55 protein-coding genes and 1 tRNA gene (1 of these 56 cut by a window edge) are annotated in these 56,341 nt (G+C 53.5%); 21 read left to right on the top strand and 35 right to left on the bottom strand.

What is annotated here, in order from left to right; genetic code table 11:
* From IAE30_RS10480 to proB, 4 genes are all read right to left on the bottom strand, one after another.
* On the bottom strand, positions 1–247 hold the 5' portion of the coding sequence (locus tag IAE30_RS10480; RefSeq protein WP_071845630.1) for a hypothetical protein. The gene continues 32 nt to the left of window position 1, outside the view; only the first 247 of its 279 coding nucleotides appear in the window; its start codon is at positions 245–247; its stop codon lies beyond the left edge, outside the window.
* 413 nt (positions 248–660) lie between these two features.
* Entirely contained in the window at positions 661–1,392 is a 732-nt protein-coding gene (locus IAE30_RS10475) for a S24 family peptidase (RefSeq protein ID WP_038648747.1), read from the bottom strand.
* Positions 1,393–1,744: 352 nt separating this feature from the next.
* Positions 1,745–2,998 (bottom strand): glutamate-5-semialdehyde dehydrogenase, encoded by a 1,254-nt coding sequence (gene proA / locus IAE30_RS10470; protein WP_200679757.1) that lies wholly within the window; start codon positions 2,996–2,998, stop codon positions 1,745–1,747.
* A 10-nt stretch (positions 2,999–3,008) separates the two neighbouring features.
* Positions 3,009–4,112: a glutamate 5-kinase gene (gene proB, locus IAE30_RS10465; RefSeq protein WP_038648752.1), complete on the bottom strand. Its 1,104-nt coding sequence runs from the start codon at positions 4,110–4,112 to the stop codon at positions 3,009–3,011.
* Between the two features lie 245 nt (positions 4,113–4,357).
* Here proB and ompC point away from each other — a divergent pair, with 245 nt between their 5' ends.
* Positions 4,358–5,476, top strand: coding sequence for a porin OmpC (gene ompC, locus IAE30_RS10460; protein WP_038648755.1), 1,119 nt, complete (start codon positions 4,358–4,360; stop codon positions 5,474–5,476).
* A 112-nt stretch (positions 5,477–5,588) separates the two neighbouring features.
* Here ompC and crl read toward each other — a convergent pair whose 3' ends face one another.
* The 3 genes from crl to gpt form a co-directional block, all read right to left on the bottom strand.
* On the bottom strand, positions 5,589–5,990 hold the full coding sequence (gene crl / locus IAE30_RS10455; protein WP_038648758.1) for a sigma factor-binding protein Crl: 402 nt from the start codon (positions 5,988–5,990) through the stop codon (positions 5,589–5,591).
* Between the two features lie 109 nt (positions 5,991–6,099).
* Complete coding sequence (frsA, locus tag IAE30_RS10450) at positions 6,100–7,347, bottom strand: esterase FrsA (RefSeq protein WP_038648760.1); 1,248 nt, start codon at positions 7,345–7,347, stop codon at positions 6,100–6,102.
* 121 nt (positions 7,348–7,468) lie between these two features.
* Positions 7,469–7,927, bottom strand: a complete 459-nt coding sequence (gene gpt / locus IAE30_RS10445) for a xanthine phosphoribosyltransferase (RefSeq protein ID WP_007887137.1) — start codon at positions 7,925–7,927, stop codon at positions 7,469–7,471.
* A gap of 254 nt (positions 7,928–8,181) precedes the next feature.
* Between gpt and pepD the strand changes: the two genes are divergently transcribed.
* The gene (gene pepD / locus IAE30_RS10440) at positions 8,182–9,642 is read left to right on the top strand and encodes a beta-Ala-His dipeptidase (protein ID WP_200679536.1); all 1,461 of its coding nucleotides are present in this window, start codon (positions 8,182–8,184) and stop codon (positions 9,640–9,642) included.
* Between the two features lie 96 nt (positions 9,643–9,738).
* Here the strand turns inward: pepD and IAE30_RS10435 are convergent, their stop codons facing one another.
* Entirely contained in the window at positions 9,739–11,028 is a 1,290-nt protein-coding gene (locus IAE30_RS10435; RefSeq protein WP_200679534.1) for a TcdA/TcdB catalytic glycosyltransferase domain-containing protein, read from the bottom strand.
* A 144-nt stretch (positions 11,029–11,172) separates the two neighbouring features.
* Positions 11,173–11,442 (bottom strand): hypothetical protein, encoded by a 270-nt coding sequence (locus IAE30_RS10430; RefSeq protein ID WP_200679532.1) that lies wholly within the window; start codon positions 11,440–11,442, stop codon positions 11,173–11,175.
* A gap of 1,128 nt (positions 11,443–12,570) precedes the next feature.
* Between IAE30_RS10430 and IAE30_RS10425 the strand changes: the two genes are divergently transcribed.
* Genes IAE30_RS10425 through IAE30_RS10415 form a run of 3 tightly spaced genes read left to right on the top strand, consistent with a single transcriptional unit; the run spans position 12,571 to position 16,169 of the window.
* The gene (locus tag IAE30_RS10425) at positions 12,571–14,076 is read left to right on the top strand and encodes a sugar ABC transporter ATP-binding protein (RefSeq protein WP_200679530.1); all 1,506 of its coding nucleotides are present in this window, start codon (positions 12,571–12,573) and stop codon (positions 14,074–14,076) included.
* The gene (locus IAE30_RS10420) at positions 14,073–15,071 is read left to right on the top strand and encodes an ABC transporter permease (RefSeq protein ID WP_038648770.1); all 999 of its coding nucleotides are present in this window, start codon (positions 14,073–14,075) and stop codon (positions 15,069–15,071) included. Before IAE30_RS10425 ends, IAE30_RS10420 begins: the two co-directional genes overlap by 4 nt.
* A 27-nt stretch (positions 15,072–15,098) precedes the next feature.
* Positions 15,099–16,169, top strand: a complete 1,071-nt coding sequence (locus IAE30_RS10415) for a sugar ABC transporter substrate-binding protein (RefSeq protein WP_200679528.1) — start codon at positions 15,099–15,101, stop codon at positions 16,167–16,169.
* Positions 16,170–16,344: 175 nt separating this feature from the next.
* Here IAE30_RS10415 and dinB read toward each other — a convergent pair whose 3' ends face one another.
* Positions 16,345–17,400, bottom strand: coding sequence for a DNA polymerase IV (dinB, locus tag IAE30_RS10410; RefSeq protein ID WP_200679526.1), 1,056 nt, complete (start codon positions 17,398–17,400; stop codon positions 16,345–16,347).
* A gap of 243 nt (positions 17,401–17,643) precedes the next feature.
* On the opposite strand from dinB, the gene dpaA reads away from it, so the two are divergent.
* The gene (gene dpaA, locus IAE30_RS10405; RefSeq protein ID WP_058961547.1) at positions 17,644–18,387 is read left to right on the top strand and encodes a peptidoglycan meso-diaminopimelic acid protein amidase; all 744 of its coding nucleotides are present in this window, start codon (positions 17,644–17,646) and stop codon (positions 18,385–18,387) included.
* On the opposite strand, the gene IAE30_RS10400 is transcribed toward dpaA, so the two are convergent.
* Together IAE30_RS10400 and lpcA are read right to left on the bottom strand one after the other, a co-directional pair.
* Positions 18,358–19,125, bottom strand: coding sequence for a class II glutamine amidotransferase (locus tag IAE30_RS10400; protein WP_038648781.1), 768 nt, complete (start codon positions 19,123–19,125; stop codon positions 18,358–18,360). The genes dpaA and IAE30_RS10400 overlap by 30 nt on opposite strands.
* A 49-nt stretch (positions 19,126–19,174) precedes the next feature.
* Positions 19,175–19,753 (bottom strand): D-sedoheptulose 7-phosphate isomerase, encoded by a 579-nt coding sequence (lpcA, locus tag IAE30_RS10395; RefSeq protein ID WP_034825351.1) that lies wholly within the window; start codon positions 19,751–19,753, stop codon positions 19,175–19,177.
* 243 nt (positions 19,754–19,996) lie between these two features.
* Here lpcA and fadE point away from each other — a divergent pair, with 243 nt between their 5' ends.
* The gene (gene fadE / locus IAE30_RS10390; RefSeq protein ID WP_038648783.1) at positions 19,997–22,441 is read left to right on the top strand and encodes an acyl-CoA dehydrogenase FadE; all 2,445 of its coding nucleotides are present in this window, start codon (positions 19,997–19,999) and stop codon (positions 22,439–22,441) included.
* A gap of 124 nt (positions 22,442–22,565) precedes the next feature.
* Here the strand turns inward: fadE and mtnK are convergent, their stop codons facing one another.
* Positions 22,566–23,765 carry an S-methyl-5-thioribose kinase gene (mtnK, locus tag IAE30_RS10385; protein ID WP_200679518.1) on the bottom strand — a complete coding sequence of 400 codons (1,200 nt, stop codon included), beginning with the start codon at positions 23,763–23,765 and terminating at the stop codon, positions 22,566–22,568.
* Between the two features lie 105 nt (positions 23,766–23,870).
* Between mtnK and mtnA the strand changes: the two genes are divergently transcribed.
* Positions 23,871–24,890: an S-methyl-5-thioribose-1-phosphate isomerase gene (gene mtnA / locus IAE30_RS10380; RefSeq protein ID WP_200679517.1), complete on the top strand. Its 1,020-nt coding sequence runs from the start codon at positions 23,871–23,873 to the stop codon at positions 24,888–24,890.
* Between the two features lie 168 nt (positions 24,891–25,058).
* Here mtnA and IAE30_RS10375 read toward each other — a convergent pair whose 3' ends face one another.
* From IAE30_RS10375 to IAE30_RS10365, 3 genes are read right to left on the bottom strand one after another with little or no spacing between them, the layout of a single operon-like run.
* On the bottom strand, positions 25,059–25,601 hold the full coding sequence (locus tag IAE30_RS10375; protein ID WP_038648791.1) for an acireductone dioxygenase: 543 nt from the start codon (positions 25,599–25,601) through the stop codon (positions 25,059–25,061).
* A 1-nt stretch (position 25,602) separates the two neighbouring features.
* Complete coding sequence (gene mtnC / locus IAE30_RS10370; protein ID WP_038648794.1) at positions 25,603–26,286, bottom strand: acireductone synthase; 684 nt, start codon at positions 26,284–26,286, stop codon at positions 25,603–25,605.
* On the bottom strand, positions 26,283–26,897 hold the full coding sequence (locus IAE30_RS10365; RefSeq protein ID WP_034825370.1) for a methylthioribulose 1-phosphate dehydratase: 615 nt from the start codon (positions 26,895–26,897) through the stop codon (positions 26,283–26,285). Before IAE30_RS10365 ends, mtnC begins: the two co-directional genes overlap by 4 nt.
* Before the next feature lie 131 nt (positions 26,898–27,028).
* Here IAE30_RS10365 and IAE30_RS10360 point away from each other — a divergent pair, with 131 nt between their 5' ends.
* The 4 genes from IAE30_RS10360 (at position 27,029) to IAE30_RS10345 (ending at position 29,789) form a co-directional block, all read left to right on the top strand.
* Entirely contained in the window at positions 27,029–28,189 is a 1,161-nt protein-coding gene (locus tag IAE30_RS10360; protein WP_200679514.1) for a pyridoxal phosphate-dependent aminotransferase, read from the top strand.
* A complete protein-coding gene (locus IAE30_RS10355; protein WP_038648801.1) occupies positions 28,177–28,947 on the top strand; it encodes an amidohydrolase in 771 nt (256 codons plus the stop codon). The genes IAE30_RS10360 and IAE30_RS10355 overlap by 13 nt, the downstream gene beginning before the upstream one ends.
* A 117-nt stretch (positions 28,948–29,064) precedes the next feature.
* Positions 29,065–29,376, top strand: a complete 312-nt coding sequence (locus IAE30_RS10350) for a type II toxin-antitoxin system HigB family toxin (RefSeq protein WP_200679756.1) — start codon at positions 29,065–29,067, stop codon at positions 29,374–29,376.
* Entirely contained in the window at positions 29,373–29,789 is a 417-nt protein-coding gene (locus tag IAE30_RS10345; protein WP_045833868.1) for a type II toxin-antitoxin system HigA family antitoxin, read from the top strand. Before IAE30_RS10350 ends, IAE30_RS10345 begins: the two co-directional genes overlap by 4 nt.
* 43 nt (positions 29,790–29,832) lie before the next feature.
* Here IAE30_RS10345 and katG read toward each other — a convergent pair whose 3' ends face one another.
* The 10 genes from katG to hpxU all read right to left on the bottom strand — a co-directional run bounded on the left by katG (position 29,833) and on the right by hpxU (position 39,588).
* On the bottom strand, positions 29,833–32,031 hold the full coding sequence (gene katG / locus IAE30_RS10340; protein ID WP_200679513.1) for a catalase/peroxidase HPI: 2,199 nt from the start codon (positions 32,029–32,031) through the stop codon (positions 29,833–29,835).
* Between the two features lie 349 nt (positions 32,032–32,380).
* Positions 32,381–32,716, bottom strand: coding sequence for a hydroxyisourate hydrolase (gene uraH / locus IAE30_RS10335; RefSeq protein ID WP_097117562.1), 336 nt, complete (start codon positions 32,714–32,716; stop codon positions 32,381–32,383).
* Positions 32,713–33,207: a 2-oxo-4-hydroxy-4-carboxy-5-ureidoimidazoline decarboxylase gene (gene uraD, locus IAE30_RS10330; RefSeq protein WP_045813716.1), complete on the bottom strand. Its 495-nt coding sequence runs from the start codon at positions 33,205–33,207 to the stop codon at positions 32,713–32,715. The genes uraH and uraD overlap by 4 nt, the downstream gene beginning before the upstream one ends.
* Positions 33,208–33,218: 11 nt before the next feature.
* Entirely contained in the window at positions 33,219–34,478 is a 1,260-nt protein-coding gene (hpxK, locus tag IAE30_RS10325; RefSeq protein WP_200679509.1) for an allantoate amidohydrolase, read from the bottom strand.
* Positions 34,475–35,710, bottom strand: a complete 1,236-nt coding sequence (locus IAE30_RS10320) for an alanine--glyoxylate aminotransferase family protein (RefSeq protein WP_045813714.1) — start codon at positions 35,708–35,710, stop codon at positions 34,475–34,477. The genes hpxK and IAE30_RS10320 overlap by 4 nt, the downstream gene beginning before the upstream one ends.
* A gap of 20 nt (positions 35,711–35,730) precedes the next feature.
* Positions 35,731–36,462, bottom strand: a complete 732-nt coding sequence (locus IAE30_RS10315) for an amino acid ABC transporter ATP-binding protein (protein WP_038648820.1) — start codon at positions 36,460–36,462, stop codon at positions 35,731–35,733.
* A complete protein-coding gene (locus IAE30_RS10310; RefSeq protein ID WP_045813713.1) occupies positions 36,443–37,099 on the bottom strand; it encodes an amino acid ABC transporter permease in 657 nt (218 codons plus the stop codon). Before IAE30_RS10310 ends, IAE30_RS10315 begins: the two co-directional genes overlap by 20 nt.
* Positions 37,096–37,764: an amino acid ABC transporter permease gene (locus IAE30_RS10305; protein WP_038648825.1), complete on the bottom strand. Its 669-nt coding sequence runs from the start codon at positions 37,762–37,764 to the stop codon at positions 37,096–37,098. The genes IAE30_RS10310 and IAE30_RS10305 overlap by 4 nt, the downstream gene beginning before the upstream one ends.
* Positions 37,765–37,768: 4 nt before the next feature.
* Positions 37,769–38,554, bottom strand: a complete 786-nt coding sequence (locus IAE30_RS10300) for a transporter substrate-binding domain-containing protein (RefSeq protein WP_038648830.1) — start codon at positions 38,552–38,554, stop codon at positions 37,769–37,771.
* 194 nt (positions 38,555–38,748) lie between these two features.
* Positions 38,749–39,588 carry a MurR/RpiR family transcriptional regulator HpxU gene (hpxU, locus tag IAE30_RS10295; protein ID WP_038648833.1) on the bottom strand — a complete coding sequence of 280 codons (840 nt, stop codon included), beginning with the start codon at positions 39,586–39,588 and terminating at the stop codon, positions 38,749–38,751.
* Between the two features lie 175 nt (positions 39,589–39,763).
* Here hpxU and IAE30_RS10290 point away from each other — a divergent pair, with 175 nt between their 5' ends.
* From IAE30_RS10290 to hpxZ, 4 genes are read left to right on the top strand one after another with little or no spacing between them, the layout of a single operon-like run.
* Positions 39,764–41,350, top strand: a complete 1,587-nt coding sequence (locus IAE30_RS10290) for a gamma-glutamyltransferase family protein (RefSeq protein ID WP_200679501.1) — start codon at positions 39,764–39,766, stop codon at positions 41,348–41,350.
* An 11-nt stretch (positions 41,351–41,361) separates the two neighbouring features.
* Complete coding sequence (gene hpxX, locus IAE30_RS10285; protein ID WP_034825399.1) at positions 41,362–41,547, top strand: oxalurate catabolism protein HpxX; 186 nt, start codon at positions 41,362–41,364, stop codon at positions 41,545–41,547.
* Positions 41,544–42,941: an AtzE family amidohydrolase gene (locus IAE30_RS10280; RefSeq protein WP_200679499.1), complete on the top strand. Its 1,398-nt coding sequence runs from the start codon at positions 41,544–41,546 to the stop codon at positions 42,939–42,941. The genes hpxX and IAE30_RS10280 overlap by 4 nt, the downstream gene beginning before the upstream one ends.
* A gap of 2 nt (positions 42,942–42,943) precedes the next feature.
* Positions 42,944–43,327, top strand: coding sequence for an oxalurate catabolism protein HpxZ (gene hpxZ / locus IAE30_RS10275; RefSeq protein WP_038648839.1), 384 nt, complete (start codon positions 42,944–42,946; stop codon positions 43,325–43,327).
* Positions 43,328–43,434: 107 nt separating this feature from the next.
* On the opposite strand, the gene puuE is transcribed toward hpxZ, so the two are convergent.
* The 3 genes from puuE to IAE30_RS10260 are packed head-to-tail and all read right to left on the bottom strand — an operon-like array spanning position 43,435 to position 45,879.
* Complete coding sequence (gene puuE, locus IAE30_RS10270) at positions 43,435–44,394, bottom strand: allantoinase PuuE (RefSeq protein WP_045813706.1); 960 nt, start codon at positions 44,392–44,394, stop codon at positions 43,435–43,437.
* Between the two features lie 34 nt (positions 44,395–44,428).
* On the bottom strand, positions 44,429–45,160 hold the full coding sequence (gene hpxA, locus IAE30_RS10265) for an allantoin racemase (protein ID WP_045813705.1): 732 nt from the start codon (positions 45,158–45,160) through the stop codon (positions 44,429–44,431).
* Positions 45,157–45,879, bottom strand: coding sequence for a GntR family transcriptional regulator (locus tag IAE30_RS10260; RefSeq protein WP_200538250.1), 723 nt, complete (start codon positions 45,877–45,879; stop codon positions 45,157–45,159). Before IAE30_RS10260 ends, hpxA begins: the two co-directional genes overlap by 4 nt.
* Positions 45,880–46,025: 146 nt before the next feature.
* On the opposite strand from IAE30_RS10260, the gene IAE30_RS10255 reads away from it, so the two are divergent.
* Positions 46,026–47,519, top strand: a complete 1,494-nt coding sequence (locus IAE30_RS10255) for an NCS1 family nucleobase:cation symporter-1 (RefSeq protein ID WP_200679497.1) — start codon at positions 46,026–46,028, stop codon at positions 47,517–47,519.
* Positions 47,520–47,598: 79 nt separating this feature from the next.
* Here the strand turns inward: IAE30_RS10255 and IAE30_RS10250 are convergent.
* Positions 47,599–47,675, bottom strand: a tRNA-Asp gene (locus IAE30_RS10250).
* Positions 47,676–47,809: 134 nt separating this feature from the next.
* Positions 47,810–48,541 carry a DNA polymerase III subunit epsilon gene (gene dnaQ / locus IAE30_RS10245; protein ID WP_038648850.1) on the bottom strand — a complete coding sequence of 244 codons (732 nt, stop codon included), beginning with the start codon at positions 48,539–48,541 and terminating at the stop codon, positions 47,810–47,812.
* A 53-nt stretch (positions 48,542–48,594) separates the two neighbouring features.
* On the opposite strand from dnaQ, the gene rnhA reads away from it, so the two are divergent.
* Positions 48,595–49,062 carry a ribonuclease HI gene (gene rnhA / locus IAE30_RS10240; RefSeq protein WP_200538249.1) on the top strand — a complete coding sequence of 156 codons (468 nt, stop codon included), beginning with the start codon at positions 48,595–48,597 and terminating at the stop codon, positions 49,060–49,062.
* On the opposite strand, the gene IAE30_RS10235 is transcribed toward rnhA, so the two are convergent.
* Positions 49,047–49,781: a class I SAM-dependent methyltransferase gene (locus IAE30_RS10235; RefSeq protein ID WP_038648855.1), complete on the bottom strand. Its 735-nt coding sequence runs from the start codon at positions 49,779–49,781 to the stop codon at positions 49,047–49,049. The genes rnhA and IAE30_RS10235 overlap by 16 nt on opposite strands.
* Positions 49,782–49,821: 40 nt before the next feature.
* Here IAE30_RS10235 and gloB point away from each other — a divergent pair, with 40 nt between their 5' ends.
* On the top strand, positions 49,822–50,577 hold the full coding sequence (gene gloB, locus IAE30_RS10230) for a hydroxyacylglutathione hydrolase (protein WP_200538248.1): 756 nt from the start codon (positions 49,822–49,824) through the stop codon (positions 50,575–50,577).
* Positions 50,578–50,648: 71 nt separating this feature from the next.
* Positions 50,649–52,019 (top strand): murein transglycosylase D, encoded by a 1,371-nt coding sequence (mltD, locus tag IAE30_RS10225; protein ID WP_034825415.1) that lies wholly within the window; start codon positions 50,649–50,651, stop codon positions 52,017–52,019.
* 114 nt (positions 52,020–52,133) lie between these two features.
* On the opposite strand, the gene IAE30_RS10220 is transcribed toward mltD, so the two are convergent.
* Positions 52,134–52,937 (bottom strand): endonuclease/exonuclease/phosphatase family protein, encoded by an 804-nt coding sequence (locus IAE30_RS10220; RefSeq protein WP_038648861.1) that lies wholly within the window; start codon positions 52,935–52,937, stop codon positions 52,134–52,136.
* A gap of 180 nt (positions 52,938–53,117) precedes the next feature.
* Positions 53,118–54,296, bottom strand: coding sequence for an MFS transporter (locus IAE30_RS10215; RefSeq protein WP_200679495.1), 1,179 nt, complete (start codon positions 54,294–54,296; stop codon positions 53,118–53,120).
* Positions 54,297–54,396: 100 nt separating this feature from the next.
* Here IAE30_RS10215 and yafC point away from each other — a divergent pair, with 100 nt between their 5' ends.
* Positions 54,397–55,305, top strand: a complete 909-nt coding sequence (gene yafC, locus IAE30_RS10210; protein WP_045813700.1) for a DNA-binding transcriptional regulator YafC — start codon at positions 54,397–54,399, stop codon at positions 55,303–55,305.
* A 12-nt stretch (positions 55,306–55,317) separates the two neighbouring features.
* Here the strand turns inward: yafC and dkgB are convergent, their stop codons facing one another.
* Entirely contained in the window at positions 55,318–56,121 is an 804-nt protein-coding gene (dkgB, locus tag IAE30_RS10205; protein ID WP_200679493.1) for a 2,5-didehydrogluconate reductase DkgB, read from the bottom strand.
* Positions 56,122–56,341 lie beyond the last annotated feature (220 nt).

Below are 56,341 nucleotides of genomic sequence, written 5' to 3'. Positions count from 1 at the left end.
GACAGCAGTTATCGAAGCTGGCACTTTCGGCCTGACTTCGTGTAGGTGCCATTACCGCACAGTCGACTCGCGATTGCGTCTGGCGCTGGCAGATGCGTTCTGCGCTACGCAGGGTTGGGTTATCGGGCTCAAGGCCTAAGGCACAGTCGATACTGTGCTTCAGGCGGCTAAGTGACTGGCGGCGTCGGTGACGACGGGTGCGCGCGTTCCCGGTGAAGACTGACTTGCCATACTGGATAATCGCCATAACTCCTCCTGTGAATGAGTTTTTGGCGATGGGGTGGCAGGCGCGGCGTGTCGGCTGAAGCCGAAGCGTCCGCTATTCCACTGCAAACACTCGACATCGACCCGCCCGGCTGCGTTCGCGGCCAGGGAAAAGCAGAGGAGAGTGAAGTCAGAAGAGAGCTGACGACGCTGCATAATGCGCATCCACCCCATCCCAAAATTCACTGACTTTGGGTGGTGGGTATCGCGCTTGTGCAGCGCCTCAATTGTTTAAGAGCGGGCTCATCCGGGAGCAGTGATGTCGTCCTTCCATGGTCAAATTATTAACAGGTTCTAATGCATTGGCAAACACCAACAGTTAATTTTTTATTTACCGTCAGTTAAATTTATGATTTCAGCCAGATTATTTTTTTACCCACTCAATACGTTTTGTGATCAACCTAAAATCTGATAATCGCGGGCCTGGCTCATGATGACACGCGCTACCACCTGCAATGAGGCCGCCTCATCCAGCGTCAGGTACCAGGTCTCATAGCGCTTGTTGTCAGAGATCACCGCGACCTTTCTGTGCTGCAGCTGCAGACGTTTGAGATAAAGTTGATCGTCTAGCGTGAACAGGTAAATCCCGTCGCCGTCAAAGCGGTGCACGCTGATATCCACAAACAGCTGATCGCGCGGCGCAAAGGTACCAGCCATGGAATCATTGTTCAGCGCGATGAGTCGGATGTTCTCTGCCGGACGACCGCTAAACAGCACGCGCGCCTCATCCAGCCCATACTCGATCGCCTGAATGGTTTCGACCAGATCATCACGCGCAGCAATGCCCTGAGCGCTACGCTGCCCAATATCCAGACTTTCAACGCGGAACAGATGTTGTGGGTCCATCAACGTCTGCTGGCCGATCGTGGCAGCGGGTTTTTCCATGCCAAACTGCAGCCATTCTACGCGCACGTCCAGTAACTGGCTGAGCGCCAGTAAATTGCTGTCATCTGGAATCGATTGCGCGTTGAACCATTTCCAGACCCCCGGTGTTGAGATCCTGCATCCCCTTTCCTGCAGTGCCTGTGCAACCTGTTTGTTCCGTCCATGTCCGACAATTCCCGCGCTGTCACACGCGGCAATCAGCCTGGCAGTAAAAGCTTGTCTGTTACTCTCTTTTTTAACCATCAGTTAATAATCTGCCATCAGTTAAAGACTGAATGTTATTTTCATTTTTGCTACCAGTTCATTTTATATTACCGTCAGTTTACTACCCAACAGCTTTTATCAATGAAGCTGGATGATCATTATCCCCTTCGGCGAGGTGGAAACCAGTAATGAATGCCCGACAGCTTGTTCTGACAGGGGTTTTCAGGATTGTTCTGTGACGCTGATACCAGCCGTTAAAACCAAAAATGGGCGAAAAGGCGCGGCGGCGCCATAGATGACAGAAATAAATCAAAAAGCTCTGGGAATAATTGGATCTGAAGCAAAAAAAATGGGCACCCTTGCGGTGCCCATTGGGTTGCAGAAGTGAAAATTAGCCGCGCAGCGTATCGTCGCCCCAGCCAATCCACTTGTAAGTGGTGAGTGCTTCCAGCCCCATTGGACCACGCGCATGCAGCTTCTGCGTACTGACCGCCACTTCCGCGCCCAGACCGAACTGCCCCCCATCGGTGAAGCGCGTGCTGGCATTCACATAGACGGCGGAGGAATCAACCTGATTCACAAAGCGATTGGCATTGCCAATGCTGCGCGTCAGGATGCCATCCGAGTGTTGGGTACCGTGCTCGCGAATATGGGCAACCGCATCGTCGAGATCCGCCACCAGCTTGACGTTGAGATCGTTGGATAACCACTCATCATCATACTGTTCGGCTTGCACTGCCACGACGCTGGCCGGACCGTTTTGCAGCAGCTGCAGGACATTTGCATCGCCGTGCAGCGGGATATTTTCCTGCGCCATCCGCTGTAAAAATGCAGGAATAAAGCGTTCAGCCTGATCGCGGTGAATCAGCAAGGTTTCCAATGAATTACAGGCACTCGGACGCTGTTTTTTCGCATTAACAATCACCTCCAGCGCGGGCTCAATATCCATGGTTTCATCGAGATAGAGATGACACACGCCAATACCGCCAGTGATCACCGGAATGGTCGAGTTTTCACGACACAGCTTGTGCAACCCTGCGCCGCCACGTGGAATCAACATATCGACATAGCGATCGAGTTTCAGCAGTTGGTTAACCAACTCGCGATCCGGGTTTTCAATCGCCTGCACAGCCCCTTTGGGCAGGCCATGCACGCTCAGCGCGTTTTGGATCACGCGAACGGTGGCCGCGTTGGTGCGATAGGTCTCTTTACCGCCGCGCAGAATCGCCGCATTGCCGGTTTTCAGGCACAGAGAAGCCACATCCACGGTGACGTTAGGACGCGCTTCATAAATCACCCCAATCACGCCCAATGGCACGCGGCGACGTTCAATACGTAAACCGCTGTCCAGCACGCCGCCATCGATCAACTGCCCGACCGGATCGGCCAAACGGCACACCTGACGCACATCGTCAGCGATACCTTTCAGACGCTGCGGATTGAGCGTCAGGCGATCCAGCAATGCCGCGCTCATGCCATTCTGCCGCGCATCGGCCAAATCCTGCTCGTTAGCCGCCAGAATGTCGGCGCTTTCCGCTTCCAGACGATCGGCAATCGTCAGTAGCACCTGATTTTTTTGTTCGGTGGAGAGTTCTGCCAGTTTGTACGAGGCTGCACGCGCCGCTTTACCCATTTCTTCTAACATCATCTGCTCCTTAACTGACGATCATATCGTCACGATGCACCGCAACCGGGCCATATTCGTAACCGAGGATATCGCCAATTTCCTGACTGTGATGACCGGCAATCATGCGCATGGCATCGCTGTTGTAACGCGTCACGCCATGGGCGATATCACGACCTTGCAGGTTGCGAATGCGGATCACTTCACCCCGAGAGAAGTTGCCCTGCACTTCACGTACGCCTTTCGGCAGCAGTGAACTGCCGCGCTCTAATACCGCAGCCAGTGCACCATCATCAATGGTGATTTCACCGGCAGGTGGGGCACCGAAGATCCAGCGCTTGCGGTTTTCCAGCGGTGATTGCTGTGCGTGGAAGCGGGTGCCAACCGGCTTGCCATACAGTACATCGCTGATCACATCCGGGCGGCTGCCTGCCGCGATGATCACGTCGATACCGGCACGGCAGGCCACATCAGCCGCCTGCAGTTTAGTCGCCATGCCGCCGGTGCCGAGGCCTGAAACACTGCCTCCGGCTAACGTGCGCAATGCGTCATCAATCTGGTGCACATCGCTGATCAGCTCGGCTTCAGGATTGGTGCGCGGATCGGCGGTGAACAGACCCTGTTGATCGGTCAGCAGCAGCAGTTTATCCGCACCGCCGAGCATCGCCGCCAGCGCAGACAGGTTATCGTTATCGCCCACTTTAATTTCTGCGGTAGCAACAGCATCGTTCTCGTTAATCACCGGCACGATATGGTTGTCGAGCAGCGCACGCAGCATGTCACGTGCGTAGAGGAAGCGTTCACGATCTTCCATATCCGCACGGGTCAGCAACATCTGCCCGATATGAATGCCGTAAATCGAGAACAGTTGCTCCCACAGCTGAATCAGACGGCTCTGCCCCACCGCAGCCAGCAGCTGCTTTGAGGCGATGGTAGGCGGCAGTTCGGGGTAACCCAGGTGTTCGCGTCCAGCGGCAATCGCGCCGGAAGTGACGATAACGATACGATGACCCGCCGCATGCAGTTGTGCACACTGACGAACCAACTCCACCATGTGCGCACGATTCAGCCGACGTGAACCGCCGGTGAGGACGCTGGTACCCAACTTGACCACAAGGGTCTGACTGCCACTCATGTTTTTCCTGCCATATAAGAAAAAATTCTGCGAAGGGACGTTTTATCAGGAGTGAGCGAGGAAGCCAATAACAGCAAGGGGAAAAGCACAAAAAACCCCTGACAATGCGGTAGACCAAAAGTTCGCGATTAACAAGAAATCAGAAAAACTGTCATAAAACTTTCATCACCAGTCGGTAAAAAGTTCCCTGTTTTACAAACCCTTTCAAGGGTACAACAAATTTTACTCATTGGGATTGATAGCAAATGAAGAAGAGCACACTGGCATTAGTCGTATCAGCGCTGGCACTGGCTTCCACCGCCCAAGCCGCAGAAGTTTATAACAAAGACGGCAACAAACTGGACTTCTACGGCCGCGTTAAAGCTGAGCATTACTTTAGTGATGCCGCTTCAAACGACGGTGACAAATCTTACGTTCGTATCGGCTTCAAAGGTCAGACCCAGATCAACGATCTGATGACCGGCTACGGCCAGTGGGAATACCAGTACAACGTCAACAACTCTGAAGGTTCTGACGCTAACTCAGGCAACAAAACCCGTCTGGGCTTTGCGGGTCTGAAATTCGGTCAGTACGGTTCATTCGACTACGGTCGTAACTACGGCGTACTGTACGACGTTGAGGCATGGACTGACGTATTCCCAGAATTCGGTGGTGACGGTACTGCGCGTACTGATAACTTCATGACCGCTCGTGCTACCGGTGTTGCGACTTACCGCAACAGCAACTTCTTCGGTCTGGTTGATGGCCTGCGCTTCGCGCTGCAATACCAGGGTAAAAACGACTCTACCAGCGCCAACGCACGTGGTAGCGCCACCGATACTTCTCGCCAGAATGGCGACGGTTACGGTGCATCACTGGGTTACACCATTGGCGATACCGGCATCAGCCTAATGTCTGCAATCACCTCTTCTGACCGTACTAACCAGCAGCAAGCTCGTGCTTACGGTTCTGGTGATAAAGCGGATTCATGGGGCGCAGGTATCAAGTATGACGCTAACAGCGTTTACCTGGCAGCGATCTACACCGAAACCCGTAACATGACACCAATCAGCGGCACCAACTCAGTGACAGGTGCTTCTGTATCGGGTGCGGCTAACAAAGCACAGAACATTGAATTGGTTGCACAGTACCAGTTCGACTTCGGCCTGCGTCCGTCCATTGGTTATGTACAGACTAAAGGGAAAGATATCGAAGGTATCGGCGATGCTGACCTGGTTAAATACATCGACGTTGGCGCGACTTACTACTTCAACAAAAACATGTCTACCTTTGTTGATTACAAAATCAACCAGCTGAACGACGACAACCGTCTGTCACTGAACAACGACGACATCGTTGCTGTTGGTCTGACTTACCAGTTCTAAGCAGTTAGCTTTACCCTCAATGTGTCTATAAAAAAAGAGCCGGCTCATCACCGGCTCTTTCTTCTTTATCTCTACCAGACTGGCTTAAAAGCCACGCTCTGGGAATGCAGGGTTAAGCGCTGAGCTTCACCGGCTCCTCTTTAAATCCCGATGCCGGTTTGAGATCCAGCTTGAGGTCATGCAGCACGGCTTTCAAACGCTCGTGGAAATTACGCAAGGTACTCTCCACTTTCTCGTTGTTCTCTTTGCCTTTGATCGTCGCCACACCCCAGTCACCGTCTTTATCAAACAAACCAAAGTGGTATTCATAGGTGAAATGGTCTTCGTGCGCTTCCAGCGTCATCCACCAGCCCCAAAACTCACGGAGTTCGGGTGCGGGTTTAACGTTGACACACGCCGCCAGGCAATCAAAGAAGAAACGCTGCTCTTCACATTTTCCTTCACGGATGTACGGCCCCAATTCGGTGAAGCGCTTCAGCAGGCGACTACGGGGATGACCACTCGGTAACGTCATGCTAATTCTCCCTCAAATAACCGTAAAATTGTTTCTCGTTACGCGAATCACGCGCGCAACGCAAAATATCCCGGATATAAGTAGTAGCAGAGCGTCGAATTTTTGCCAGTCATACACCCAATTGTTTTGCTAACCAGTCACAGATTTGATTTAACGCTTTCTCAAAACTGGAGAACACCGGCGTGGCGGGTATCGCCAATACTTTGCCCTGTGCGGAAGAGTTGGCAATCAATTGTGCCTCCTCTTCTGGGCTGAACAAATCGCCCGGCCAGTAAGCCGCCAGCATCGGCGTCGGCGTGCGACGCCCCAGTAAGCCCTGCACCTTCAATGAATAGCGATTGAGCTCAATGCGCAGGTTGCTGTCAGACGCGGAAGGCATTCCCAGACGACTGGCCAGCATATCCATGTACATGTCTGGCAGTTGTTGCTGGCGTTGCTCATCGACAAACACGTTATGCACCATCGCGCCCAGTGTCGCGACCGCACGCAGGCGCGGCACTTCCAGATAAGCCAGTCGCGTGGCGACATTGGCGCCAAAGCGATAGCCAAACAGCGCAACGCGCGTGTGATCAATCCACGGCACATTACTCAGCTCACGCAAAACCTGCTGGTGAAGCTGGCTGGTGTCCTGATTCAACGTCCATTTGCTACTAAAGCCCACTGAAGGCATATCCAGCGTCAACATGGCGATACCACGCGGCGCCAGATAATCGTGGAACAGGCGATAATGATCGCTTTGCAGCGAATCCAGGCCACCGCACAGCAGCACGGTCGGGTATGGGGCTTTGGCCCCGGCAGGCATATGCAGGAAACCGGTAACCGGGCTGCCACCGCTGATTTGAAAAGTCAGCGCTTTCAGCTCACCCGGTAATCGCTGCGTCGCTTCTTCATACGCCCGATTCGCCAGTACCTGAGCCTGATCGGCCAAATCATCGCCTTTTATATACGGATAGGCAGCAATACTGTAGAGGTTCGATGCCCGCATCCATTGATGCCCGGCTTCTTCGTGATCTTCATTCTGCATCGCCCGCTGTTGCCACAAGGCGGCCTGCTTCGACCACTCATAGTTCCAGTTACCCCCGCGATAGCCAATCACCGTATCGAGTTGAGTGTCATCAGTATGCTCGTATTCACTGATGGCGATGCGCGCCAGCACTTCGCTGATCTCCTGCGGAGACAGGCCGCGCCACGTCCACAGCAGTTTGTTGAGCATGCGATACCAGCAAGGTTGGGTATCCCCTTCCAGGGTGTTGTGCACCTGTACCGGATGGTGATGCTGGCGATGCACCAGAGAGGAGGTTTCCGGGTGTTTAAAGCGGGGCTTAAAAAGCTCTTCGCTGAGGTTTTTATCCGACATCTTAGACGTTCTCCCGCGATAGTCGCATAGATGCCTAAGAGTGTACTGCACCCACATGTTGGGTGCGAGGCGTAGAATGCACAACGCCCGGCATAACCGGGCGTTGTTTGCGTTGCATCAATCAGCTTTTGACGATTGGCGGGATATAAACCACGCCCATGTCCCATGGCTGTTCGATCCAGGTGTTCTGCGGAATATCGACAATGTAGTCGTCCACCAGCGCACGGCCAGCTGGCTTAGCGAAGATGGTGCAGAAACGCGCTTTTGGATACATATCGCGGATCGCTTGCGCGGTGCCACCGGTATCCACCAGGTCATCAATCACGATGAAACCTTCACCATCGCCTTCGGCACGCTTCAACACTTTCATTTCGCGCTGATGGTCGTGGTCGTAGCTTGAGATGCACACGGTGTCGACATAGCGAATACCCAGTTCACGCGCCAGCAGCGATGCCGGAACCAGACCACCGCGGCTTACCGCAATGATACCTTTCCACTGTTCCACAGGAAGCAGGCGCTGGGCCAGTTTGCGGGCATGGATCTGCAACATGTCCCAGGTGACGACGTATTTTTCGCTCATAAAAGAAATCCCGACCAACAATGTTGGTTTAAAAATAGGCAAGGGGGAAAAGGTTGCGCGAGATTATAAGGATCTGACGCGTTAAAAACCAGCATCTGTCGCATTGGATGCAGGATTTTAGCGCGCCTGAGTACGCACCCGGTGAAAAACAGTGATATTCTCAGCCACATCACGTCAGATGTGCTGACGGCGATCTTTCACTGGAACCCGGCGTGCGAGCGGTATGTCCGCCGCGCTGACACAGGAGATGCATTGTGTCTGAATTGTCGCAACTTTCCCCCCAACCGCTGTGGGATATTTTCGCTAAAATCTGCTCCATTCCGCACCCTTCTTACCATGAAGAAGCGCTGGCCGAACACGTGGTCAGCTGGGCCAAAGAGCAAGGCTTTTGGGTTGAGCGCGATCAGGTCGGCAATATCCTGATTCGTAAACCGGCCACTGCGGGCATGGAAAAACGTACCCCTGTTGCACTTCAGGCGCACCTCGATATGGTGCCGCAGAAGAACAACGATACGGTGCACGACTTCACTAAAGATCCGATTCAACCTTACGTTGATGGCGAGTGGGTTAAAGCGCGTGGCACCACGTTGGGCGCCGACAACGGTATTGGCATGGCTTCTGCACTGGCGGTGCTGGCTGATAACAGCCTGACCCACGGCCCACTGGAAGTGCTGCTGACCATGACCGAAGAATCGGGCATGGATGGTGCATTTGGTCTCCAGCCAAACTGGCTGCAAGCCGATATCCTGATCAACACCGACTCCGAAGAAGAGGGTGAGATCTACATGGGTTGCGCAGGCGGTATTGATTTCATCACCACCCTGCCATTAACCCGCGAAGCCGTACCTGCGGGCTTTGAAACCCTGAAGCTCACGCTGAAAGGTCTGAAGGGCGGTCACTCCGGTGCCGATATTCATCATGGTCTGGGCAACGCCAACAAACTGCTGGCGCGTTTCTTTGCGGTCTACGCGCAGGAACTGGATGTGCGTCTTATTGAGTTCACTGGCGGCACGCTGCGTAATGCGATTCCGCGCGAAGCTTTTGCCACGCTGGCGATCGACAGCCATAAAGTGGATGCACTGAAATCGGCTGCGGTCCATTTCCAGGCTACGCTGCTGAACGAGCTGGGCATTAAAGAGAAGAACATTGCGTTAACCACCGAGCCGCTGGCACATCAAGGCCAGGCGCTGACCACCGACAGCCGCGATCGCTTTATCAACCTGCTGAACAGCACTCCGAACGGCGTGATCCGCAACTCTGACGTGGCCAAAGGCGTGGTGGAAACCTCGCTGAACGTCGGCGTGGTGACCATGGATCAGGACAATGCCGAAATCATCTGCCTGATTCGTTCACTGATCGACACCGGCAAAGATTGGGTGGTTGAAACCCTGACTTCACTGGGCCAGTTGGCTGGCGCGAAAACGGCACCGAAAGGCGGTTATCCTGGCTGGCAGCCTGATGCCGATTCGCCAGTGATGGCGCTGACGCGTAAAACCTACGAAGCGCTGTTTGGCAAAACGCCAAACATTCAGGTGATTCACGCGGGTCTGGAGTGTGGTCTGTTCAAGAAGCCGTATCCGAACATGGATATGGTGTCGATTGGGCCAACCATTACCGGTCCACACTCACCGGATGAGCAGGTGCACATTGAGAGCGTCGGTCTGTACTGGAAACTGCTGACTGCGCTGCTGAACGTGGTGCCAGAGAAAGCGTAAGCGTAGGATTGTTGTAGAACAGTGTTATTGCTTTAATGCTGGTCACCTTTCGTGGCCAGCAATTTAATTAGCTTTCGATTTGTATCCATAATCACGTCACAATCGCCATGATGATAAAACTCCTTCAGGGGTGTACAAATTGTGATGAAATAAAGCTATTCCAATCTCTTTATCATGCATGTAATCGGCAACTAAATCTGGGGTAATGTTATCATCAAGATCTAATAATTGATAAGCAAGGCCAATCAACACTTCCACAATTAATCCTGGGCCGGTTAAAACTGAAGTCACACTATAATTTTTATTTATTAATTCGCAGCGCCAGGTGAGTAGACGAGAAAGGTAGTGCGTATTATCGCTACGATCATAAAAGTTAAAAATGCAGTCATTTTTTTCTAAAAAACAGTATCGTTTCTTCATTGTCCGAAGGATTATACTTACAGTCTTAGAGCCACTATGAGAAGATATAAAGCTATTAAAATATAATCCTTTCAGTCCTTTCACCGCGCCTATAGCGAGTAAATTCTCATGAACAAGTATAGCCTCAAGAGGGAGAATGTCTCTCAACGTAAAATTTGACGCATCAGCGTCAATGACATCTAAAACCTCTTTATGCCACGCCAAACTAAAGCGTTCTCCATACTTATAGTTTTCAATGTATTCATCATTTGAACATTCAAGTTGAGATAATATATTAAGTATCTTCTTTGTTTTGAATATGCGTAAGAAATCATCTTCGACAGCATTTGATTTTTCAAGTAATGCATTTAATCCCTCAAACACATGGTCAGTATACGGCATCGTATCAACATTAATATAGGTTCCACCGAAACTGTGGATTATCATCAACCTGACTATATCGCTGGCACCAGCCAAATTCCCTCTCAATATTATTTCATAATAATAAAAGCGTCTAAACTCCTCATTGAATTCATTAAAAAGAGTGTTTAAGTTTTTAATTTTAATTCTTTTACCTTCAAACCATGGATTTAAAAATGATGCAGGACCTGGAACAGGCTCAATTCCATTAGCCATGAAGAAATCGTTTACACACTCATTAAAACAATCTCCCTCAATCAACCTGGGGTAAATATAGTTAAATGCATCGTTCTTGAGGTTCCTTTCAGCTTCATAATAATTTCCCACATCACATTTAATTAAAAATTTTTTGATGCTACTGTGAAAAGAATGACATTGAGAAAGATTCAAGTCACACCAAAAGAAGATCTCTTTGTCCTGATTAGTCTGTTCCCAGATGTCAATATAATCAGTACAGACCTGATTTGTATCTCCAACCCATACAAAATGCAGTAAATCAGGTACTAACACTTTACTATGCTGATTGAGTTGCACATCTGATAATTGACACTTCATTCTTAAATTCATGTTCAACCTGCCATTGGCTGTGCTTTAATGCTTGTAAGCAACCTGGAACACGGCATATTCACTTGGGGTAATGATTCATACCAATGAATCAATTTAGATTAACCAGAACAATTAGTCTCCAGGTGAACTTTATTCGCCATGAATTCATGTTGTTAACAAGTAATAGATAGCCATTAAAATTAGAATGACAGCACAAATGACCGCACTACCAGAGAGATCCTTCAATGAATCCAAATATCCACTATTGAACTCAACGACCTTACGCAATGCCTCCTTCTCATTATCAGCCTCAACCACAACATGAAACTTCCTGAAGCCAAGTTTTCTCATTTCTTTCATTGTCTGAGTTGTCAGCGAGTCTTTGGCATAAACTTTCGACTGTTCATCCTTGAAAAATACAACATACTTCCTCATTAAACACTCCTTAAAATACAATTTATTTATATTTGACGCATTGCAACTAAAGCTTCTCTGGTGCTCAAGGATGATTGTAGTGAATAATCCATTAAAAACTTAATCCACATTCGATAAATGAGGCTCTAAAATTCAAAGAGCACAATCTTTTCGTTGTGCTCTCATTATTATTACCGGTGATGACCTATTTGTTGTCTCCCTCTATTCCCTGGTCCCGTGCCGTTACCTCCGTAACCGTTTCCGGAATTATTATAGGACCCATTACCTCCCCAAAAACCACTAGCGCCAGAGCCACTGCCATAAGGTGAATTTTGTGATGCAAAAGACTGAAAGCCTCTACTCCCATTATTCCCACCATTATTAGATGAACCCGAGCGCGATCCTCCATTTGTTGCTGATTGGCGACCACTTCCATCCTGATCAGCCCATCCACCTGAGACTTGATCTAACTGGCTACTCAAAATTTCTTTCATTAGAACCTCCATAAATGAATAAAGATAACATGCTCCCTGATAATCACTGTGAATTCTAAATTAAAAACAACCGTGGGTTAAAGTAATAAATATCAATGCCGTGATACATCTCATAAAAAATCATACTTTATTATTTATATTCCTTAGTTAATTTACATGTTCATGTAAAAGCATCTTGTAATTAAATCAAGCCTATACCTATGTAGTTAAAGATATTTAGCAGGTAAAGTAATTAAATATAAATATTTGATCAGCCGTGTTTAATGTGTCCCTCTATCCAGAAAAAAGAAACCTTCTAATAAAAAGAGGACTTTTTAATTGATAGAATCCCCATTTTAAAAAAATATTGAATACATTTTAATTTAACAAGAATAATTAACGGCTATAACTTAAGAATTCTGATAGATATTCAATGAATTTACCCTTCAGTTTTAAGGATATGCCTCCAAGACATACAGTATATTTCACTAGAGGAACGCACCATTACCTTGCTATCTCACTACAAAAAATCCCCTGACCAGTTTTAGACGCCGTTACGCCCAGATGTCTGGATGGCTAATAAGATTTCGTGCTAGCTTATGCGCTTTCATTTGTTGCCCAGCGTTATCGGTTCAGAAAAAATGCCACCCACTCTTTTAATGAAAGGCCTGACCCCATGAGTGCGATTAACCGCCTGGAGATGCGTAATATCTCCATCGCTTTTGGCGGTTTTGCCGCGCTGACCCAGGTCGACTTCCTTACCGAAGGCGGGTCGGTGCATGCGTTGACCGGGGCCAATGGCGCGGGAAAGTCCACATTGATGGCGGTGCTATCAGGCGCGCACCGTGATTACAGTGGCGAGATCCTGCTGGACGATGTGCCGGTCTCCATTCGTTCACCGCGCGATGCCAAAAAACTCGGTATTCATCTGGTGCAGCAGGAAGTGGATGTGGCGCTGGTGCCGCAGCTCAGCGTGGCGGAAAACATTCTGCTCGATCAGCTGGCAGAACCCGGCCATGTCTATAGCTGGCGTGAAATCCGTCGCCAGGCGCGTGCCCTGCTCAATCAGTTGGAAGTGAACATCGATGTTAATCGTCTGGTGGAACGCTGCTCGCTGGCTGAGAAGCAGCAAATCTTGCTGGCGCGCGCCCTCTCCCACCATTGCCGTTTTCTGATTCTGGATGAACCGACTGCGCCGCTGGATCAGCATGAAAGCGAGCGTCTGTTTACCGTCGTGCGCCGTTTACAGCGCAACGGCATTGGCGTGGTGTTTATCTCCCACCGCATTCACGAACTCAAAGCGATTTGCGATCGATTAACCGTGCTGCGTGATGGTCGCTTGATTGAGAGCAGCCCAATGGCGGCGCTGAGCGGGGAGCAAATCGTTGAGAAGATGCTGGGACACCAGTTGACCGATGTCTATCCACCACGACGTGAACATAGCGAACAACCGCTGCTGCTGTCGGTGGAGGGTTTGCACGATGACCAGCTGCTGGGTGATATTTCACTGCATCTGCGCAAAGGTGAAATTCTCGGCATCGCTGGCCTGGCGGGCGCGGGGAAAACCGAGCTGTGTAAGGCGCTGTTTGGCGCAAGCAAAAGCCGCGTCGAAAAAGGCGAGCTGCACGGCAAACCGTGGCGGCCGCGTTCACCGCACAATTCGGTGGAAAACCGCATGGCGCTGGTGCCGGAAGAACGTCGCAAGGAAGGTATTTTTATCGATGAACCGGTGAGCATGAACCTGAGCGTCAGCGCCGACAACAGTTTTTCCCGCTGGAGTCTGTTCGGCCATCGTCAGGCCTGGCGCTGGGCTGAAGAGGTGATTCAGCGCCTCAACGTGCGTACCACTGGCCCGGCGCAGATTCTGCGCCGCCTATCGGGCGGTAATCAGCAAAAAGTGGCAATTGGGAAATGGCTACGCAACAACGCCGACGTATTGATTTTTGATGAGCCGACCAAAGGCGTCGATATCAAAGCCAAGACCGATCTGTTCAGCCTGATTGATGGCCTGGCGCGCGAAGGCAAAGGCATTATTTACGCTTCGGGCGAGTTTTCCGAACTGGTCGGCTTATGTGATCGTATTTGTGTGCTCTGGGATGGGCGCATTGTGGCAGAGATGGAAGGTCGTGAGGCCACTGAAGAGATGCTATTGCTTTATTCCACCGGAGGAACCCCTGCGTGAGCAGCAAAGAACTATCCCTGAACCCGCAGCCTTCTCTGCGTCATAAATTATTCGATTTTCTCTATAAATGGGGCATGTTGCTGACCGTGGTGATCCTGATCGCCGGGTTTGGCCTGGCATCGGACAGCTTCCTCGAGCCCACCAACATCATCAACATCCTGCGTTCGATTGCTATCGTCACGGTGATTGCGATTGGCGTGTCGATTTCGCTGACCATCGGCGGCTTCGATTTGTCGGTGGGATCGACCGCTTCGCTGGCCAATGCGCTGGTGATTTCGCTGTTTGTCTGGCATGGCTTTGGCACCACCGAAGCGATCATCATTACGCTCCTGCTGTGCACCCTGGTGGGGCTGCTCAACAGCTTCCTGATCGTGATTCTGCGCATTCCCGACATGCTGGCTACGCTGGCAACCCTGTTTGTTATTCAGGGCGTGGCGATGACTTACAGCTTCGGCGGTTCGATTACCGAGAATATGGTGATGCCAAGCGGCGATATGGCGGAAGGCACCATCCCCGCAGCGTTCGGTCTGTTGGGTCAGGTGCCGACCATTGTCATCATCATGCTGGTGGTGACGATTGTGGCGCAATTGGCACTGTCGTTAACCAAACATGGCCGTCGCATGTACGCGCTGGGGGGCAATCCAGAAGCCGCACGCCTTTCCGGCATTCGCACCACGCGCTATCGCGTTTTGGCCTATGTACTCGCATCCCTGCTGGCCGGGCTGGGCGGTATTTTGCTGGCATCACGTATTGGTTCTTCCCAGGTGAATGCCGGTAGCGGTTATTTGATGGATGCCGTTGCCGCGGCATGGATCGGCTTCTCGCTGGCCGGTTCCGGCAAACCTAACGCGCTCGGTACGCTGGTGGGCGCGGTGATTCTTGGTGTGTTGCAGAACGGGCTGGTGATGTTGTCCGTGCCTTATTACGCCATGGACATTATCAAAGGCCTGGTGCTGGCTCTGGCCCTGGCAATTACCTACATTCAGCGCCGCTAAGGCGCGTTTACTGAGAAAGAGAATCTAATGAAAAAAATTACCCTTTCGCTGCTGGCATTAAGCCTGCTGAACGCCAGCGCTGCCTTTGCCGATACGGTTACCCCGGTCCCTGCTGCGATTGCGAATCACGAAGGTCCGGTGCGCATCGCCATCATCCGTAACCTGGGCTCAGACGATAACACCACGCAGTTTATTGCCGGTGCCATTCAGCAAGGTCGTCAACTGGGCTTTAAAGTCAGTACTTTCCTGAGTAATGGCGATGATGCGCGTTTCCAGGACTTCGTTAATCAGGCGATCAGCCAGAAATACGATGGCATCATTCTCTCTCACGGCAAAGAACCCTACTCCACCGCGCTGGTGCAACACATTGTCGATGCGGGTATCAAACTGTCCGTCTTTGATACCCCGGTGAATACGCCGATCAATGTCGTGACCGTCACTGCGCAAGATGATGCCTCACTGGCGCAGGCGTCACTGGGTCAGCTGATCAGTGATTTCCATGGTAAAGCCAACATCATCAAACTGTGGGTCGCAGGCTTCCCGCCGCAGGAACGTCGCCAGGTGGTGTATGAGAAACTACTGAAAGAGAATCCAGGCATTCATCAGCTGGAATCTATTGGCGCAGTCTCTACCGATGTACAGGGCGACACCGCCAACAAAGTGGGTGCGATCCTGGCAAAATATCCAAAAGGCAAAATAGATGCGATTTGGGCATCGTGGGACGCATTCAGTCAGGGTGCTTACAAAGCGCTGCAGGAGAATGGTCGTACTGAAATCAAAATCTACAGTATTGACGTATCCAACCAGGACTTGCAGTTGATGCATGAGAAGAACAGTCCATGGGTGCAGACGGTCGCCGTCGATCCAAAAACCATCGGTGCGGTCAATATGCGCTTAGTGGCCAATAAAATCGCGGGTGAAGCCACTCCGGCAAGCTACGAGTTTAAAGCGTCTTCCATTTCGCAGCAGTTGCTGAACAGCCAACCAGGGGCGATTAACGTGGCAACCCTGAACAAGATCATTCCGGGCTGGGGTGTGAACAACGATTTTGTTGCGCCGTGGTTTGCCACACTGGAAGCGAAGTACGCTAAGAAGTGATTTAGTGGCTGAATATGGCGGCGCTTAAGCCGGCATGCTGGTTAACTAAGACCATACTCAAGGAGAGCTGCCGTTTTAAATGGCAGCTTTTTTTATGCGTATCAGAAATGGCCTGTGCGGCGGTCGGGCTGACCTATCGCTGCTAACCAGCATCACGCTGATGAGATCGCCGTTTTTACCAACCCAACACCAACTGCCGCCCCAATTGCGGATCCACCAGCGTCACATGCAATCCCACCAACCGCACGCCGCGTCCGGCACGCCGTTCATCCCATGCCTGCCGCGCCACCGCGATCATGTCATCCTTGTTCAGTACCGGCCAGACATGCTCCTGCGTGGTCTGCTGGAAATCATTAAATTTGAGCTTCACCCCCTGACGCGCAATTTGCTTGTCTGGCCGGATATTTGTCAGGCGTCGATCCAGCTCAGCATAGAGATAGTCAATGATGGCCAGACACTGCTCCCAGCTGTGGATGTCTTCCATCAGCGTGCGTTCGACACCGAGCGATTTGCGTTCGCGCTCCACCACCACATCGCGCTCATCAATGCCGTTGCTGCGCTCCCAGAGCACGCGGCCGAATTTACCAAATCTCTTCAGCAGCAAGGCGAGATCGGCTCTCTGCACATCGGCGCAGGTTCGCAGTCCCATCTCTTCCAGTTTTTTGGTCGCCACTTTTCCTACGCCTGGAATTTTGCTCAACGGCAGCGTCAGTAAAAAATCCGGCATCACTTGCGGTGTAATGACGTATTGCCCGTTGGGCTTATTCAAATCGGAGGCGATCTTGGCGAGGAATTTGATCGGCGCAATGCCCGCCGAGGCGGTTAAACCGGTTTCGCGCAGGATATCGGCACGTATCGCCTGCGCCATTAGCGTCGCTGAGCCCTGACAATGCTCGCTATCGGTGACATCAAGATACGCTTCATCCAGTGATAAGGGCTCAATCAATGGGGTGTAGCGTGCGAAAATATCGCGGATCTGGCGTGACGCCTCTTTGTAGGCATCGAAGCGTCCAGGCAGTAATTTCAGATGCGGGCAGAGCTTGAGCGCCATTGCCGTCGGCATTGCGCTGCGCACGCCATATTTGCGCGCGGGATAGTTGGCGGTACTGATAACGCCACGCTGCACCCGGCTGCCGCCAATGGCGATTGGGATATCCGTTAATGAAGGATCGTCGCGCATTTCAACGGCCGCGAAAAAGCAGTCCATATCGACATGAATGATTTTGCGCATACGCCCTCCGAATACTGGATAAGTATACAGCAGCAAGAAACTTCGGCAATATTTGTTGAGCGACGAATTAAAGTTTACAAAATTCTGGTCGTAATCCCTTTAGGATTGCACCATTTTCTCGGAGACTGTCTTGATTAAACCTCAGACAATGTTAATGTTGCGCTGCGGTAGCGGATATTTCCGATAATGCAATACCAAGACGCTCAGCGTCATCGTCTCTCTTCACTTCAAGGTACACACAGAATGGGCAGAATCGCATTGTGGCTTGCGATGATTCTTATGCCAGTCCTTAGCTGGGCCATTTCGCCAGAGCCAACGCAACTGTCGGCACCGGTGAGCAAAGAGTTAAAGAAACAATTACTTGGCACCCCTGTTTTTATTCAGATCTTCAAGGAAGAGCGTACGCTGGAACTGTACGGCAAAATCGGTAATGAATATCGTCTGCTGGACAGCTATCGCATTTGTAATTTCTCTGGCGGTTTAGGGCCTAAGCGTCGTCAGGGCGATTTTAAAAGTCCGGAAGGGTTTTATAACGTTAAGCTGAACCAGTTAAAACCGGACAGCCGTTTCTACCGCGCGATTAATACCGGCTTCCCGAATCAATACGATCGTGATAAAGGCTATGACGGTAACTATTTGATGATTCACGGTGATTGCGTCTCAATTGGCTGCTACGCCATGACCAACGCATCAATGGATGAGATCTTTACCTACGTCAACGCTGCGCTGCGCAACGGTCAGCAGGATGTACAGATCAATATCTATCCGTTCCATATGACCGATAGCAACATGCAGCGTCATCGCTACTCAACGTACATCAACTTCTGGCGTGAACTGCAGCCAGGTTATGCGTACTTTGAGAAGTACCACATACCGCCAACGGTTAACGTGACGACGACGGGTCAATATGCGGTGAACAGCACGCCGGTGATTTCTACACCGGATGCTGCCTCGAAGTCATTCCTGGCGCTCACCCAGGCAAAATAATGCCCACTCGCCTGGCACTATCCGGTGCCAGGTTTCATTTCCTGTCAGCGGCTGTGTCGCAATCACCGTCACAACGTCCTTCGGCGTTGTTTGCTGCATAAAATCAATTTCTACATCCTGATCGAGCAACTTGGCTTTGCCAAATGGCGCACGCCGAGTGATCCAATACAGATTGGTCGAGCAGAACGCCATCAGATAACGACCGTCCGACAGCAGCATGTTAAACACGCCCTTCTCACGCATGTCAGCCGCCAGCTCAGCAATATAGCGAAATACCGCCGGCCAGTTGCCCGGAGTGCGCGGATAACGCTCAGACAGCTTATGCAGGATCCAGCAAAACGCTTTCTCACTGTCCGTTTCGCCAACGGGTCGGAAAGTCCCGGTCTCCAGCTGTTTGTAGCCTTTCAGCTGCCCGTTGTGCGCGTAGGTCCAGTTACGTCCCCACAGCTCGCGGGTAAACGGATGGGTGTTTTCCAGCGACACTTCACCACGATTCGCCTGGCGGATATGAGCGACCACGGAATGTGATTTGATCGGGTATTCCTGCACCAGGCGGGCGATCGGTGAGTTAAAGCTGGGCTGAGGATCTTTAAATGTGCGGCACCCTTTTCCTTCATAGAAAGTGATGCCCCAGCCATCTTTATGTGGCCCGGTTCCGCCGCCACGCTGCACCAGACCGGTAAAACTGAAACAGATGTCCGTGGGGACATTGGCGCTCATCCCGAGCAATTCGCACATAGCAACCGCCTTAAGTCAGCACTCCCGCGTGAGCAGGAGTGACGCGTCATTACTTAACCATCTCTTTTTCGATCAGCAGCATCAGGATATGAATCACTTTAATGTGAATCTCCTGAATGCGGTCAGCGTAGCCAAAATGCGGTACGCGAATTTCGATATCCGCTGTGCCTGCCATTTTGCCGCCATCTTTACCGGTCAGGGTAATCACTTTCATCCCTTTGGCGCGTGCCGCTTCGACCGCTTTGATGATGTTCGCCGAGTTGCCTGAAGTGGACAGGCCCAGCAGCACATCACCTTCACGGCCTACGGCTTCGATATAGCGCGAGAACACATGGTCATAACCAAAATCGTTGCTGACGCAGGAAAGGTGGCTTACATCAGAGATGGCAATCGCCGGGTAGCCAGGACGATTTTCACGGTAGCGCCCCGTCAGCTCTTCAGCAAAGTGCATCGCATCACAGTGAGAACCACCGTTGCCACAGGAAAGCACTTTGCCCCCTGCTTTAAAGCTGTCTGCCAGCAAGACTGCCGCGCGCTGAATCGCGTGAATGTTCGCTTCGTCACTCAGGAACTTATTAAGCGTATCGGCTGCTTCATTAAGTTCTGAGCGAATAATGTCCTGATACATAGGGATGTCCTTTAGAGGAAAGATTTACCCTGCAAGTTTAACGGAATGGGACAAAGCCGCAAAGCGCCTGCATCGGGGAAAAATGCTCAGGCTTTGCCGTTCCTGCTCTGTTGGTCTCCAGAGAGTGCGATTTTGTGAGTTCCGTTGTAATTGCGATGTAAACAGATTGCTAAAAAGCAGCCACTGCTCTAAACCTTAACCTATAACAGGTCAGACCTCTTACAACTTACGGAGCGGTTCATTATGTTGCTTGCCTCGATTGTCGCGACGCTGATTGTCATTAGCGCCCTCTTCTACCATCAAGTTTCGCTGCGGCTCAGCAGCGTAGTCCTGTTGCTATGGACTGCCGGGCTGGCTGCTGCAGGCCTGTGGACGCCGTGGCTGCTGCTGCCACTGGCGATTATCCTGCTGCCCTTCAACCTGCCTGCCATGCGTCGCAGTATGTTCTCCAAACCTGCGCTGCACAGCTTCCAGAAAGTGATGCCGCCGATGTCGCGTACGGAAAAGGAAGCGATTGATGCCGGTACGACCTGGTGGGAAGGCGATCTGTTTCGTGGCAAGCCAGACTGGCAGAAACTGCACAACTATCCGCAGCCACGTCTGACGGAAGAGGAACAAGCCTTCCTCGAGGGGCCGGTCGAAGAAGCCTGTCGTATGGCGAATGATTTCCAGATCACTCACGAACTGGCCGATCTTCCGCCGGAACTGTGGGCGTATCTCAAGCAGCATCGCTTCTTCGCCATGATCATTAAGAAAGAGTATGGCGGCCTCGAATTCTCTGCCTATGCTCAGGCGCGCGTCTTGCAAAAACTGGCGGGCGTTTCCGGTATCCTGGCGATCACCGTGGGTGTACCTAATTCACTCGGCCCAGGCGAGCTGTTGCAGCATTACGGCACCGATGAGCAGAAAGATCACTATTTACCGCGTCTGGCACGCGGCGATGAAATTCCGTGTTTCGCGCTGACCAGCCCGGAAGCGGGTTCTGACGCGGGTGCCATTCCGGATACTGGCGTGGTGTGCATGGGCGAATGGCAAGGTCAGCAGGTGCTGGGCATGCGCCTGACATGGAACAAGCGTTACATTACGCTGGCACCGATTGCTACCGTGCTCGGTCTGGCCTTTAAACTCTCCGATCCCGATCATCTGCTGGGTGAGACTGAAGAGCTGGGCATTACCTGTGCCCTGATCCCGACGCAAACGCCGGGCGTAGAGATTGGCCATCGCCACTTCCCGCTTAACGTGCCGTTCCAGAACGGTCCAACACGCGGTAAAGATATTTTCGTGCCGATCGATTTCATCATCGGTGGCCCGTCGATGGCCGGTCAGGGCTGGCGTATGCTGGTTGAATGCCTGTCAGTCGGTCGCGGCATCACCCTGCCTTCCAACTCAACAGGCAGCCTGAAGAGCATTGCGCTGGCAACCGGTGCTTATGCGCATATCCGTCGTCAGTTCAAAGTCTCTATCGGTAAAATGGAAGGGATCGAAGAACCGCTGGCACGCATTGCCGGTAACGCCTACGTGATGGATGCGGCGGCTACGCTTATCACCAGCGGCATTATGCTGGGTGAAAAACCGGCGGTGCTGTCCGCTATCGTGAAGTATCACTGCACCCACCGCGGCCAGCGCGCCATTATCGATGCGATGGATATCGCCGGCGGTAAAGGCATTATGCTGGGCGACAACAACTTCCTGGCGCGAGCTTATCAGGGCGCACCGATTGCGATTACCGTGGAAGGCGCCAATATCCTGACGCGCAGCATGATCATCTTTGGCCAGGGCGCGATTCGCTGCCATCCATGGGTGCTGGAAGAGATGAACGCGGCGGCTAAAAACGATCTGGTGGCCTTTGACCGTGCCTTGTTCAGCCATATTGGCCATGTCGGTAGCAACAAAGTGCGCAGCCTGTGGCTCGGTTTAACCGGCGGCCGCACCAGCGCGTCGCCAACTCGCGACGTGACCCGCCGCTACTATCAGCAGCTCAACCGTCTGAGCGCCAACCTGGCGCTGCTGTCAGATGTGTCGATGGCGGTGTTAGGCGGCAGCCTGAAACGTCGTGAACGTATCTCAGCACGTCTGGGGGATGTGCTGAGCCAGATGTACCTCGCCTCTGCTACCCTGAAACGCTTTGACGACGAAGGCCGCAATGAAGCCGATCTGCCGCTGGTGCACTGGGGCGTGCAGGATGCGCTGCATCAGGCTGAGGTGGCGATGGATGACCTGCTGCGTAACTTCCCTAATCGTCTGGTGGCAGGCGCACTGCGCATGGTGATTTTCGCCGGTGGCAAACACTGCCCGGCACCGTCTGACAAACTGGACCACAAGCTGGCGAAGCTGTTGCAGCTGCCATCAGCCACCCGTACTCGTCTGGGCCGTGGCATGTACCTGACGCCAAGCGAACACAATCCAGCCGGCCAACTGGAGCAGGCGCTGCAGGATGTGATGGCCGCAGAAGTGATTCATGAACGTCTTTGCCAGCAGCAGAAAAAACATCTGTCGTTTACCCGTCTTGATGCGCTGGCACAGCGTGCGTTGAAAGAGGGCTGGATTGATGAGAGTGAAGCCAAAGTACTGACGCGCGCTGAAGCCAGCCGTCTCAAAGCCATCAACGTCGATGAGTTTGTGCCGGAGGCACTGGCCTCACCGAAGCCGCAGGATAAAGGCGCCACGCGCGCCAGTGAAGCCGCGTAACACGAAAAAGCCTCCTGACGGAGGCTTTTTTGATGGGGTCAGCCGTAACTTATCCCGCATACACATAGCGGTTTCGCGGCCAAAGCGCACAGTGAATGGCGCGGTTATAAGATTGAAGCCTGACTTACCCCGCCTGACGAATGCGCGCAATCAGCGCGTCGACATCCGCAATATGATCTGCAGCGAGAATCAACGTACGGCCGAGCGTGATGCAACTGCGAATGCATTCTGTCCGCATGGTCTCATCGGCGATCTGTTTGAAGTCGGCCACGTGAGACATGCCCACGGTGCGACGAATCAGTTCCGTTCCGCAATAACCAATGGTGTCGCTCCATACTTTGCGCAGGAAGGCTTCCGCATAGCCCGGATACGCCAGCGCCACATCAGAAGTGTTGGCGTGTGCCAGTTCGAGGAAGCGAGTGGAGAACTGCGTCCAGACGTCATGCACATCGCTCAGACGACGCTCGCGCCCTTCTGCCGCTTCACGCGGGGCCAGCAGACCCGGCAGGCAGCAGTAGTTAATCAGCAGATTGCCAATCGCGCTGCCGACATCAAAGCCAATCGGACCGAAATAGCCAAACTCCGCATCGATCACCTTCAGGCTACCATCGGCCACGAAGATTGAGCCGCTGTGCACATCGCCGTGCAGCAGCGCTTCGGCATCCGCAAAGAAGCGGTGCTTCAGCCCGGCCACCGCGATTTTCAGCGCATCGTCAGTGCGCAGGCTGACCACCAGCGGCTCCAGTGCCGCCGGGTATTTATTACGCTCGTGATCGATAAAGGGATCGTTGAAGAACAGGTCTTCGGTGATTTCGCACATTTCCGGGTTGATGAAACGCGCGACTTCGGCCTTTTTCTTGTGCGGATGCAGGAAAAAATCAGAAGTATGGAACAGCGTCTGCGCCAGATATTCGCCCAGCTGACGCCCCGCTTCAGGGTAGTAAGCCCCTTTCACCAGCTCGCCGCGCCAGATGCGATGGCTGGAGAGATCTTCCATCACCATCACCGCCAGTTCGGCATCGTAATGGGTGACGTTAACCGTGTGCTCAGGGCAATGTTTATAGTGCTCAACCAGCGTCTGCGCTTCGAGGCGCGCGCGATCCAGCGTTAACGGCCAGGACTCACCCACGCAACGCACATAGGGCAGTGCCTGTTTCACCACCACGCGGCTCTGTCCTTGGTTATCGAAAATCTTGAACACCAGGTTGAGATTGCCATCGCCGATCTCTTCTGCGCTGACCAGCGCTGACGGATCGTCCACACCGCCAAATTTTTTAGCATATTCCACCGCATCAGCAGCGGTGAAGGTACGGTATTGCGACATTGCCTGTTCCTCGACATTCGATAGTAATAAGCCGTTTGGACGTCTATACATCCGTCACGCATGTTGGCACAATAGCCGCTATTAACGCAACAGGGATTTCACACCATGCAAACACTTCGTACCACCAGTCTTGAGGTCCGCGATAATCAACTGTGGATCCTTGACCAGCAAGCGCTGCCACAACAACAAAACTGGCTGCCTGCGCACACTGTGACGCAGTTGGTTGATCACATCCATGCGCTGCGCGTGCGCGGTGCCCCGCTGATTGGCCTTTCAGCCAGCTTGCTGCTGGCGCTGCTGGGCGAGCAAGGTGTCACCCGCGCGGCATTGGCGGAAGCGCTGGAGGTGTTGCGTGCTTCGCGCCCGACTGCCGTCAACCTGATGAACAATCTGGATCGTATGAAGATTGCGCTGGCGGAGAGCGATCACGTCAACGCCCTGAGCGCCGAAGCGCTGCGCCTGGTGGCAGAAGATAAGCAGCTGTGTGACAACATTGCCCGCGCCGGCAGCGCTCTGGTCAAGCCGGGCAGCCAGCTGCTGACGCACTGTAATACCGGCGGTCTCGCCACCGCAGGCGTGGGTACAGCACTGGGCGTGATTGCGCATGCCCATCAGCAAGGATTAGTGAAAAGCGTCTGGGTGGATGAGACGCGACCACTGCTGCAGGGCGGTCGTTTAACCGCGTGGGAACTGGGCGAGCTGCACATTCCCTACCAGCTGATCACCGATTCGATGGCTGCAAGTTTAATGGCGCGCGGCGTGGTCGATGCGATTTGGGTCGGCGCGGACCGCATTGCCGCTAACGGCGACGTGGCGAACAAAATCGGCACCTACAGCCTGGCGGTACTGGCGCACTATCACGGCATTCCGTTCTATGTGGCGGCGCCGCACACCACGCTGGATCGTCAATGCCCGAACGGCGATGCCATCCCGATTGAGCAGCGTGCCGCCAGCGAAGTCACCGGCGTATCCGGCAGTTTTAGTAGTGTGCAGTGGGCACCGGATAACGCGGTGGTCTTCAATCCGGCATTTGATGTCACCCCAGCTGCACTGATCAGCGGTTGGGTGTTGGATACCGGCGTCGTGACGCCAGAGCAGGTTCAGGAAGGGATTTTTCAGCCTTAAGGGTGCGCCAGATGGCGTATTCTGTGTTTACGGTGCGCCAGAATTGAAAAGGTCGCCATCAATGGCGACCTTACGAGGACGAGCCCTGGGTTGTCAGATGCACCCTGAAGCGTGACCTTTCAATGCCTTAATCCATTTTGTCGTGTGCAGGTTTACGCGCACAGCGCGTTATGCCAGACGGGGATAAGCATCCGCAATCTTGTCGCCGGTAAAGTTGGCGATCCAGCCTTCCTGATTATCGAAAATACGAATCGCGGTAAAGTGCGGTTCAGAGCCCATATCAAACCAGTGTGCCGTGCCTTCAGGTACTGAAATCAGATCATTCTTCTCGCACAGAATCTGGTAAACCTCATTGCCAATATGCAGGCAAAACAGACCAGACCCTTCGACGAAGAAACGCACTTCATCTTCGCTGTGCGTGTGTTCATTCAGGAATTTCTCGCGCAACACCTGCTTGTTAGGATTGTCAGCACGCATGCTCAGCACATCCCAACTCTGATAGCCTTTCTCTGCCACCAGACGGTCGATCGCGTGCTGATAGGCTTTAATCACCGTTTCCGCGTCAGGGTCGTTACCCAGATCGCGATCCGCTTCCCAACGCTCAAACCGAACGTTTTTGGCGTTCAGGCGCTCGCGAATCGCCTCGGCATCGGTACTGTGCCACAGTGGCTGGCTGGATTCGGTATCGCTAAAAATTGTCAGTGCACTCATGTTAAATCGACTCCGGATTAATCTGCGAAAAATCGTTTACCTGGTGATGGCGACTGGCGTTATCGGCCTCGCCACGAATTAACTGCAATGTGTGCCAGCCTGCTTGTGCCGCGGCATCCAGTTCCTGATGGATATCTGACAGGAACAGTAACGAAGACGGTGCCAGGCCAATGTGTTCGGCGATGTTGTGATACGACTGGGTTTCACGCTTGGCGCCCACCGCGGTATCAAAATAGCCGCTAAACAGCGAGGTTAAATCACCTTCATCGCTGTAGCCAAATAACAGTTTCTGCGCAGGCACCGATCCCGAGGAATAAACATACAGGGCAATCCCCTGTTGCTTCCAGCGTTCAAAAGCAGGCAGCACATCGGGATAAAGATGGCCGGTGAACTGACCTTCAACGTAACCCGCACGCCAGATCATCCCCTGCAGCGCTTTTAAACCGGGCGATTTGCGATCTTCATCGATAAAACCGATCAGCGTGGCGATGAGGTCATCCAACGATGCTTGTGGCGCCGCTGACTCTTCACGCACTGCGTTTAGCGCCGCAACCACCTTCTCATCCGTTTGGTTATCCCGCACGAAGGCTGCCAGATGCTGACGTGCATAAGGAAACAGGACATTGTGCACAAACTGAATATCACTGGTGGTGCCTTCAATATCAGTAACTATCGCGCGAATCATTGGGTCTCCAGCAGTCGACGTTGCAGTTCACATTCAAACAGGAATTCCAGCCCTTCCAGGTGGCGGCGCGCTTCGTTGACGTCTTTGCCCCAGCAGGTTAAGCCATGACCACGTAGCAGGAAGCCATACTGCAACGGCGTCTCGGCAGCAAACGCTTCAATGCGCTGCGCCAGTGCATCAATATCCTGGTCGTTATCAAACAGGGGAATCGCAACGGTATTGAGATGCGTCTCCTGGCCCGCGAGGGTTTTCTGCATCTCATAACCGCTCAGCAGTAATGCGCTTCCACGCTCCACGCGCGACAACACAGTGGAGTTCACCGTATGAGTATGCAGCACGGCACCCGCTTGCGGAAACAGACGATAAATTAAGGTATGCAGCCCGGTTTCCGCCGACGGTTTGCGCCCGGAAGGCACGCTGTTGGTGGCGATCTCAACCTGAATGAAGTCATCACGTGTCAGGCTACCTTTATCTTTACCCGATGCGCTCAGCAGGCAGTATTCCGCGTTCTGACGCACCGACATGTTTCCGCCGGTAGCGGGTGCCCAGCCTTTTGCGCCAATCCAGTGGCAGGCGGCCACTAAATGTTCCAGTGGGAGAAAATCCGTCATAGTGAAGGTGAGGCTCCGCTGATAGGTTTAGACGTCTAAGCGTCTCGATTGCCAAATATTAGCATCCTGTGTAGAGTGGCAGCAACACAGGGTTTCTCCGCATCGACATTCGCGCTTAAGGCCACTAAATAATGACGCAGCTCAACCTGACTCCCGAGAGCAAATTACCGGCACTCGGCACCACGATTTTCACGCAAATGAGCGCCCTTGCCGCGCAGTTCAACGCCATCAATTTATCACAGGGTTTTCCGGATTTTGACGGCCCGCAATATTTACAGGATCGTCTGGCCTATCATGTGAGCCAGGGCGCAAACCAATATGCGCCGATGATCGGTGTGTTACCCCTGCGTGAAGCGATTGCCGATAAAACCGCTGAGCTTTACGGTCACACGCCCGATGTTAACAACGATATTACCGTGACCGCGGGCGCGACCGAAGCGCTGTATGCCGCCATTACGGCGCTGGTGCGTCCGGGCGATGAAGTGATCTGCTTCGATCCCAGCTACGACAGTTACGCGCCTGCAGTTCAACTGGCCGGCGGCGTGCTGAAACGCATTGCATTGCAGCCACCGGGATTCCGCGTGGACTGGAGTGAATTCCGCAGCCTGCTGAGCGCGAAAACCCGTTTAGTGATTCTGAATACGCCGCACAACCCTTCTGCGACCGTGTGGCGTAAAAGCGATTATGCCGAGTTATGGCAGGCGATCGCTGAGCAGGAAATCTATGTGCTAAGCGATGAAGTCTACGAACACATCTGTTTTGATGCAGAGGGCCACGCCAGCGTGTTAGCGCATGCCGAGTTACGCCAGCGTGCCATTGCCGTCTCTTCGTTTGGCAAAACCTTCCATATGACCGGATGGAAAGTGGGCTACTGTGTTGCACCAGCAGCGATCAGCGCCGAAATCCGTAAAGTACATCAGTATCTGACTTTTTCGGTCAATACCCCGGCGCAGCTGGCGATTGCCGATATGCTGCGTCAGGAGCCAGAACACTATCGTGACCTGCCCGCCTTCTATCGCGAACGTCGCGATTGCCTGGTTGATGCATTGTCGTGTAGCCGCTTCAAGGTGATGCCGTGCGAAGGCACTTACTTTGTGCTGCTGGATTACAGCGCCATTTCCGATCTGGATGACGTCAGTTTCTGCCAGTGGCTGACCAAAGAAATTGGCGTGGCAGCCATTCCGCTGTCGGTATTCTGTGCCGATCCGTTCCCGCACAAGCTGATTCGCCTGTGCTTTGCCAAACAACCCGCGACACTTATCGCCGCTGCGGAGCGCTTATGTCAGCTTTAAAAATTACCGTTCTGCAGGAAACCCTGAGCTGGATGGATGGCGAAGCCAACCTGCATCACTTCGATGGCGTATTGAAAGGCATTGAAGGTCGCGATCTGATTCTGCTGCCTGAAATGTTCACCACGGGTTTTGCCATGGAAGCAGCAGAGAGTTCGCTACCACAGCAACAGGTCATTGAATGGCTGCACGGCCATGCGAAAACCAGTAATGCGCTGGTCGGTGGCAGCGCAGCCATCCAGACCGAAAAAGGTGCCGTGAACCGTTTTCTGCTGGTTGAGCCGAATGGCACTGTTCATCAGTATGACAAACGCCATCTGTTCCGCATGGCGAATGAGCATGAACACTATGTTGCAGGCGATACGCGAGAAGTGTTCACCTGGCGCGGCTGGCGTATTCTGCCGCAGATTTGTTACGACCTACGTTTCCCGGTGTTCTCACGCAATCACAATGATTACGATCTGGCGCTCTATGTTGCCAACTGGCCAGCACCACGTGCACTGCACTGGCAGTCTTTGCTGATGGCCCGTGCGATTGAAAATCAGGCGTATGTCGCCGGTTGTAACCGTGTCGGCAGCGACGGCAATAGCCATCAATACAGCGGAGACAGCCGGATTATTTCACCGCTCGGTGAGATACTCGCCGCTGGCGAACCTTTTGCCCGCGCCCGTCTAGATGCGGAGCTGTCACTGGACGATCTGCAAGCCTACCGCGATCGCTTCCCGGCATGGCGCGATGCCGATGGGTATACGTTGAAGTAAATGTCTTGCCGCGTCTCTCTGACGCGGCTTTATCACTCTATTTTATTTTGTTTCCACATTGGAAACACGACAACCTTCGGCTACAATGTTTCCATGTTGGAACATGTCGAGGGAATGATGCACGTTATTTCAAGGAAGATGTTTGCTGAAGCGGCATTACGCTTTCCCAATGATGCAGCAGCACTGGATGCCACTTATCGGACTCTACATGGCAGAGATTTTGCCGACCCTGAAGCACTTAAACACTTTTTTCCAAGCCTGGATCGAATGAAGTATCGGGTGAAATGGTGGGTGATCAATATTGGTGGCAACAATCTTAGGTTGATGTTTTTTGCCGACTTCATCGCTGGACGTATTTTCATTAAGCACATCAGTACTCATGCTGAATACGATAAATGGGTTAAGTTCTATCGGGAGAACAAAGAATGATCGCCGAAGCTATTCAGGCCTCAGATAACCTCATCAAAGCCGTCCCCCTGCTTGGCGGTAGTCAATCGAAAGCAGATTATGAGCAAGCGTTAGAGCTGGTTGAGTATTTGGTTGAGCATCAGCCTTCTCATCCATTGATTGATATGCTGGCAGATAAAGTCGCGAAATATGAAGAGCATGCGCCGGAGTTTGCAGCCTTCAATGCACGCGTTAAAACCCTGCCGGGCGGAATCGCGCTGCTGCGTGTATTGATGGATCAACACGATTTAAACCAATCATCATTCATTCAGGAAATTGGTCAGCGTTCTTATGTTAGCCGTATTTTGAGAGGTGAACGTAAGCTAACGGATAAGCATAAAGCGGCGCTGGCAAAACGTTTTAAACTACCCTTCGAAGCCTTTCGCGAAGATTAAATAGAAAAAGCCGCAACGTGTGAACGCTGCGGCTTGAGTTTGATTACAGCTCGAAGCGATCCAGATTCATCACCTTGGTCCAGGCTGCCACGAAGTCATTGACGAACTTCTGTTTGGCATCGCTGCTGGCATAGACTTCGGCCAGTGCACGCAGGATGGCGTTGGAACCAAACACCAGGTCGGCGCGCGTGGCGCTGTATTTCACTTCACCACTGGCACGATCGCGGCCTTCGAACAGTTCGGCGCTCTCATCGGTAGCGCGCCATGCGGTGCGCATATCCAGCAGATTGACGAAGAAGTCATTGCTCAGTACGCCGACACGATCGGTGAACACACCGTGCTGACTACCATCGAAGTTGGTGCCCAGCACGCGCAGACCACCCAGCAGCACGGTTAATTCCGGTGCGCTCAGCGTCAGTTGTTGTGCTTTATCCAGCAACAAGGTTTCGGTGGATGAGCCACCTGCGATGCGACGATAGTTACGGAAACCATCCGCCAGCGGTTGCAGCACATCGAACGACTCAACCTCAGTCTGGTCCTGACGCGCATCGACGCGGCCCGGAATAAACGGCACTTGTACCGCGACACCTGCCGCTGCGGCAGCCAGTTCAATGCCGACGCTGCCGGCCAGCACAATCACATCCGCCAATGACGCTTTACCTGACTCCTGCTGAATTTTCTGCAGAGTTGGCAGCACATCATGAATCACGCTGGCATTGACCGCCCAACCGTTTTGCGGTGCCAGTGCCAGACGTGCACCGTTGGCACCGCCACGTTTATCACCGCCACGGAAAGTCGAAGCAGATGCCCAGGCAGCAGAGACCAGTTGGCTGGCACTTAACCCTGAAGCGGCAATTTTTGCTTTCAGGTCAGTGATGTCATCAGCGCCTGGCTGATGTGTTGCCGCTGGCAACGGATCCTGCCAAATCAGATCTTCCTTCGGCACTTCAGGGCCGATGTAACGCGCTTTTGGCCCCATATCACGATGGGTCAGTTTGAACCAGGCACGGGCAAAAGCTTCATTGAACGCCTGCGGATCGTTGAGGAAACGGCGAGAGATCTTGCCGAACTCTTCGTCAAAACGCAGCGTCAGATCGGTCACCAGCATGGTGGGCTTACGCTTTTTCTCCGGATCGAACGGGTCTGGAATGATCGCTTCTGCATCCACCGCTTCAAACTGGATCGCACCCGCTGGGCTGTGTGTCTGCACCCATTCGTATTTGAACAGGTTCTCGAAGAAGTAGTTGCTCCACTGGGTAGGTGTCTGTGTCCATACCACTTCCAGGCCGGAAGTAATGGCATCCGCACCTGCGCCACTGCCGTAGCTGCTGCTCCAGCCGAGGCCCTGCGCTTCCAGAGGCGAGGCTTCTGGATCAACACCTACATGGCTGGCGGCAGCCGCACCGTGCGTTTTACCCAATGTATGACCACCGGCAATCAGCGCGACGATCTCTTCATCGTTCATGCCCATATTGCCAAAGGTGGCACGAATGGCTGGCGCAGCTGATTTTGGATCGCCGCTGGCTTCCGGGCCTTCCGGGTTGACGTAAATCAGACCCATTTCGGTGGCACCCACCGGCGCATTGGCAAGACTTTCTGGGTGGCGATGCGCCAGCCATTCAGTTTCGTTACCCCAATCCACATCCATATCCGGTTCCCACACATCTTCACGTCCGGCACCAAAGCCGAAGGTGCGGAAACCGGCGTTCTCCAGCGATACGTTGCCCGCCAGAATGTAGAGATCGGCCCAGGAAATTTTCTGCCCGTACTTCTGCTTCACCGGCCACAGCAGGCGACGCGCTTTATCGAGGCTGACGTTATCCGGCCAGGAGTTCAGCGGTGCGAAACGCTGCTGACCACGGCCGGAACCGCCACGACCATCCACGGTGCGGTAAGTACCGGCACTGTGCCACGCCATGCGAATGAACAGCCCAATATAGCTGCCCCAGTCGGCTGGCCACCAGGATTGAGAGTCGGTCAGAATAGCGCGGATATCCGCTTTTAATGCCGGGTAATCCAGCTTGCTGAACTCGTCGCGGTAGTTGAAGTTTTCACTGAGGGGATTGGAACGGCTGGAGTGCTGGTTTAACAGGTCGACACGTAACATATTTGGCCACCAGTCGCGGTTGGTTGTTCCGCTCCCCGCGCCACGTGCCAGTACGCTTTTTTCTTCAGACGCCCCGTGATGAAAGGGGCACTTACCTGACGCTGCTGCATTATCGTTATTGTCGTGCGTGCTCATTTTTCGGCTCCGTTTGCTTCACATTGTCCGGTAAAGATAACCGTACCTTGTGAAAGAATATATTTGGATGAACCGAAGGTTTTGATAGTTACTGTCTTTCAAGCGCAGCGTGTGACAAGGCGCACAGAAAGTAGGGACTTATCGCCAATCGCGCATAATTTCGTCACTAAGACAGGTGTCATTCGCGGCCAGCTACGCATAAATGCGTCATTAAAACAGGTGTCGTTTACAGACGGGTGTGCATGAATGCGTCATTAAACCGGTATCGTTTACAGCAGGTGTACCAAAATGCGCGCCCTGCAGTCATTGGAGTGTTGCAGGGCCGCCATTTAGGGTGGCCGTGACTAAATTAGCTGCCGCGATAGGTTGACCACGACCACGGTGAGATCAGGAACGGCAGATGATAATGGCTGCCCGCTGAACCTATCACAAAATCAATCTGTGCACTGACGTACAGCGCATCGCGTCCGTCAGCAGCGAAATAGTCACCGATCTCTGCGGTCAATCGATAATGGCCTGGCGCTAACGGCTCAGGCGTTAAATCCTTGATACGGCCATCGCTGTCGGTTTCACCCTCCGCGATCGGCAACCAGCCTTCCGGGCTGTTCTGCTCCAGAGATATGGCCACGCCGATGGCGGGTTTACCCAGCGCGGTATCCAGAATGTGAGTGGTAATGGTGCTCATATAATGCTCTCCTTAAGCCGTAACAGGGTGATTTCACGCAGTTGCGTCAGCGCTTCCTGCTGCTCTGTCTCTGCATCATTGTTGAGCCTGCGCTGCAATTCCGCCAGCATCTCCTCGCCACTGCGTCCTTTGGCGCGAATCAAAAACACCCGGCTGAAGCGCTGTTCATAGGATTGATTGCCCGCCAGCATGGCAAATTGCAGCGCGCCATCGGCCTGCTGCATCGCCGACTGCTCATTGCGTGACAATACTGCCTCTTTGCCCGCGCCCGCGGCTTTTTCACCAATACGTGGGTGCGCGCGTAATGCCTGTTCCAGTTCGGCACCTTGCCAGCGCTTTGCCAGCGTTTCAGCGGTCTTATAGAGCGCTGAAACATCGGCGAAAGGCCGTGCGGCCACCAGCGCCTGCTGCCAGTCAGGAATCGCCACGCAGTGGGCTATCGCTGTGTGTGCCTCATTGGGCGTGGCATCGTTAAACACCGCTAACTCCATGCAACGGCTCCTTAAGCCTGTGCCAGATCGTTGACCGCTTGCAGATAAGCCTGCACGCCTAGCGCCACATCCGCTACCTGCACGGACTCGGCTGGATGATGGCTAATACCGCGATGGTTGCGCACGAACAGCATACCCACAGGCCAGCGATCGGCGATCGCAATCGCGTCGTGCCCTGCGCCGCTTGGCAAAGAAACGCTACGGCCCTGCACTGTTTCCACCGCGTGGCTTAGCGCCTGTTGCAAACGTCCATCGCAGGCGGTTGCCGCAATACGGTAATACTCGCTGGCGGTAAAAGTCAGTCCACGCCGCAAGGCAATCGCTTCGGCTTGTGTCAGCAGCGCGGACAACAGGCGCTCCAGCGGCTCATCCTGCGGCCCACGCACATCCAGTGAAAACTGCACTTCACCGGGGATAACATTCACTGCGCCCGGCAAACAGCTCAGGGTGCCGACCGTGGCCACCAGTTGGGGATCTTGCTCGGCGGTGGTGTGCTCAACAAACACCATCCACTCGGCGGCGGCGGCCAGTGCGTCTTTACGATGGGTCATCGGCACCGTGCCAGCGTGGCCCGCTTCACCGATAAAGCGGCAATTCAAACGACGCGCGCCGTTAATAGCGGTCACCACGCCAAGCGCCAGATCTTCCTGTTCCAGACACGGCCCTTGTTCAATGTGCAGCTCGAGGTAAGCCGCAATGTCGTTAACGTCGCGTGCCGCCTGCAAAATGTTGGCAGCGTCCAGACCGAGATCCTGCATCGCTTCCGCCACAGTTATACCGTTTCCATCCAGATGCGTTACCCAACTCTCGGGCCATGTGCCGGTAATACCCCGGCTGCCCAACAGCGTGATGCCAAAGCGTGTGCCCTCTTCATCGCCGAACCCGACAATCTCAATCGCCAGCGGTAGGCGCAGCTGACGATCGTGCAGCCACTGTACGGTTTCAATGGCACTCAGCACACCCAGCATGCCGTCATAGCGCCCGGCATTGCGCACCGTGTCCAGATGAGAGCCCAGCAGCAGCGCCTGCGCGCCGGGTTCAGCAGACTCATAACGACCGCAGATATTGCCCACCGCATCTTGCCAGGTGATCATGCCGGCCGCCTGCATCCATTCTGCCACGCGGGCGTTGGCGCGGACCTGTTCAGGCGAGAGATAGACACGCGTCAGGCCATCCTCACTTTCACTGATTTCAGCCAGGGCATCGCAGCGTGCCATGACGCGGGCAGCGGCGGACTGCGCCTCGCTGGCGGTCATCAGGCTGTTGCTCATGCGTGGCTCCCGTAATGATCCCACGCCGCCTGCATGGCCGCGCCTTGTGTCGAACGGTAACCCACATGGTTCAATACCGCTTCCAGCGCGCTCAGGGTTTGCATCACGCAATCTTTGCGCGCGTTGTAGCCCATGGTGCCGATGCGCCACACTTTGCCGTGCAGCGGGCCAAACGAGGTGCCGATCTCAATACCAAAATCTTCCAACACCAATTTGCGCACCTGATCGCCATTCACGCCCTGCGGGATCACCACACCGAGGACGTTGTTCATCTTGTGTTTCAGGTCACCAAAGGTTTCGAGGCCCATGCCCTGAATACCTTTCAGCATCGCCTCGCCATGCAACTTATGACGTGCAATGCCTTTATCCAGCCCTTCCTGCATCATCAAACGCGCGCACTCACGTGCACCAAACAGCGCGGTGGTGGCTTCGGTATGGTGGTTCAGACGCTCCGGCCCCCAGTAATCCATGATCATGCCGAGATCGAAATAGTTGGAGTAGATCATCTCCTCATCGCCATCCTGATGATCCGCGGTACGGATGCCCTCTTCCACACACTTACGTTTGCGGATCACCGCTTCCATCTGTGGGCTGAGGGTGATCGGCGAAGTGCCCGACGGGCCGCCAAGGCACTTCTGCATACCGGCAGAGACCGCATCCAGCCCCCAGGCATCAGTTTCCAGCGCGTTACCGCCCAGTGAAGCGGTGGCATCGGTATAGAACAGCACGCCATATTTCTGGCAGATGGCACCGAGTTGTTCCAGCGGTTGCAGCATGGTGGTGGAGGTATCGCCCTGCACCGTTAGCAGCAGGCGTGGCTGCACCTTTTTGATCGCGTCTTCAATTTGGTCAGGGGTGAATACTTCGCCCCACGGCACTTCAATAGTGTGCACTTCGGCGCGGCAGCGGCGGGCAATCTCACACAGCAGATGGCCAAAGCGGCCAAACACCGGCACCAGCACTTTGTCGCCCGGACGGATAGCCGAGAGCAGAATCGCTTCGATACCGGCGCGCGAGGTGCCGTCAATCAACATGGTCCAGCGGTTTTCGGTACGAAATACACCACGGTACAGCGCCATCACTTCATTCATGTAGTGCGTCATCGCCGGATCGTACTGACCCAGCAACTGGCTCGACATGGCGCGCAGGACACGCGGATCGGCGTTGATAGGACCAGGCCCCATCAGCAGGCGTTGTGGTGGATTAATTTGCGAAAACTGACTGATATCCATGTGCTATTCCTTTTGAAGACTTAAAGACGGACGGTGGAGATAAACTGTTTAAGCTCGGCGGTCTGCGGATTGGCAAACAGCGTTTTGCTGTCGCCCTGCTCCCAGACGCGGCCCTGATGCATAAACACCACGCGATCGCCCACATCACGGGCGAAGTTCATTTCATGGGTAACGAGGATCAAGGTCATGCCTTCGGCAGCTAGCTGTTCCAGCACCTTCAGCACTTCGCCCACCAGTTCAGGATCGAGCGCTGAGGTGATCTCGTCACAGAGTAATACTTTCGGCTGCATCGCCAGCGCACGGGCAATCGCCACGCGCTGTTGTTGTCCACCGGATAAATTGGCCGGGTAGTAGTTAATGCGTTCGCCAAGGCCGACTTTCTCCAGCATCTGCGTCGCCAGCTCGCGGCATTCAGTTTCGCTTTTCTTCAGTACCCGGCGCGGCGCCAGCATCACGTTTTCCAGCGCGGTCATGTGCGGGAACAGGTTGAAGTTCTGGAACACCATGCCCACCGAGCGGCTGATTTCACGCGCCTGTGATTCACGGTCGGTGATCGTCATACCGCCGAGTTTGATGCTGCCTTCCTGGTAGCCTTCCAGTCCGTTCATGCAGCGCAGCAAGGTACTTTTTCCCGAGCCGCTGCGGCCGATGATCGAAATCACCTCGCCGTTGTCGATATCCAGATCGACACCTTTCAGAACGTGGTTGTCGCCGTAGTACTTCTGGACCTGATTAATGGTGATGAGCGGCATTGAATTTTTTCTCCAGGTACTGGCTGTAACGCGACAGCGGATAACACATCAGGAAGTAACCCAGCGCCACCAGGCCAAATACCTTAAAGGGCTGATACGTCACATTGTTCAAAATAGTGCCGGCTTTAGTCAGCTCGACGAAACCGATAATCGATGCCAGCGCGGTGCCTTTGATCACCTGAACGGCAAAGCCCACGGTCGGCGCGATGGCGATGCGAATCGCCTGTGGTGCCACCACGCGAAACAGCGTTTGACCAAAACTCAGGCCGAGGCAGCGCGATGCTTCCCACTGGCCTTTTGGCAGCGCACGAATACTGCCGTGCCAGATATCCACCAAAAATGCGCTGGTGTAGAAGGTCAATGCCAGCGAAGCAGCGGTCCAGGGCGCCACATCAATGCCAAACAGCCCGACGCCAAAGAAGGCGAGGAACAACTGCATTAACAACGGCGTGCCTTGAAACAGTTCGGTGTAGCAGCGAATCAAGCGCGTCAGCCAGGGGCGTTTTAGCAGACGCAAAAACAGCAATGGCAAGGTCACCAGCGTGCCGCCAAAGAAGGCCACCAGCGACAGTAAAATCGTCCAGCGCGCCGCCAGCAGCAGGTTGCGCAGGATGTCCCAGTCAGTAAAGGTTGTCATGCGGGCTGCGCTCCAAACCATTTACGCCCCAGCGCCAGCAGCAGCTGTCGCATGGCAATCGACAACGCCAGATAGATCAGCGTGGTCACCAGATAGACTTCAAAACTCAAGAAAGTACGCGACTGAATCAGGTTGGCGGCGAAGGTCAGCTCTTCGTACGACACCTGCGACACCACCGATGAACCCAGCATCACAATGATGCACTGGCTGACCAGCGCCGGATAAATTCGTTGCAGCGACGGCGGCAGTACCACGCGGATAAAGGTCTGCGTGCGGGTCAACCCCAGCACACGGCCCGCTTCCCACTGCCCTTTCGGCGTCACCTGAATCCCGGCACGGATAATTTCAGTGCTATACGCGCCAAGGTTAATCAACATCGCCAGCAGCGCTGCTTCGCCCGCCGTCAGTTTCAGACCAAGATTGGGCAAACCAAAGACGATAAAAAACAGCTGTACCACGAATGGCGTGTTACGGATCAGCTCGACATAAACGCCCCAGATGCGACTCGCCCAGCTCGGTTTGCCACTGCGCAGCGCCGCGCCGAGAATCCCCAGACTCACCCCGCCCACCGTGGCGAGAACCGTTATCTGAATCGTGACCCACAGCCCTGCCAGTAACTCTGGCCAGTGCGGCCAGAGATCTGCAAAATTGAGTTGCCCAATCATTGCGTTATGCGCCGAGGTTGGCTGGCAGTGGGGCTTTCAGCCACTCTTCTGACAGCTTGTTCAGCGTACCGTCTTTGATGCCCTGCTCAATCAACGCATTCACTTTGTCTTTCAGCGCCGGTTCATCTTTCTTCAGACCGATAAAGCACGGTGAATCTTTCAGCATGAACTGCGGCACCGGTGCTTTTTCTGCGTTCTGGCGCGCAATGGCCGCTACCACGAGGTTACCGGTCGCGACGTACTGCACTTGACCAGAAAGATAGGCTGACAGCGTGGTGTTGTTATCTTCATAACGCTTTACCTGAGCATCTTTTGGCGCCACATCGCTCAACACCATGTCTTCCACTGCACCGCGCGTCACACCAATTGATTTGCCGCTCAATGCCGCCGCATCTTTCAGTGGCTCGCCTTTTGGACCAAATACGCCGAGGAAGAACGGCGCATAGGCACGGCTGAAATCGATCACTTTCTCGCGTTCGGCGTTTTTGCCCATGCTGGAGATCACCAGATCCACTTTATCGGTTTGCAGATACGGCACGCGGTTGGCGCTGGAAACAGGGACCAGCTGCAACTTCAGTTTCATCTCCTTTGCCAGGTACTTGGCCATGTCGATGTCATAGCCCTGCGGCTGCAAATCCGTGCCAACTGAACCAAACGGCGGGAAGTCCTGCGGCACCGCAATGCGGATGACGCCACGCTTCTGAATGTCTTGTAGCTGATCGGCCATCGCACTGCCGACCTGAGCCATCAGCAATGCTGCGCCTGCGACTGCCAGTAAAACTTTTTTCATTATGCACCCCGGTGAGTTTATCGTGAAACAAAAGATTCTTGATTAAACGATTTGCAACTAATGTGCCAACCACAGGGTGCGAGGAGTAAAGGGAAGAAAAACGAATAAACACGGAGTTTGGGGCGATAAAAACGGGCTTTAAGCCCGCATAAAAACCCGATCCAAAAAGGTGCAAAGCACCAAAGTGGTGCCCACTATCGGTGTTCCAGTTCATCCAGATGCTGATAAAGATCGGCAATTTGATGAATACGCTGACGACCTTGCGACAGCATTTCATGCAGCAGTGCATTCGCCAGCAGGTTGATCAGACTCATCGCCGAGGCATAGCTATCAAAGGCGGAGACGCTGTCGAGCGGCGCACACAGCTGCCAGTGTGCCAGGGTGATAATGCCTTGCGCCTGCGGCTCGCACAGCGCCAGCACCGGGATGTTGCTCTGCTGTAGCTGCTGCATCAGGGGGCGGATGATGCGTGGACGGCGACGGAAGGCCATCACCACCACGATATCTTCGGATGTGATATCCACCAACTCCTCGCCCAGCGTCTGGCCGGGTTGCGGGAGCACATGTACCTGCGGACGCGCCTGCATTAACTGCTGGCGCAGGTGCAATGCCACCGGATAGGCGTTACGCATGCCGATAATAAACACCCGCTTTGCGTCACCCATCGCCTGAATCACTTCGCCAAACTGCTGCGGGTCGATGCTGTTCACCCACTGCGTCAGGTTCGCCATCTCCTGCTTGTAATGACGCGACAGTAAGGTATTGCCCTGCACCGCATCGCGGTTGTCGGTGAGGGGCATGCCGCTCTGACGCAGCGTACGCAGCTCATCACGCATGTCCTTGTATTTCTCATAGCCCAGACGTTTAAACAGGCGGCTGACTGTCGCCTTCGATACCCCGCTCAGCCGCGCCAGCTCTGCGCTGTTGTAGCTGATCAGGTCATCAAAATGGTCAAACACAAAATCAGCAATACGCTGCTCCTGCGGCGACAGCTGCGGATAGTGACTGCGAAGGCGTTCATCAAGCTGTTTCATCATGGGTCCTGTAACTTTCGTTTCATCACAAGCTAGCACAAATCGATCCACATTGATGTCCGACCAAAACTGGAACAGCTCTTGCTTAGATCACCTCACGGATTTGTAGGGGCTACCATTACGGCGACCACTAACCCAATCCCCCTACAAAAGAAACAATGATGAAGAGTTCACTATGATACAGAGCAACATGGCCCCGCTCGGCATGGCCGTCACCCCACATCATCTCGCCAGTGAAAGCGCACTGGCGGTTTTACGCGAAGGCGGTAACGCGATTGAAGCGATGGTGGCGGCCGCAGCCACTATCGCGGTTGTCTATCCGCACATGAACGGCTTGGGTGGCGATGGCTTTTGGTTGGTCGTGCCGCCCAACGGCGATCCTATCGCTATCGATGCCAGTGGCGCAGCAGGCTCGCTGGCGCACCTCGACTTCTATCACGGCGAAAGCCACATTCCGCATCGCGGTCCTAAAGCCGCGCTAACTGTAGCGGGCACGGTGAGTGGCTGGCAGGAGGCGTTAACGCTGGCTGAAGAGCTAGGTTCTGCGCCGTTGCCGTTAGCCCGTTTACTGCGTGACGCCATTCGCTATGCTGCCGATGGCATTCCTGTTACCGCATCGCAGGCTGCGGCCACTGCCGCAAAGCAACATGAATTGCTTGATCAGCCTGGCTTCGTTGCGACCTTCTTGCCTGACGGCACCGTGCCTGGCGCCGGTAGCCGTTTTACCCAGCCCGCGCTTGCCAATACGCTTAGCGTGTTGAGTGAACAGGGTCTGGAGAGTTTCTATCGCGGCGAGCTGGCCCACCATCTGGCACGTGAAATGACCGCGCTGGGTATGCCGATCACCCTGGAAGATCTTCAGAAACAGCACGCGCGCCGCTGCACGCCGTTACATCTGGCACACAGCGAGGGCGACATCTGGAATATGACGCCACCGACGCAAGGTTTGGTATCGCTGGCAATTCTGGGCATCACCGACCGGTTGAACATGGCAGAGGCGGATGAGGCACAAACCGTGCACCGCATTGTTGAGGCCACCAAAAAAGCCTTTGCCTTGCGCGACAAACACATCACCGATCCACGTCACATCGACTTCAATGTGCAAGAGCTGCTCGATGCCGATCACCTTGCCACACTGGCGGCGCAAATTAACCACCAGCAAGCCGCACCGTGGGGAACCGGACGAGGTCCTGGCGATACCGTGTGGATGGGCGTGATGGACAGCAGCGGCTTAGCCGTCTCCTTTATCCAAAGTATCTATCACGAATTTGGCAGCGGCGTCGTATTGCCGGGCACAGGCATTACCTGGCAAAACCGTGGTGCCGCCTTTAGCCTGCAACCGGGCCATCTGCTGGCGCTGGAACCTGGTAAACAACCGTTCCATACCTTAAATCCAGCGGCTGCTCGCCTGAAAGATGGTCGCACGATGGTTTACGGATCAATGGGGGGCGATGGCCAACCACAAACGCAGGCGGCGATTTTTACCCGCCACGTCATTCAGGGACAGCCACTGCAACAGGCGGTCAGTGCACCGCGCTGGTTGCTGGGGCGAACCTGGGGACAATCCTCTGACTCTCTCAAACTCGAAGCGCGCATGTCAGCAGAAACGGTGCAGCAGTTGCGCGAACTCGGCCATGACGTTGAGCTGCTGCCTGATTTCAGCGAAGTCGTCGGCCACGCTGGCGCCATCGTCAGACACAACAACGGCATGCTGGAAGGTGCCTTCGATCCACGTAGCAACGGCAGCGCAGCCGGCTTTTAAAGGAAACCATCATGCATTCGCAACCGGACTGGGCGGCTTATATCGCTCAAATGGAACAGATTCTGGCTCTGGAGCTGGACGAAGCACGTCGCGCTGAATTGCTGGTGCAGTTCAATCGCATCGCCGCCATGGCTGAACCGCTCATGGCTTTCCCGCTGGATGACCGGCTGGAAGTGGCAGGAGTGTTCCATCCATGAAACTGGCATCGTTATCCATCGAAGCGCTCAATCATGCGCTGAATCAGGGTGATATTAGCGCCCGTGAAGTGGCGCAACAGACGTTGAACGCCATTGAACAGCACAATCCAGCGCTCAATGCGTGGACCGAAGTCACCAGTCAGCGCATGTTGCGCGAGGCGGATCAGGTCGATTTACAACGCCAGCGCGGTGAAGTATTGCCTGTGCTGGCGGGTATTCCTTATGCGGTTAAAAACCTTTTTGATGTTGCCGGTCACAGCACCCTTGCGGGTGCCAGCTTGTTCAGTGAACGTGCAGCGGCCCGCGAAGATGCGTGGGCGGTGAGTCAACTGCGTCAGTCCGGCGCACTGCTCACCGGCATGCTGAATATGGATGCTTATGCTTACGGCTTTACCACCGAAAACACCCATTACGGCCCGACCCATAATCCGCGCGATTTGAGCCGCGTGGCCGGTGGTTCTTCGGGCGGCTCGGCGGCGGCCGTCGCGTCAGGCTTAGTGCACTTCTCACTAGGCACCGATACCAATGGTTCGATCCGCGTGCCGGCCTCGTTGTGCGGTATCTATGGACTCAAACCGACCTTTGGTCGCTTATCGCGCAGTGGCAGTCATCCTTTTGTTGCCAGCCTCGATCATATCGGTCCGTTCGCTCGCTCGGTGGAAGATTTGAGTCTGGTGTACGATGCGCTGCAAGGTCACGATGCCAGCGATGCTTTCCAGGCAGCGCAGGCGAAGGAACCGGCCAGTGACGGATTAGTAAAAGGCGCAGAAGGCATACGTAGCGCAGTGCTGGGCGGTTTCTTTTCGACCTGGTGCAGCGAGGAAACGCGCGCCGCCGTGAAAGTGGTGGCACAAGCGCTGGATGCCAGCGAAGAAGTCACGTTAGCCAACGCGGAAATTGCCCGCTCAGCAGCCTTCATCCTCACCGCCTCAGAAGGCGGCAATCATTATCTGCCCGCTTTGCGCAATATGCCCGAGCAATTCGAACCGAACTCTCGCGAGCGTCTGCTGGCCGGTGCGATGCTGCCTTCCGCGTGGTATGTGCAGGCGCAGCGCTTCCGCCGTCATTTCCAACAGCAGGTGTTACCCCTGTTTGAACAATTCGATGTCCTGATTGCACCGGCGACCCCTTGCACCGCCACCACCATTGGGCAAGAGACGATTCACATTAACGGCCAGGATTTGCCGACGCGCGCCAGTATGGGCATGCTGACGCAGCCGATTTCCTTCCTCGGCTTGCCGGTCTGTACCGTGCCTTTGCAAACTGCCAGCGGATTACCGATTGGCTTACAGTTAATCGCTGCACCGTTTAAAGAACATCTTGCACTGCGCGCCGCCTGGGCGCTGCAGCAGCAAGGGTTGACCCTGCCACAAACCACCCTGATGGATGCGTAACCATGACACCTGAACATATTGATCGTCCTGCTGTGCTGGCTGAGGTAACCGCTGCGTTTTATCGCTATGAAGAAGCGCTGGTTAGCAACAATGTTGATGTGCTGGATGAGTTGTTCTGGCACGACGATCGCACCGTGCGTTTGGGCGCCGGGGAAAATCTGTATGGCATTGATGAGATCCGTGCATTTCGCGCTGCCCGTCCATCGAAGGGATTGGATCGCACGCTACGTAATACGGTGATCACCACCTTTGGAGATGACTACGCGGTGTGCAGCACTGAGTTCACGCGTGAAGGCGTGGAGAAGATGGGTCGCCAGCAACAAACATGGGTGCGCATGCCTTACGGCTGGCGGATTGTCGCGGCGCAGGTGAGTTTAATGAGCTAGCGTGATAAACCGATGCTCGTCAGTATGACTTAACGGGCGTGGTCAGGCCCGGTACGACAGTTCATGTCGTACCGGCCCAATGTGTCGGCGCGGAGTATCGCAGGTCGCTAAACAGCAGGAGCCGGGTGCGTCTCCATCCAGTGTTCAGCGATTTGCTGGCGCGTACAAATCCACACATTCTCATGCTGCTGGATATGGTCGAGGAAACGCTGCAAGGCGCGGAATTTGCCCGGGCGGCCCAGCAGTCGACAGTGCATGCCAATCGACATCATCTTCGGCGCGGTGTCGCCCTCTTCATACAACACATCAAAGGTGTCACGCAGATAGACAAAGAACTGCTCGGCGGTATTAAAACCCTGCGGCGAGGCGAAGCGCATATCGTTACATTCCAGCGTGTAAGGAATGATCAGATGGGGTTTCACCGTGCCATCCTGGCACGTTACCTGCGTCCAGAACGGAAGATCGTCGCCGTAGTAATCGCTGTCATAACTGAAGCCACCGTTCTCCACCACTAAGCGGCGGGTGTTGGGGCTGTCGCGACCGGTATACCAACCGGTGGGCGCTTTACCAAACAGATCGCGCAGTACATCCACCGCCTGCTGCATGTGCTGACGTTCGGTTTTGGCATCCATCGACTGATAATGGATCCAGCGCCAGCCATGACTGACTACGTCGTAATCCGCGGTTTTGATTGCGTCAACAATCTCCGGATGACGCGCCAGCGCCATCGCCACGCCGAAAACCGTTAATGGCAATCCGCGCTTCTGGAACTCGTTGTGAATGCGCCAAAAGCCTGCGCGCGAACCGTATTCATAGAGAGAATCCATCGACATATGGCGGTCGGCGTAGCTGGCGGCGCCAATGATATCGGACAGGAATTGCTCAGAACCTGCATCGCCGTGCAGCACGTTGTTTTCTGCCCCCTCTTCATAGTTGAGGACAAACTGCACCGCCACTTTCGCGTTGCCCGGCCACTGTGCGTGCGGCGGATGGTTAGCATAGCCAATCAGGTCACGCGGGTAGTTTTTGTTGAAGCTGTACTCTTTCTTTTCAGATACATCACTCATTCTGTAAATTCCTTAGTCAGTCCCCAACCAGCCCTTAGTTTAGGTGCTGAAATGCCCCGCTGAGCGCTTTTTCAATCGGGTAATCTAAATCCCCGTGTTTGCTGGTGCCAAAGCCGAGCGCCACCAGCGATTCCACCATTTTTACTGCAGCGCTGACACCATCTATTACCGGCAAGCCCAACTCTTTCGTCAACTCTTGCGCCAGTGAGGCCATACCGCCACAGCCCAGCACTATCGCGCCACTGCCATCTTCTCGCTTCGCCTGAATGCAACGCTGGCGCACTTTTTCCTGCGCCACACCGCTGCCATCTTCCAGCGCCAGCACCGGAAGATCGATAGCGTGCAACGCCGCACAATGATGGGTAAAGCCATATTGCTGCAGCAGATGGCGGGCAATCACCAGGGTGCGCGGTAGCGTAGTGACGATTGAAAAGCGTGTCGCCACCAGCGTTGCCGTGTGCATCGCGGCTTCCGCAATACCGATCACCGGACCGCTGGCCAGTTCACGCGCGGCCAGCAATCCCGGATCGCCGAAGCAGGCAATAATGTGGCCACTCACACCCTGTGCTTTGCCTAGCTTGACCTGTTCCAGTACGCCGATTGCCGCAATGGCTTCATCGAAATGCCCTTCAATCGAAGGCACCCCCTCGCTCGGGCACACGGCCAGGATTTCAGTCCCTGGTGCCGCTACCGCACGCGCGGCTGCACCGATGGTTTCCGTCATCGCCAGGCTGGTATTGGGGTTGATCACCTGAATCAGGCTCATGATGCAGCTCCATTGTGACCGGAAAATAACCGGGTGAAATCGGGTAACGTTTCGCCGCTGCGCTCAAAATGCAGGCTCGCCACGATATGTTCGAAATGATGCTGTAAGGCTGCGGTGAGCGCGGGAAGATCTTTCTGCCGCAGTAGATCCACCAGCCGGTCATGATGATCGCAACGACACCCGCGCTGCCAGGGCGCACCATAGGCGGCAATCACTAATGATGAGCGCTGTGTCAGGCGCGTCACCATATCCGTCAGCACCTGATTACCGGAAATCGCCTGTAGCTGAATATGAAAAGCCGCAGAGAGCCGAATTGCCGCTGCGCCATCGTGCTGTTCGTGTGCCTGCTGCTCTTTCTCGATGAGTGTGCTCAGGGCAGCAAGGTGCGGTGGCTGCACGTGAGCCAGCACCGCGGGCAAATTGGCGCACTCGAGTAAGCTGCGTGTGGCAAAGATATCGCGCGCCTCATCAACGCCCGGCGTGGCCACTTGTGCACCACGCCTGGGCGACAGGGTGATCATTTGCACCGCGGCGAGGCGCTGCAGCACCTTGCGAATGCCGGTTCGGCTCACACCAAACACTTCTGATAGTGCCTCTTCTGGCAATTTACTGCCCGGTGGCAGCTGATGTTCCACAATGGCGGTGAGTAACGCCTGATAGATGGGTTCGTCGCGATCATTCAGATCGGCCGCCGTTTTCTGGCCTGTTTCGCTCTTCATTACCTGCTCCGGTCAGTGACTGTGCACAGTCATATCGTATACGTGAAATTAATTTTTTGTATACAAGAAATCAATTCTGGCCTGGATCCTGCAATACCGTTTCACGTTGTGATTAATTTTCCCATGTTGTGAGAGGAGCAGGTTTCATGCCAAATCATTCTGAAGTGACCTCCGGGGTGGCCTCTGGAGCCAACGCCCACTACAGTCCACGCCTGTGTAACGAGGATCTGGCGCCGACGCGCGACCAGAATTGGTCGTGGTATAACATTTTCTCTTTCTGGATGTCGGATGTGCACAGCATGGGCGGCTATGTGGTCGCCGCCAGCTTCTTTACCCTGGGACTGGCGAGCTGGCAGGTACTGCTTTGTCTGTTAGTGGGTATCTGCATCGTGCAGCTGTGTGCCAATCTCGTCGCCAAACCGAGTCAGATGGCAGGCGTACCTTACGCGGTGATTTCACGGCAGGCATTCGGCGTGTTTGGTGCCAATATCCCCGCGGTGATTCGCGGCCTGATCGCCTTCGCCTGGTATGGCATTCAAACCTACTTAGCTGCCAACGCACTAATGCTGGTGCTGCTGAAGTTCTTACCTTCACTGAGTGGCATGACGCAAAGCAGCTGGCTGGGATTATCTCAACTGGGCTGGTGCTGTTTCGGTGTGATGTGGTTCCTGCAGGCCATGGTGTTCTGGCACGGCATGAGCGCGATTAAACGCTTTATCGATGTGGCGGGTCCGGCTGTCTACGTGGTGATGGTGGCGCTAGCGGGCTGGATTGTATACAAAACCGGCTTTGACGGTATCTCCTTTACGCTGGCCAGCAAGCAGTTGAGCACTGGTGAGCAAACCTGGCAGATGATCACCGCCACCGCATTAGTGGTCTCCTATTTCTCCGGTCCACTGCTCAACTTTGGTGACTTCTCTCGCTACGGCAAAAGCATGGGGGAAATCCGCCGGGGTAACCGCTGGGGCCTGCCGTTTAACTTTCTGCTGTTCTCGATTGTCACCGTGGTGATCGTGTCGGGTACGCAGTCGCTGTTCGGCCGCATGATTACCGATCCGATTGAGACCGTGAGCATGGTTGGCAATGATGTCGCCGTCGCGATTGGTTTACTCACCATGATTATCGCCACTATCGGCATCAACATCGTGGCAAACTTTGTTTCCCCGGCGTTCGACTTCTCAAACTGCTCACCGCAGAAAATCAGTTTCCGTACCGGCGGAATGATTGCCGCAGTGGGTTCTGTACTGCTGACGCCATGGAATCTGTTCCAGTCACCGGAGTTGATTCATTACACGCTGGATGTGCTGGGCTCCTTTATCGGACCGCTGTTTGGCATTTTGGTGGCCGATTTCTATCTGATTAAGCGCAGCAAGGTTTACGTGGACGACCTGTTTGATGACACGCCAAAGGGACGCTACTGGTATCGCGGTGGCTTTAACCCGAAAGCGATTGCTGCACTGCTGCCGTCGGTAGGTATTTGCCTGGTGATCAGCTTTATTCCGTCACTGCATGCTGTTGCAAACTTCAGCTGGTTTATTGGTGTGGCATTAGGTGCGGGTTGCTATCGCTGGCTGGCACGCGCCGATCGTGAAGTCTCTGTGGGGACTTACCGTCAGGAAGTGGCGGTGCAGAAGGATTGATCTAATGATCAGGTTGGCGCCGATGCCAGCCTGAAAAAGCAAAAAGCCGATGCATTTCTGCATCGGCTTCTTTAATGATTGGCGGAACGGACGGGGCTCGAACCCGCGACCCCCTGCGTGACAGGCAGGTATTCTAACCAACTGAACTACCGCTCCGCGCTTTGTTCCCCGTCGAGAACGAGGCGAATATTAATGGCAGCCTTATGAACCGTCAATGCTTTTTCTGAGGGAATGAATCGTTTGCCGATTTTTTCGACTTAACGTTGCTTTTCCACGCAAATTCAGCCCATTCAGGCACGCCACAGGCAGCTTCCGCCCTTCTTCAGCACCAAATCCAGACGACTTTCATGTGCGATGATCTCATCATCGCTGGCGTTGACCACGCGTAATCCTGAACTCGGACGCACAATGCGCTGGATGTTATCGCCGGTATTTTGGCTGTTCTGATCGACATCCGCGGAGAAGGCCAGCGAAGTTTGGCCGCCCGTCATCATCAGGAACACTTCCGCCAGGATTTCGGCATCGAGCAATGCGCCGTGCAGCGTTCGTTTGCTGTTGTCGATTTCGTAACGATTACAGAGCGCATCAAGGCTGTTGCGCTTGCCTGGATACATTTTACGCGCCATCGCCAGGCTATCCGTCACCTGACAGAAGGTGTCGGTTTTGCCGATGTCGCGCTTCAGCATGCCAAACTCATAGTCCATAAAGCCGATATCGAACGAGGCGTTGTGGATCACCAACTCCGCACCACGGATGTATTCCAGGAATTCATCAGCGATGTCTGCAAACATGGGCTTATCGGCAAGAAACTCATCGGCAATACCGTGTACACCAAAGGCTTCCGGATCCACCAGCCGATCGGGCTTGAGATACATATGGAAGTTGTTGCCGGTCAGGCGACGGTTAATGACCTCAACCGCACCGATTTCAATGATGCGATGTCCTTCATAGTGCACACCGATCATGTTCATGCCGGTGGTTTCGGTATCGAGGACGATCTGGCGGTTATTTGCAGTGCTCATAGGACTCGTTTTATGTCAGACTTGGCGTTTTGTCAGAAGGAAGTCTACCAGAGATGCGCAAACAGGTAGAGATATTCACCGATGGATCCTGCCTGGGCAATCCCGGCCCCGGCGGTTACGGCGCCATTTTACGCTATGGCGCGCATGAAAAAGAGTTTAGCACCGGCTATCGACTCACCACCAACAACCGCATGGAAATGATGGCGGCGATTGTGGCGTTAGAAGCGTTAACGCAGCCCTGCGAAGTGGTGCTCAGCACCGACAGTCAGTATGTGCGTCAGGGCATCACCAGCTGGATTCATAACTGGAAAAAGCGCGGCTGGAAAACGGCCGATAAAAAGCCGGTGAAAAATGTCGATCTCTGGAAGCGACTCGATCTTGCGCTCAGCCACCATGAAATCAAGTGGGAATGGGTAAAAGGCCACGCCGGTCACCCGGAAAATGAACGCTGCGATGAACTGGCGCGCAGCGCGGCCGGTCATCCCACCCAGGATGATGTTGGCTATCAGGTCGAATCCTGATCCTTCACTTCACGAAACTGGCGCGTGGCATTTACCGTTTGCCTGACCTGCGCTTTGTTTAAGCTCTTCTTCGCTTTGGTGGGCGTTAATGGGAATGTTCGTTTGCGTGCCACCACAATGTTCAGACATCCCAGCGCGGGCAGGTGCGCACTGATCACTTTGCCGCCCTGCCGATGCCACGGCACCACTTGAAAACGGGTGCGATAAACCACTTCATAGTTGAGCAGGCTGAGCCAGTCGAGCAAGCGTACCTGGCTGAACATGCGTCCGCTCCATGGCGCGCGGGCGTGCAAACCCGGGATACCTTTGCTGATACCGAGCAGGCTGAACGGGTTGAACCCGCTGATAATCATCCAACCATCGTCAATCAGGACGCGATCCACTTCTCGTAGCACGCGATGGGGATCCTGACTCCACGCCAGGGTATGCGCCATCAGGCAGGCATCAATCGATTTCGCTTCAAAAGGTAATTGCGTGGTATTGGCGATCACCTGCAAGTCATCGCCCTCAATGCCCACATTTACCTGATGCGATATGGCACACTGGCTGGTATTGATTTCTGCGCTAAGGCTGCCAAGTTTAAGCATATGAAAGCCATACAGCTTTCCAAGGTAAGGCTGCAACTGCTGCGTGAGTGCATCGCGAAAATAATCGCCCCATGGCATATCGCGCCAGGAGCGCGGCGCAGTCAGAATTTGGCGTGTTTTCGCTGGCTTCATGCTCTACCATCATCCTTTTTCTACGACCTGAGAGGTGTTTATGAATCTTACCAGTATTCCCGCGTTGCAGGATAACTACATCTGGACACTGACGGACGATGATAAAAACTGCCTGATAGTCGATCCCGGCGAGGCTCAACCGGTGCTGGATAAAATCAGAGTCAACAAGTGGCAACCGGTGGCCATTTTGCTCACGCATCATCATCACGACCACGTCGACGGTGTCGCCGAGTTACTGCAACACTATCCCGATATGGCGGTTTACGGGCCAGAGGAAACGGCGGATAAGGGGGCAAAACATATCGTCGCCGAGAATGATGAATTTACCCTGCTTGGGCTAAATTTCCGTGTCATCGCAACACCCGGACACACTTTAGGACATATCTCATATTTCAGTTCACCTTATCTTTTCTGTGGTGACACGATGTTTTCTGGCGGTTGTGGAAGATTATTTGAAGGCACAGCAGAACAAATGTTTGATTCATTTCAAAAGCTTAATAAACTTCCTGCAGATACCCTGATTTGTTGCGCTCATGAGTACACTTTATCCAATATGAAGTTTGCTGCGGCTATTCTGCCTCATGACCCCAAAATTTTGGCAAGGTATCAGCAAATTAAGGACTTACGCGCAGAAAACAGCATCACTTTGCCAACAAAATTGGCCTTAGAGCGGGAAATAAATTTATTTCTCCGAACGCAAGATGCTGATTTACAAAAGGCTTTAGGGACTAATGTTACTTCCTCTCCCTTATGGCAAACTTTCGCTGATCTACGCGGGAAGAAAGACCGTTTTTGATATTTAAGGTTGTGTTGTGTGTACCCCTAACGTATAGTTGCTCGTCTTTTAAGCGAACTATTGACACACACATGAAGGCTAAAGCGATATTACTCGCCTCGGTCTTGCTGGTAGGATGTCAGGCATCAAGGAATGACGCCAATATCCCCGTACAGCATGCACAGAGCCTGTCTTCAGCTGGTCAAGGTGAAAATGGAAAGTACGGAGATCAATTATTATCGCAGCGCTGGCAGGATGATGGAACAAGCCTCGCAGAAGATACCGATCTCTGGAATCACATTAGTGACGAGTTGAAGATGGGGATTCCGGAAAACCCCCGGATCCGCGAACAAAAAACAAAGTTTTTAAAAAATAAGAGCTATCTCCACGATGTAACATTACGGGCAGAGCCGTACATGTACTGGATTGTCGAGCAGATACAGAAACGTAAAATGCCGATGGAACTGGTACTGCTACCCATAGTGGAGAGCGCTTTTGACCCACATGCAACATCTTCTGCGAATGCCGCTGGCATCTGGCAGATTGTTGCACAAACGGGCAAAAACTATGGTTTGAAACAGAACCAATGGTATGACGGACGCCGCGATGTGGTGGCCTCGACCAAAGTTGCGCTGGATATGATGCAGCGTCTGAACGGTATGTTTGACGGTGACTGGTTGTTAACAGTGGCCGCCTATAACAGCGGTGAAGGACGAGTGCTGAAAGCGATAAAACAGAATAAGGCGCGCGGCAAGCCGACTGATTTCTGGCACTTATCGTTACCACGCGAAACTACGGTCTATGTACCTAAGATGTTGGCCTTGAGTGAAATCCTCAAGAACAACAAGCAGTACGGTATCAAGTTGCCGACTCCAAACGAAAGCCGTGCTTTAGCACGTGTTGAAGTGGGGCAGCAAATTGAACTGACGCAGGCCGCAGATATGGCCGGTATGTCGCTCAACAAGTTGAAGAGCTTCAACGCCGGTTATAAAAATGGCACCACTGCGCCAAACGGACCGCACTATATTATGGTGCCTAAGTCCAACGTTGCTAAGCTGCGCAATTCACTGGCATCCGGTGACATTGCATCCGTGCAGCCTGTTGAAATGGCGAAAGTCAGTGCAGCAGGAAACAACTATACGGTACGCAAAGGCGACACCTTGTCGGCAATTGCTAACAAGCTTGGCGTTAGCGTCAGTGCACTGAAACAGCAGAACAACCTGCGAAGTGCTTCAGTTCGCATCGGTCAGAAGCTGACTGTTGGCGGCAAAGCAACGCAGTTGGCTGATAACGGCAACAGCATCACCTACCGTGTACGTAAGGGTGATTCTTTTGCCAGTATTGCAAAACGTCATGGTGTGAACACCCAGGATGTTATGCGCTGGAACAGTGACGCTAAAGACATTCAGCCGGGCGATAAGCTCACGCTGTTTGTGAAGAATAGCGCAACACCTGATACCTAATGCGTCGAAAAGGCTGACTTTTGTCAGCCTTTTTCATTTTTCTGCCGTCCTCAACCCTTCTCGCCGACATCCTTCAGCTTATTCTTTAGTCAGTTGTCAGACAGCATGCGTATATTAACGCCCGATGGGATACGTTGAATTGAACTCAACCAGCAGTGGATTGTGATCAGAAGCGCGTGTGACCAGCACAGAAGCCTCACTGACTTTCATATCCCGGTAGAAGACAAAATCTAAAGGACGACCAAACGCTTTACGGCGATGGTCATCCGTGAAATTCACTTCCTGCAATGTCATCTCTTCAGCAAAGCGATAAAGCGCGTTCATGCGCTGGCGGCTCCAGGCGTTGAAATCGCCGGCCATGATCACCGGTCCGCGGTGGTGTTGAATCTGTTCGCCAATCGGCCCGAGTTGCTTGCTGTAGACATCCACGCCAAGGCTGAAATTCACCGCGTGGATGTTGACCACCATCAGCATCTCGCCAGTCGGCAGTGGATAGGCCGTCACCAGCGCCGACTTAGCCAAGCGTAACAAAGGTTCGCGTTCACGCAATGGACAGCAATACACAGGATGCGCAGAAGCCAGCGTCATCACGCCTGAAGGGTGCTGAGGTAAGACGAAGGCAGGTACCTGATCGGCCGCCAGATAGTTACTGGTGGCGAATTTGACCAGCTCAGGGGTGGTTTGTGCTTCCTGGAGTAAAACCAGGTGAGCATCTTTGCCGAAACCTTGCAGCACGGACATCCAGTCTGCCCGCTGCTGTTTGAAGATATTCCACACCAAAACCCGCAAGGCAGGATCCGCAGGTAACGGTGCACCAGGCGGCAGCGCCTGCCCCAGATGCAACATCGCCCCAGGCGGGAATATCCGCTCTGCAGGCTGACCCGCTGTATAACGCATTGCATAAGTTTTCTTTCGCACTTTCCCGCCTGGCTGATTTACGACTACAACTTCACCTGACAGTTATAGGGATTTTAGGGCAGGGTTTCAATTGGCGTTGTTGATTGTCGGAATTAGCTTCACAGCAAAATGAAGCTAATTCCCCTACTTGCTGGATATCCCACTTTCGGGGTTCACTTCATCTGGCGATTTTTAGTGGCCCTACTCCGCCGCTAATTCTGCACGCGACTTGTCAAGTTGACCGCTCAAACGTACCAGTAATAGCGCGAAAAATACGATTACTGCACCGACCCAAGGCGTTTGAGCCAACCCGTAGTGCTCAACGATATGCCCTCCTACTAATGAGCCCAGTGCGATACCAATGTTAAACGCCGCAATATTCAGACCTGAAGCCACGTCCACTGCACCAGGTGCGTAGGATTCTGCTTTCTGCACCACATAAACCTGTAACCCCGGCACGTTAGCAAAAGCAAAGATTCCCATCACCAACACTGTCACCAACGCCATATAGTGCGAACTGGCGGTAAACTGAAACAGCAGCAACAATACGGCCAATGCAGCAAATATCAGCGTTAATGCAGACACTGCGCCATGACGGTCGGCCAGTTTGCCGCCCCAAATATTACCGATAGCCACGGAAATACCGTATCCCAGCAAAATGACACTCACTGCGGAAGGTGAGAACCCAGCCAGCGACTGCATCATCGGCGCCAGAAAAGTGAATGCCGTGAATACGCCGCCATAGCCCAGCGCCGTGATGGTATAAATGAGCAGCAGGCGAGGATTGACCATAACACGAGCTTGTTGTGCCAGCGTGGTAACAGGGGGTTGCGCAATATTACGCGGCACCAGAATCATACTGCTGACCAATGCAATGACACCCAACAGCGAAACCGCAAGGAAACTTTCACGCCAGCCAAAGTGCTGACCAATCAAGGTGCCCAGAGGTACGCCCGTGACCAGTGCTACGGTTAAACCACCGAACATAATGGCGATGGCACTCGCCGCTTTTTCTTTGCTGACCAGGCTCGTAGCAATCGTTGACCCAACAGAAAAGAAGACGCCATGTGCCAGCCCCGTTAACAGACGCGCAATCACCAGCGTCTCATAGTTGGGAGCTAACCATGCCACCAGGTTACCTGCTGTGAAGAGCACCATGAGACCCATGAGCAACTGCTTACGCGGCTGCTTTCCAGTAAACGCGGTGAGTACAGGTGCGCCGATCGCGACACCCAGCGCATAGATAGAAACCAGCATTCCTGCTGAAGGCAGTGTGATGCTGAGCTGTTCTGCAATGGTAGGGATCAGACCCACGATAACAAATTCGGTGGTTCCGATAGCGAAGGCGCTGATGGTCAGCGCCCAGAGTGCAAGTGGCATGATTAACTCCCAGGAATGTTTTGATGGGCGTGATTATCGACTCATGCTTTAATGACAAAAAGGTGCAAAGTAACAATAGACTTTTGCTGTGGAGAGCATAATGAAAGCGTCATCAGATGAGTTAAAAGTCTTTATTGCCGTGGTCGAAAGCGGCAGTTTTAGCCGAGCCGCCGAGCAATTACAGATGGCCAATTCAGCCGTTAGCCGCACAGTGAAAAAGCTTGAGAATAAATTGGGTGTGGCATTGCTGACGCGCACAACGCGCCAACTCGCACTGACACACGAAGGTGAGCACTACTTCCGACGCGTGCAAAAACTGATGCAGGAGATGTCTACTGCCGAGAATGAGTTGACGGAGCATCAGCAAGCACCAAAAGGGGTACTGCGCATCGATGCCGCTACACCGGTCATCCTGCATTTGATTCTTCCCATGATTAAACCCTTTCGAGAGCGCTATCCTGACGTTAGCCTGTCGCTGATTTCATCTGAGAGTTTTATCAATCTGATTGAACGTAAGGTCGACGTGGCCATTCGCGCAGGCAATCTGACAGACTCAACTTTACGGGCGCGCTTATTGTTTATCAGTTATCGCAAACTGGTAGCGACCCCGGCATATTTAGCGAAATATGGCGTTCCTACTTCCACAACCGATCTTGCTCACCATGAATGCCTTGGCTTTGTTGAACCATTGCGTTTAAATCGCTGGCCAATTTCAGATAATGGCCGCGATCTCTATGACATTGAGCCGGGAATGTCCTCGAATAGTGGTGAAACTATCAAACAACTGTGCCTTGATGATCAGGGCATTGCTTGCCTGTCCGATTACATGGTCGATAGCGAAATTGCGGATGGAACCTTCATTGAGATATTGGCAGAACAGCGCGTGCCCGTTGAAATGCCTTTTAATGCGGTTTATTACAGTGATCTAGGAGTGAGTCAGCGCGTACGCGCCTTTATCGACTTTCTCAGTGAATGGGTTAATCATCAGCCCTGGCGAATGCAGGGCTGATAAATATCTGACTTAATCCCAGTCTGGTGCAAGGCCTTCAGGACTCACCAGTCTCTGCTGGCGATCCAGGGCCGCGATTTGCGCCATATCTTCCGCATCAAGCTCAACGCGAGCAGCCTCAATGTTACTGGCAAGGTTTTCACGCTTGGTTGATGAAGGAATAACGGCATAGCCTGATTGCATCGCCCAACTCAGCACAACTTGTGCAGGCGTTGCCTGATGCTTTTGTGCAATATCCTGAATCGTGCCATCCTTCAATGCTTCACCGTAAGCCAGCGTCATATAAGACGTAATATGTATCCCCTGCTGTTTTGCAAACTCGACGACCTCTCGGTTCTGCAGGAAAGGATGCAGCTCAATTTGGTTGGTTGCGATATTTTCGATACCCACCGCTTCAATTGCCTCTTTCATTAGCGCAATTGGGAAGTTTGAGATTCCAATTTGTCGTGTCAGGCCCATCTCTTTAGCGGTCATTAATGCCTGCATGCTCTCCTTCACTGAGACCGCAGCACCGGGAGATGGCCAGTGAATCAGAGTAAGATCGACATAGTCAGAACGTAGTTTTGACAGGCTCTGCTGCAAACTCGGTATCAGTTTTTCTGCTGAGAGGTTTTCGATCCAAATCTTGGTGGTAATAAACAGTTGATCACGCGCTATGCCACTTTCAGCGATGGCCTGGCCAACAGCAGCCTCATTTTCATAGATTTGCGCGGTGTCGATGGCACGATAACCCAGTTCCAGTGCGGTCTTTACGGAATGAATTACAACATCGTCTTGCAGGCGGAAGGTACCTAAACCAAAGGCAGGGATTGTCATGTTTTCCTCATCGTTTTGTGAATGATTTCGATGAGGAGCATTGTGGCAGCATTATTATTGCTGAAAAATCCGCTTATAAGCAGAAGAATATTGCAATTAAATCAACAATTGAGCTTGAATTTTAGACATGAAAAAGCCCTGACTTATTAAGTCAGGGCTTATCAATTAAGTGGCGGAACGGACGGGGCTCGAACCCGCGACCCCCTGCGTGACAGGCAGG

This window comes from Pantoea sp. S61 (assembly GCF_016625145.1).
GTDB lineage: Bacteria > Pseudomonadota > Gammaproteobacteria > Enterobacterales > Enterobacteriaceae > Pantoea > Pantoea rwandensis_B.
The sequence above is the reverse complement of the archived record's forward strand: the minus strand, read 5'-3'. Positions and strand labels throughout refer to the sequence as shown.

What these genes read in the sequence shown, in the direction of transcription:
- IAE30_RS10475 (WP_038648747.1), bottom strand. Translation starts at nt 1,392, where the DNA reads ATGGTTAAAAAAGAGAGTAACAGACAAGCTTTTACTGCCAGGCTGATT.
- proA (WP_200679757.1), bottom strand. Translation starts at nt 2,998, where the DNA reads ATGTTAGAAGAAATGGGTAAAGCGGCGCGTGCAGCCTCGTACAAACTG.
- proB (WP_038648752.1), bottom strand. Translation starts at nt 4,112, where the DNA reads ATGAGTGGCAGTCAGACCCTTGTGGTCAAGTTGGGTACCAGCGTCCTC.
- ompC (WP_038648755.1), top strand. Translation starts at nt 4,358, where the DNA reads ATGAAGAAGAGCACACTGGCATTAGTCGTATCAGCGCTGGCACTGGCT.
- crl (WP_038648758.1), bottom strand. Translation starts at nt 5,990, where the DNA reads ATGACGTTACCGAGTGGTCATCCCCGTAGTCGCCTGCTGAAGCGCTTC.
- frsA (WP_038648760.1), bottom strand. Translation starts at nt 7,347, where the DNA reads ATGTCGGATAAAAACCTCAGCGAAGAGCTTTTTAAGCCCCGCTTTAAA.
- gpt (WP_007887137.1), bottom strand. Translation starts at nt 7,927, where the DNA reads ATGAGCGAAAAATACGTCGTCACCTGGGACATGTTGCAGATCCATGCC.
- IAE30_RS10435 (WP_200679534.1), bottom strand. Translation starts at nt 11,028, where the DNA reads ATGAATTTAAGAATGAAGTGTCAATTATCAGATGTGCAACTCAATCAG.
- IAE30_RS10430 (WP_200679532.1), bottom strand. Translation starts at nt 11,442, where the DNA reads ATGAGGAAGTATGTTGTATTTTTCAAGGATGAACAGTCGAAAGTTTAT.
- IAE30_RS10425 (WP_200679530.1), top strand. Translation starts at nt 12,571, where the DNA reads ATGAGTGCGATTAACCGCCTGGAGATGCGTAATATCTCCATCGCTTTT.
- IAE30_RS10415 (WP_200679528.1), top strand. Translation starts at nt 15,099, where the DNA reads ATGAAAAAAATTACCCTTTCGCTGCTGGCATTAAGCCTGCTGAACGCC.
- dinB (WP_200679526.1), bottom strand. Translation starts at nt 17,400, where the DNA reads ATGCGCAAAATCATTCATGTCGATATGGACTGCTTTTTCGCGGCCGTT.
- dpaA (WP_058961547.1), top strand. Translation starts at nt 17,644, where the DNA reads ATGGGCAGAATCGCATTGTGGCTTGCGATGATTCTTATGCCAGTCCTT.
- IAE30_RS10400 (WP_038648781.1), bottom strand. Translation starts at nt 19,125, where the DNA reads ATGTGCGAATTGCTCGGGATGAGCGCCAATGTCCCCACGGACATCTGT.
- lpcA (WP_034825351.1), bottom strand. Translation starts at nt 19,753, where the DNA reads ATGTATCAGGACATTATTCGCTCAGAACTTAATGAAGCAGCCGATACG.
- fadE (WP_038648783.1), top strand. Translation starts at nt 19,997, where the DNA reads ATGTTGCTTGCCTCGATTGTCGCGACGCTGATTGTCATTAGCGCCCTC.
- mtnK (WP_200679518.1), bottom strand. Translation starts at nt 23,765, where the DNA reads ATGTCGCAATACCGTACCTTCACCGCTGCTGATGCGGTGGAATATGCT.
- mtnA (WP_200679517.1), top strand. Translation starts at nt 23,871, where the DNA reads ATGCAAACACTTCGTACCACCAGTCTTGAGGTCCGCGATAATCAACTG.
- IAE30_RS10375 (WP_038648791.1), bottom strand. Translation starts at nt 25,601, where the DNA reads ATGAGTGCACTGACAATTTTTAGCGATACCGAATCCAGCCAGCCACTG.
- mtnC (WP_038648794.1), bottom strand. Translation starts at nt 26,286, where the DNA reads ATGATTCGCGCGATAGTTACTGATATTGAAGGCACCACCAGTGATATT.
- IAE30_RS10365 (WP_034825370.1), bottom strand. Translation starts at nt 26,897, where the DNA reads ATGACGGATTTTCTCCCACTGGAACATTTAGTGGCCGCCTGCCACTGG.
- IAE30_RS10360 (WP_200679514.1), top strand. Translation starts at nt 27,029, where the DNA reads ATGACGCAGCTCAACCTGACTCCCGAGAGCAAATTACCGGCACTCGGC.
- IAE30_RS10355 (WP_038648801.1), top strand. Translation starts at nt 28,177, where the DNA reads ATGTCAGCTTTAAAAATTACCGTTCTGCAGGAAACCCTGAGCTGGATG.
- IAE30_RS10350 (WP_200679756.1), top strand. Translation starts at nt 29,065, where the DNA reads ATGCACGTTATTTCAAGGAAGATGTTTGCTGAAGCGGCATTACGCTTT.
- IAE30_RS10345 (WP_045833868.1), top strand. Translation starts at nt 29,373, where the DNA reads ATGATCGCCGAAGCTATTCAGGCCTCAGATAACCTCATCAAAGCCGTC.
- katG (WP_200679513.1), bottom strand. Translation starts at nt 32,031, where the DNA reads ATGAGCACGCACGACAATAACGATAATGCAGCAGCGTCAGGTAAGTGC.
- uraH (WP_097117562.1), bottom strand. Translation starts at nt 32,716, where the DNA reads ATGAGCACCATTACCACTCACATTCTGGATACCGCGCTGGGTAAACCC.
- uraD (WP_045813716.1), bottom strand. Translation starts at nt 33,207, where the DNA reads ATGGAGTTAGCGGTGTTTAACGATGCCACGCCCAATGAGGCACACACA.
- hpxK (WP_200679509.1), bottom strand. Translation starts at nt 34,478, where the DNA reads ATGAGCAACAGCCTGATGACCGCCAGCGAGGCGCAGTCCGCCGCTGCC.
- IAE30_RS10320 (WP_045813714.1), bottom strand. Translation starts at nt 35,710, where the DNA reads ATGGATATCAGTCAGTTTTCGCAAATTAATCCACCACAACGCCTGCTG.
- IAE30_RS10315 (WP_038648820.1), bottom strand. Translation starts at nt 36,462, where the DNA reads ATGCCGCTCATCACCATTAATCAGGTCCAGAAGTACTACGGCGACAAC.
- IAE30_RS10310 (WP_045813713.1), bottom strand. Translation starts at nt 37,099, where the DNA reads ATGACAACCTTTACTGACTGGGACATCCTGCGCAACCTGCTGCTGGCG.
- IAE30_RS10305 (WP_038648825.1), bottom strand. Translation starts at nt 37,764, where the DNA reads ATGATTGGGCAACTCAATTTTGCAGATCTCTGGCCGCACTGGCCAGAG.
- IAE30_RS10300 (WP_038648830.1), bottom strand. Translation starts at nt 38,554, where the DNA reads ATGAAAAAAGTTTTACTGGCAGTCGCAGGCGCAGCATTGCTGATGGCT.
- hpxU (WP_038648833.1), bottom strand. Translation starts at nt 39,588, where the DNA reads ATGAAACAGCTTGATGAACGCCTTCGCAGTCACTATCCGCAGCTGTCG.
- IAE30_RS10290 (WP_200679501.1), top strand. Translation starts at nt 39,764, where the DNA reads ATGATACAGAGCAACATGGCCCCGCTCGGCATGGCCGTCACCCCACAT.
- hpxX (WP_034825399.1), top strand. Translation starts at nt 41,362, where the DNA reads ATGCATTCGCAACCGGACTGGGCGGCTTATATCGCTCAAATGGAACAG.
- IAE30_RS10280 (WP_200679499.1), top strand. Translation starts at nt 41,544, where the DNA reads ATGAAACTGGCATCGTTATCCATCGAAGCGCTCAATCATGCGCTGAAT.
- hpxZ (WP_038648839.1), top strand. Translation starts at nt 42,944, where the DNA reads ATGACACCTGAACATATTGATCGTCCTGCTGTGCTGGCTGAGGTAACC.
- puuE (WP_045813706.1), bottom strand. Translation starts at nt 44,394, where the DNA reads ATGAGTGATGTATCTGAAAAGAAAGAGTACAGCTTCAACAAAAACTAC.
- hpxA (WP_045813705.1), bottom strand. Translation starts at nt 45,160, where the DNA reads ATGAGCCTGATTCAGGTGATCAACCCCAATACCAGCCTGGCGATGACG.
- IAE30_RS10260 (WP_200538250.1), bottom strand. Translation starts at nt 45,879, where the DNA reads ATGAAGAGCGAAACAGGCCAGAAAACGGCGGCCGATCTGAATGATCGC.
- IAE30_RS10255 (WP_200679497.1), top strand. Translation starts at nt 46,026, where the DNA reads ATGCCAAATCATTCTGAAGTGACCTCCGGGGTGGCCTCTGGAGCCAAC.
- dnaQ (WP_038648850.1), bottom strand. Translation starts at nt 48,541, where the DNA reads ATGAGCACTGCAAATAACCGCCAGATCGTCCTCGATACCGAAACCACC.
- rnhA (WP_200538249.1), top strand. Translation starts at nt 48,595, where the DNA reads ATGCGCAAACAGGTAGAGATATTCACCGATGGATCCTGCCTGGGCAAT.
- IAE30_RS10235 (WP_038648855.1), bottom strand. Translation starts at nt 49,781, where the DNA reads ATGAAGCCAGCGAAAACACGCCAAATTCTGACTGCGCCGCGCTCCTGG.
- gloB (WP_200538248.1), top strand. Translation starts at nt 49,822, where the DNA reads ATGAATCTTACCAGTATTCCCGCGTTGCAGGATAACTACATCTGGACA.
- mltD (WP_034825415.1), top strand. Translation starts at nt 50,649, where the DNA reads ATGAAGGCTAAAGCGATATTACTCGCCTCGGTCTTGCTGGTAGGATGT.
- IAE30_RS10215 (WP_200679495.1), bottom strand. Translation starts at nt 54,296, where the DNA reads ATGCCACTTGCACTCTGGGCGCTGACCATCAGCGCCTTCGCTATCGGA.
- yafC (WP_045813700.1), top strand. Translation starts at nt 54,397, where the DNA reads ATGAAAGCGTCATCAGATGAGTTAAAAGTCTTTATTGCCGTGGTCGAA.
- dkgB (WP_200679493.1), bottom strand. Translation starts at nt 56,121, where the DNA reads ATGACAATCCCTGCCTTTGGTTTAGGTACCTTCCGCCTGCAAGACGAT.